The organism is Streptomyces violaceorubidus, from assembly GCF_000717995.1.
GTDB lineage: Bacteria > Actinomycetota > Actinomycetes > Streptomycetales > Streptomycetaceae > Streptomyces > Streptomyces violaceorubidus.
Genome location: NZ_JODM01000021.1, coordinates 57,672 through 109,881 on the forward strand (window position 1 = coordinate 57,672; position 52,210 = coordinate 109,881).

Consider the following 52,210-nt stretch of genomic DNA (forward strand, 5'->3'; position numbering starts at 1 on the left):
GATGCCGGACAGCTGGGCGAGGCTCAGCAGGTGGTTGCGGGCGGCCCGGCCGCCGTGCACCGCCTTGGCGTCGAGCAGGGCTCCGACCTGGCGCGCGGCGTTCGGCAGCCTGCGATACGGGTGACCGCCGATCGTCACGTGCCCCGAGGTGGGGTTGTCCAGGCCGAGGATCATGCGCATCGTCGTCGACTTGCCGGAGCCGTTGGGCCCGAGGAAGCCGGTGACGGCGCCGGGCCGCACCTGGAAGGAGAGGTTGTACACGGCGGTCTTGTCACCGTATCGCTTGGTCAGGCCGACAGCCTCGATCATGCTCCGCACCCATCGGAAGGTTCAGGGACAGCAGGGCACACGCCCCCGTAAGGGTTAGGAGGATATCCAGGCGCTGACGGTTCCGTTCAAGCGCGGGCAAAATCCGACGCCGTACGAAGGCCCGGCGCAGGGGGTCAGGCGTCCCGCCGCTTCAGCACCGCGTACCCGCCCACGAGCGCCGCGATCACCCACAGGGCCATGATCCCGAGGCCGCCCCACGGCCCGTACGGCACGTCGTCGTCGATCGGCGTGACCACCTGCATGATCTTGCTGCCGGCCTGGTCGGGCAGGAACCGGCCGACCTTCTCCGTCGCCGGGACGTTGCCCAGGATGTTGGAGATCAGGAAGAAGAACGGCATCAGGATGCCCAGCGACAGCATCGGTGAGCGCAGCATCGCGGCGACACCCATCGAGAACATCGCGATGAGGGTCATGTAGAGGCCGCCGCCGAACACCGCGCGGAGCACGCCCGGGTCGCCGATCGACGCCTTGAGGTCGCCGAGCATCGCCTGGCCCAGGAAGAACGTGGCGAAACTGGTGACCATGGCCACGACCAGCGCGAGGCCGGTGGCCACCGCGATCTTGCTGAACAGGAAGGTGCCGCGCCTGGGCACGGCGGCCAGCGAGGTGCGGATCATCCCGGAGCTGTACTCGTTGCCCACGACCAGGACCCCGAACACGATCATCGCCAGCTGGCCGAGGCTGGTGCCGGCGAAACTGATGAAGGTCGGGTCGAAGGAGAGCTGGTCGCGCCGGCTCAGGTCGCCGAACTCGTTCTTCGACAGGGCCGAGATCAGCATGCCGAGGGCGATGGTGACGACCACGGCGAGGCCCAGCGTCCACACCGTGGACGCGACCGACCGGATCTTGGTCCACTCGGACCGGACCACCTGTGTCGCCGCCATGCTCAACCCCTCTTCCAGTCGCTGCCCCACGGCTGCTGCGGAGGCTGCCCCGGTGGCTGTTGCTGCTGCGGCACCGCGCCGGGCGGCTGCCCGTCGTGCGCGTGGTACTCGACCGACTCCGCGGTCAGCTGCATGAACGCCTCCTCCAGCGAGGCGCGCTGCGGGCTCAGCTCGTGCAGCACGATCTGGTGCCGCGCCGCCAGCTCGCCGACGGCCTCCGACTTGTCGCCGTCCACCTCCAGGACCCCGGCGCCCGACTCGACGACCGAGACCCCGGCGCCGTGCAGCGCGTCGAGCAGCTGCTCGCGCTGCGGGGTGCGGATCCGGACGTAGCTGCGCGAGTTTGCCGCGATGAACTCGGCCATCGAGGTGTCCGCGAGCAGCCTGCCCTGGCCGATGACCACCAGGTGGTCGGCGGTCAGCGCCATCTCGCTCATCAGGTGGGAGGAGACGAAGACCGTACGCCCCTGGGCGGCCAGGGACTTCATCAGGTTGCGGATCCAGTGGATGCCCTCGGGGTCCAGCCCGTTGACCGGCTCGTCGAACATCAGGATCCGCGGGTCGCCGAGCAGCGCGCCCGCGATGCCGAGCCGCTGCCCCATACCGAGGGAGAAGCCCTTGGTCTTCTTCCGGGCGACCGCCGTCAGCCCGACCGTGTCCAGGACCTCGCGCACCCGGCTCGCCGGGATCCCGTTGCTCTGCGCGAGACACAGCAGGTGGTTGTAGGCGCTGCGCCCGCCGTGCCAGGCCTTCGCCTCCAGGAGCGCGCCGATGTACGTCAGCGGGTCCTCGAGCTGCTCGTAGTGCTTGCCGTCGATCCGTACGTCCCCGGCGGTCGGCCGGTCCAGACCCAGCACCATCCGCATCGTGGTCGACTTGCCCGCGCCGTTGGGGCCGAGGAAGCCCGTGATGATGCCGGGTCGGACGGTGAAGGAGAGATGGTTGACCGCCACCTTCCCGCCGTACCGCTTGGTCAGCCCCTCGAGCTCGATCATGGCGACCACGCTAGAACGGGACGAGGCCCGCTGCCACCCCAGTGACAGAAGGCCTCGACCTTGTTCGCACGTATTCAGCAGGCGTATCCACCCGTGTGGACCGGGCCGCCTCAGCGGGACTGCTGGGCCGGCACCCCGCGGGAGACCGAGTCGTCCTCGACCGAGGGAGCGGCGGCCACCGCGGCACCCGTGAGGGACGCCAGCATCTCGCGCACGTTGGTCAGCTGCGCGTTGATGGAGTCGCGGCGGTTGGTGAGGGCGGCCAGCTCGCGCTCCGACTCCGAACGGATCCGGTCGGCCTTGGCGTTGGCGTCGGCCACGATGTCCTCGGACTGGCGCTGCGCCGTCTCCACGGTCTGGCGGGCCCGGCGCTCGGCGTCCGTGCGCAGCTTCTCCGCCTCCAGGCGCAGCTGCTCCGCGCGGTGCTCGATCTCCGCGAGCCGCTTCTCGGCCTTGGCCTGACGGGAGGCCAGGTCCCGCTCGGACTGCTCGCGGCGCTTGGCGAGGTTCGTCTCGAAGTCGGCGGCGGCCTGCGCGGCCTTCGCACGGGTCTCCTCGAAGAGCGCGTCCGCCTCGTCGCGCTTGGACTGCGCGTCCTTCTGCGCCTCGGAACGCAGCTGGGAGGCGTCGCTCTTGGCCTTCTCGACGATCCGGACGCCCTCGTCCTCGGCCTTGGCCTTGCGCTCCGCGGCGTACGACTCCGCGTCGTTGCGCACCTGCTGGGCGGCCGACTCGGCCAGCTCGCGGTGCTGCTCGGCCGCGCGCCGGGCCTCCTCGCGCAGGTCCTTCGCCTCTTCCTCGGCGAGCCGCAGGATCTTCTCGACCCGGGCACCGAGACCGGCGTACGACGGCTCGGCGTCGTTGACCTGGGCCTGGGCGTTCTGGGTTTCGAGGTGGAGCTCCTCGATGCGCTTTTCCAGAGCGGTGATGCGGGTGAGAGCGCTGTCACGGTCGGAGACGAGCTTGGAGATACGTTCGTCCACCTGAGCGCGGTCGTACCCACGCCGCACAAGCTCGAAGCCGTAGGGGGAAGTGTCGCTCATGGGGTTCCTGTCGAAAGAGACCGGGTGAGGTGATAGAGGGAATCCTAGGCGCCAATGCGGTGTGTCATCGAGCGGATGCACGTTTGATACGGAGAATGACACCTCTTTTGAGTGGCTGACCCGTGGATGGCTTGCCAAAGTTCTGGTGAACGGTCCCGTCGGGACGCGGCCAAAGATCTCCAGCAGACACCGAATTCGCTCCGGATGCTAGCCGTCTGACGACTTGCCACCCGAACGTGGGGCGCCCACCGTCGCTCCGGCCTTCACCCCGTTGTCCTTCGCGCCCCCGGGCGCCTCGAACGACTCCAGTGCCTCCAGCACGTCCTGCACCCGGGAGATCTCCGCGTTGATGTCCTCGCGGCGCCGGACCAGCACCTCCAGCTCGCGCTTGCCCTCGTCGACCGTGCGCCGGGCCTCGCGAACCGCCTCGGCCTTCAGCTCCTCGGCCTCGCGGACCAGGGTGGCCTTCTTCTGCTCGGCCTCCTTGAGCAGCCCCTCCGCCTTCTTGACGGCGGCGATGCGCACCTTGCCGGCCTCGGAGTTGGCCTCCGACACCAGCTCCTTGGCCTTCGCCTCGGCCTTCGCGAGCTGCTCCTCGGCGGCCTTGATGAGCGCGTCACAGCGGTCGCCGGCCGACTTCATCGTCTCGGCGGCCTCGCGGCGGGCCCGCTCGTGCAGCTCCTCGATCTCGGAGGTGAGGCGCTCGCGCAGCTCCTCCGCGCGCTCCCTTATGGCGGTCGCGTCCCGGCGGGCGCCGACCAGCAGCTCGTCCGCGTCCGTACGGGCCTTCTCCACCCGGGTGTTGCCCTCGACCGTCGCCTCCGAGACGATCCGGTCGGCCTCCGCGCGGGCCGCGCCTACCATCGTGTCGGCCTGCGACTCGGCGTCCGCGGTGGTCTTCTGCGCCTGCTGCTGCGCCTCGGTGAGCAGCTTGTCGGCCTCCGCGGTGGTCTCCGTGATGAGCGTGTCGACCTGCTCGGCGGCCTCCGAACGCCGCTTGTTGGCGTCCTTGCGGGCCTCGTCGAGGGTGCGCTCGGCCTCCTCGCGGGCCGCCGTGGTGACCCGCTCGGCCTCCGCCGCGGCGGCGGCCTTGACCCGCTCCGCCTCGGTGCGGATCCGCTCCGCGTGCTGCTGGGCGGAGCCGACCGTGTCGGCGGCCTCGGCCCGCAGCCGCTCCGCCTCCCCGGTGGCGTCCGAGACCAGCTGCTCGGCCCGGGCGGTCGCCTCGGTCCGCACCCGCTCGGCCTCGCTCGCCGCCTCGGCGGTGACGCGCTCCGCCTCCGCGAGCGTCTGGGTCCGGATCCGGTCGGTCTCGGCCGCCGTCCGTGTGGTGAGCAGCTCCGCCTCGGAACGCGCCTCGGTGATCAGCGTGTCCGCCTGCGTCGCCGCGTCGGACCGGATGCGGTTGGCGTCCTCGCGGGCGTCCGCCCGGGTGCGGGACGCCGACTGCTCGGCCTCGGCGATGGCGTCGGAGGCCTCCGTGCGCACCCGCTGGGCGTGCTCGGAGACGTCCGCGCGGATCCGGTCGGCCTCCGTGATGGCCTCGGACACGGTCCGCTCGGCCAGCGTCTTGGCGGCCTCGGTCTCCTCCTGCGCCTCCCGCCGCAGCCGGGCGGCGTCCTCGCCGGCCCGCTCGCGCTCCGCGTAGGCGTCGGCGCGGACCCGGTCCGCCTCCTGCTCGGCCTCGTGCCGGGTGCGCTCGGCCGCGTGCTCGGCGGCGCTGCGCAGTCCGGTGATCTCCTCCTGCGCCTGCTCGTGCAGCCCGGCGACCGACTCCCGTACCTGCGCCGCGTGCTGCTCGGCGGCCGTCACCATCTCGGTGGCGCGCCGGTCGGCCTCCTCGACCAGCCGCACCGCCTCGGCCTGCGCCTCCTCCACCCGGTTGCGGGCCGAGGCCAGCAGCTCCTCGCTCTGCTCCCGGGCCCGCTCGCGCTCCTGGTCGGCCTCCTGCCGGGCCGAGCCGAGCAGCTCCTCCGCCTCGCGGCGGCGCCGGGCGGCCTCCTCCTGGGCGGCGGACAGCGCCTCCGACGCCTCGGCCGCGATGCGCTCGGCGGCGGCCTGCGCCTCCGCCCGCACCCGGTCGGCGCTCTCCTGCGCCTCCGACTTCAGCCGCTCCGCCTCGCTCGCGGCCTCGGTGCGCAGCCGTACGGCGACGGCCTCGCCCTCCGCGCGGAAGGCGGAGGCGTCCGCGGCGGCCTCGGTGCGCAGCCGCTCGGCCTCCGTCTCGGCCTGCTGCTGGAGCGTACGGATCCGCTCCGCAGCCTCGGTGCGCAGCCGCTCGCTCTCCTCGGCGGCCTCGCGGCGGATCCGCTCGCCCTCCTCGCGGGCCTCGCTCAGCGCCTCCTCGGCGGCGGTGCGGCGCTCCTCTGCCTCGGTGTGCAGCCGCGTCAGCTCCTCGGCCGCCTCCGCCTGCCGGGCCTCGACCGCGCGCTCGGTCTCCTCGCGCAGCTCGCGGGCGGCCCGCTCGGCCTCCGCCTGGAGCTCCTCCACCCGCTCGGCGGCCTCCGCGCGGTGCCGCTCGGCCTCCGCGCGGGTGCGCTCCAGGGTCTCCTCGGCCTGCCGGCGCAGGGTCGTCGCCCGCTCGATGGCCTCGGTGCGGACCTTCTCGCTGTCCGCCGTCGCGCTCTGCCGCAGCTCGTCCGCGTCCGCCTTGGCCTTGGCGAGCAGCTCCTCGGCGGTCTTCGCCGCCTCCTCGATCTGCGCCACGGCCTCCTTGCGGGCCTCGGCGCGGATCTTCTCGCCCTCGGCGACCGCGTCCGCCCGCAGCTGCTCGGCCTCGCCGCGCAGCCGGCGCGCCTCCTCCTGGAGCTCGACCGTCTTGGCGCGGTACTCCTTGGTGTCGTCCTTCGCCGCGCCCTTGAGCTGCTCGGCGATGTCGTGCGCCTCGGCGCGCAGCCGGTCCGCCTCGGCCTCGGCCTCGGTGCGGATCCGCTCGGCCTCCTCGGTGGCGGCCTTCGTGGTGCGCTTGGCGTCCTCCGACGCCTTGTTCAGCACGTCCTCGGCGGTCTTGGCCGCCTTGGACAACTGGGTGGCCGACTCCTCGGCGGTGATCGTGCGGGCCTTCTCGGCGGCCTCGGCGACGATCCGCTCCGCCTCGGCACGGGCGTCCGCGACCACCTGCTCGGCCTCGGACCTGGTGTTCTCCGCGTCCTTGGTGGCCTCGCCGACCAGCCGGGCGACCTGCTCCTTGGCGGTACGGGTGCGCTGCTCGTTGGTGGCCTCGGCGCTCGACAGCGCCTTGGCGGCGGCCTCCTCGGCCTCGGCGACCACCTTCTCCGCCTCGGCCTGCGCCTTGCGCAGCGCCTCCTCGGCCTCCGACATGCGCTGCTCGGCGGCCCGGCTCAGCTCCTGGACCTCGCGGCGGGTGGACTCCGACTCGCTGGCGGTGGAACTGCGCAGCCGCTCGGCGTGGTCGGTGGCCTCCTGCGCCTGCGTGGAGGCGGCGTTGAGCAGCCGCTCGGCGTCGGTACGGGCCCGGCGCAGGATCTGCTCGGCCTCGGCACGCGCGCTCTCCGCGTCGCTCCGCAGCCGCTGGCGGGCCTCGGAGGTCAGCCGCTCCGCCTCCGCGCGGGCCGCGGCCATCGCCTGCTCGGCCTCGGCACGGGACTCGTCGAGCAGGCGCCGGGCCTGCTGCTCGGTGCGGGCGCGCAGCTGCTCGGCCCAGGCCACGTTCTCGTTGACGTGCGACTCGACGGTCTGGCGGCGCTCGGCCAGCTCCTGGTCGAGCTGCTGGCGGCGCGTCACCGCCTCCTGGTGCAGCTCCGCCTGGAGCCGGGCGGCCTGCTCGGCGTGCTCCTGGAGGATCCGCTGGGTCTGCGCCCGCGCCTGGCTCAGCTCCCGCTCCGCGTCGGCGCGCAACTGGTCGGCCTGCGTCTGCGCGTTGCGCAGCAACTGCTCGGCCTGGTACCCGATGTCGCCGCCGTCGAAGGCGGGCCGGGACATGATGGTGCGCCGCGCCTCGTGCAGCTTGGCGCGCAGCACCTCGACCTGGTAGCCGAGGTCCTCGGCGTGCTGGATCGCCTTTTCCCGCTCGGTCTTCAGCCGCTTCATCTCGGCCTCGAACCGAGAGAGGTGGTCGACGTCAGCCGCCGGCTCTCGCTCCTGGCTCTCGTAGCCCCGCACTGCGCGGTCCCATCCGTCCCCTGGTCGCAAATCTTCACGAACGGGCTCCGTCCGTCCGCCGAACGGGGCCCCCGGGGAATGGTGTCAGATCAACGGCGGAGCATGTGCTGCTGCCCCGTCGCCGACCCCCCGAAACACGACCCCGGCGGTCCCGTCGTCGCACGATGACAGGACCGGGTCACCCTGGATCGAGCGGCGACCGCACCCAACCCTACCGGCCCCTATGTACGAAGGTCAGTGCTCAGGTGACTCAACGGCCGCCGATGTGACCAGTTCTGTCAGTACGCCGTGGCAGTCCTTGGGGTGCAGGAAGGTGATCCGCGACCCCATGGAACCGCGCCGGGGCTCGTCGTACAGCACGCGCACGCCCTTGCCCCGGATGTCCGCGGCGTCCGCGTCCACGTCCGCCGTGCCGAACGCGATGTGGTGGACGCCCTCGCCGTTCTTCGCGAGCCACTTGCCGACCGCGGAGTCCTCGCGGGTGGGCTCCAGGAGCTGGAGGTACGAGGCGCCGCCGTCCGACGTATCGTTGATCTTGAGCATGGCCTCGCGGACCCCCTGCTCTTCGTTGACCTCGGTGTGGAACACCTCGAAGCCGTAGGTGGCACGGTAGAAGTCGACGGTCGCGTCGAGGTCGTGGCAGGCGATTCCGATGTGGTCGATTCGCGTCAGCATGGTTTCAGTGCAGCGCTCCGGAGGTGGTTACGCAACGTGCGCGCGATCACACCGACAGCCCGGTGACGGGCGGGATACCGCTCAGTACATTCGAGTAAACCCTCGTTCACTCCTCGGCCTGTGCGGGCCGGAAAAGGGGATCGCAGCCCATGTCTTCTGCATCGAACGGCACGACTTCCGTCATCGTCGCGGGTGCCCGCACCCCGATGGGGCGGCTGCTCGGCTCCCTGAAGTCCTTCTCCGGGGCCGACCTCGGCGGATTCGCGATCAAGGCCGCGCTCGACCGCGCCGGGATCGGCGGCGACCAGGTCCAGTACGTGATCATGGGGCAGGTGCTCCAGGCCGGCGCCGGGCAGATCCCCGCCCGCCAGGCCGCCGTCAAGGCGGGCATCCCCATGAGCGTCCCGGCGCTCACCATCAACAAGGTCTGCCTCTCCGGCCTCGACGCCGTCGCACTCGCCGACCAGCTCATTCGCGCGGGTGAATTCGACGTGATCGTCGCGGGCGGCCAGGAGTCCATGACCAACGCCCCGCACCTGCTCCCCAAGTCCCGCGAGGGCTACAAGTACGGCGCGGTCCAGATGATCGACGCCATGGCGTACGACGGCCTGACCGACTCCTTCGAGAACATCGCCATGGGCGAGTCCACGGAGAAGCACAACACCCGCCTCGGCATCGAGCGCGCCGCCCAGGACGAGATCGCCGCCCTGTCCCACCAGCGCGCCGCCGCCGCCCAGAAGAACGGTGTCTTCGACGCCGAGATCACCCCGGTCGAGATCCCGCAGCGCAAGGGCGACCCGGTGCTGTTCGCCAAGGACGAGGGCATCCGCGGCGACACCACCGCCGAGTCGCTCGGCAAGCTCCGCCCGGCCTTCGCCAAGGACGGCACCATCACCGCCGGTTCCTCCTCGCAGATCTCCGACGGCGCGGCGGCCCTGGTGGTCATGAGCCGGGCCAAGGCCGAGGAGCTGGGCCTGGAGTGGATCGCGGAGATCGGCGCCCACGGCAATGTCGCGGGCCCGGACAACTCTTTGCAGTCGCAGCCGTCGAACGCCATCCGGCACGCCCTGAAGAAGGAGGGCCTGGAGGTCGGCGACCTGGACCTGATCGAGATCAACGAGGCCTTCGCGGCCGTCGCCGTCCAGTCAATGAAGGACCTCGGCGTTTCCACCGAAGAGGTGAACGTCAACGGTGGTGCCATCGCCCTGGGCCACCCGATCGGCATGTCCGGCGCCCGACTGGTGCTGCACCTGGCCCTGGAACTGAAGCGGCGCGGCGGCGGCGTCGGCGCGGCGGCGCTGTGCGGCGGCGGCGGTCAGGGCGACGCGCTGATCGTGCGGGTGCCCGGGGCCTGACCCCACAGACACGAGGTCTCGCCACAGGTACGAGACCTCACCGAACGGAGCTGAACGGAGCTGTGATGCAGGACGTCTCCTCACTGGTGGCCCAGGCCCGGGAAGGCCGGCCGCGGGCCGTGGCCCGGCTGATCTCCCTGGTGGAGGGGGCGTCCCCGCAGCTCAGGGAGGTCATGGAGGCGCTCGCGCCGCTCACCGGCAACGCGTACGTGGTCGGCCTGACCGGCTCCCCGGGCGTCGGCAAGTCGACGTCCACCTCGGCGCTGGTGACGGCGTACCGCAAGCAGGGCAGGCGGGTCGGCGTGCTCGCCGTCGACCCGTCCTCCCCCTTCTCCGGCGGCGCCCTGCTCGGAGACCGGGTGCGGATGTCGGAGCACGCCTCCGACCCGGGCGTCTACATCCGCTCGATGGCGACCCGCGGCCACCTCGGCGGCCTCGCCTGGGCCGCGCCGCAGGCGATCCGCGTACTGGACGCGGCCGGCTGCGACGTGATCCTGGTCGAGACGGTGGGCGTCGGCCAGTCGGAGGTGGAGATCGCCTCCCAGGCCGACACCTCCGTGGTCCTGCTCGCCCCCGGGATGGGCGACGGCATCCAGGCGGCCAAGGCCGGGATCCTGGAGATCGGCGACGTCTACGTCGTCAACAAGGCCGACCGCGACGGCGCCGACGCGACCGCCCGCGAGCTCAACCACATGCTGGGCCTCGGCGAGGCCCGCGCCGCCGGCGACTGGCGCCCGCCCATCGTCAAGACGGTCGCCGCGCGCGGCGAGGGCGTCGACGAGGTCGTCGAGGCGCTGGAGAAGCACCGCGCGTGGATGGAGGAGCGGGCCGTCCTCGGCGAACGCCGCCGGGCCCGGGCCTCCCGCGAGGTCGAGACGATCGCCGTCACCACCCTGCGCGAACGCATCGGGGACCTGCACGGCGACCGGCGGCTCGGGGCGCTGGCGGAGCGCATCGTCGCGGGGGAGCTGGATCCCTACCGCGCGGCGGACGAACTGGTGGCGGGGCTGACGCAGGGCTGAGCCCCCCAGCCCCTTCCTTCGGCCTCGACGGCCTCGTCCTCACCCGCCGGACGGGCTAGAGTGCGCTGCGTGTTCCTCCTCTTGGCATAGGGCCCGCCCCGCACGCGACCGCCGCTTCCGGCCGTCGCGCGCACAGGCGTCCCCCGCTGCCCTCCTGCTGAGGAACCCTTCGCGTGTCCACGTCTCTTCCGCGGCCCTCGTACGCCGCCGTACTCCGCGTCCCCCATGCCCGCCGCACCTTCGCGGCCGCCCTCGTCGGGCGGCTGTCGTACGGCACGGTCTCCCTGTCCCTGATGCTCTCCCTGACCCGTTCCACCGGGTCGTACGCCGCCGCCGGGCTGGTCATGGCGCTCTTCGGCGCCACGAGCGTCTTCCTGTCCCCCTACCGCGCCCTGCTCGTCGACCGGCACGGCCCGCGCCGGGCCCTGCTGCCCATGGCCCTGCTCTACGCCGTCCTGCTCTGCGTGCTGGCGGCGGCCTGTTGGCGTCCGGGCACGCCCCCGGCCGTCCTCGCGGCGACCGCCGCGTCCGCGGGCGCCTGCACGCCTCCGCTCGGCCCCGTGATGCGCGCGGTGTGGACCGAACTGCTCCCGGACCGGCGGCTGCTGCAGCGGGCCTACAGCCTGGACGGCGTCGCCGAGGAACTGCTCTTCGTCTCCGGCCCGCTCCTGGTCGGCGGCATCGTCACCGTCGCCCCGCCGGTGGCCGGCGTCGTACTCAGCGCGGTGCTGGTGGCGGTCGGCACCCTTGCCTTCGTCGCCTCACCGGCGACCGCGGCGCCGCGTCCGGCGGCGGGGGAGAAGAGCGGCGATCCCGCACCCGGGGACGGCGCCACCGGACAGGTCCGGGCCCTGTTGCAGCCCGTCCTCGTCGCGGCGGCCGTCGGCGTCTCGGTGAGCGCCGTCGACCTCCTCGTCGTGGCCTTCGCGGGGGAGCACGGCCTCGGGGACGGCGCGGTCGCCTGGGTGCTCGCGGCGCTGTCGGTGGGCAGCGCGGTCGGCGGTCTCGTCAACGGCGCCGTCACCTGGAGCCGGCCCACCCGGGCGCGGCTCCCGTTCTTCGCGGCCGGTGTCGGCCTCTGCCTCGCCGCGGCGGGCCTCGCGCCCGGACTCGGCACGCTGGTCCTGGCCGTCATGTTCGCCGGCCAGTTCGTGGCCCCGGCGCTGACCACGGCGTACCTGATCGCGGACGAGAGCGCGGCGCCCGGCTTCCGGGTCCGGGCGGGCGCCTGGTGCAACACGGCCGTGAACGCCGGGATGTCGGCCGGTGCCGCCGCGGTGGGCCTGCTGGTGGAACGCCTGCCCCTGCCGGTGTGCTTCGCCCTGTCCGGCGCGGTCGCCGCGGCGGCGGCGCTGGTGCCGGGGCACGGCCGCGGCGGTGCTGACCGGCGGGCGGGACTGATCAGTCGTCGTCGGAGTCGTGCGCGTCGTCCGAGTCGTGTGAGCGGTCGGCCGTGACCTTGCCGGTCTTCGGGTCGACCCGCCAGTCCTGCTCGCCCTTGCCGGAGCCGTGCGTCTCGACCTCCCAGGCGGGCTTGCCGTCGCCGTGCTCGCCGTCCTCGTCCAGTTCGACGGAGGTGACGGTGCCGTGTCCCGCCGCCGCCTTCGCGGCCTCGGCCGCGTCGACGGAGGCACCCTTGAGGGCCGTGCGCGCCTCGGCGGTGTCGTCCTCGTCGTCCTCCCGCTCCGAGCCCAGCACCTTGCCGGTGACCGGGTCGACCCGGACGCTGTGCCAGGTGCCGTCGCCGGAGAGGACGTCGACCTCCCAGGCCGCGCGCTCCCGGCGGTCGTCGCCGTCGCCGTCGCCCGAGTCGTCTCCGTCGTCGTCCTCGTCGTCCAGTTCGGCGGAGACGGCGGTGCCCGGGGTGTCGGCCAGCGCGGAGGCGACTGCTTCGGCGGCCGTCACCTTCGCGGAGGCGGCACCGGCGTCGTCGCGCCGGTTGTCGTCACGGTCCTCGGTCTCGTCCCGAACGCCGCCGTCGTCGTCGTCCGACACGCTCACGTCCGCGCGGGGCGCCGTGCCCCGGTCGTCGTCCCCCGTCGTCGCCAGCGCCGTCGCCGTACCGCCTCCGATCAGTGCGGCGGCGGTGACGGCGGCGATCACGATGTTGCGCTTCATGAGGTCTTCCTCCGAGTCGTCCAGAGTCCGGCATTTTCCGGTGACTTCACTGTCGCGGACCGACGCTGAGGCCAGGCTGAAGCCGCCTGAAGGGATCTTCAGCTCGGCTTTGCCACTCTTTACCCATGCGCCCACCCGTCGCCCACCACCACCCTGCCCGAGGCGCTTCGCGCCGCCCCTCTCGATTCTTGATCGTGGAGGACGAGAAGCGCCTCGCCGTGTCGCTCGCCAAGGGCCTCACCGCGGAGGGATACGCCGTGGACGTCGTCCACGACGGCCTGGAGGGACTGCACAGGGCGGGCGAGGGCGTGTACGACCTCGTCATCCTCGACATCATGCTGCCCGGCCTCAACGGCTACCGGGTCTGCGCGGCCCTGCGCGCCGCCGGGCACGACGTGCCGATCCTGATGCTCACCGCCAAGGACGGCGAGTACGACGAGGCCGAGGGCCTGGACACCGGCGCGGACGACTACCTCACCAAGCCCTTCTCGTACGTGGTCCTCGTAGCCCGCGTGAAGGCCCTGCTGCGGCGGCGGGGACAGGGCGCCGGTGCCTCTCCCGTGCACGTCCACGGCGACCTCAGGGTCGACACCGGCGCCCGCCGGGTGTTCCTCGGCCAGGACGAGGTCACCCTCACCGCCAAGGAGTTCGCCGTCCTGGAGCAGCTCGTGGTGAGGGCCGGACAGGTGGTGTCCAAGGCGGAGATCCTGGAGCACGTCTGGGACTTCGCCTACGACGGCGACCCCAACATCGTCGAGGTGTACGTCAGCGCGCTCCGGCGCAAGCTGCGCGCCGGACTCATCGGGACCGTGCGCGGCGCCGGCTACCGGCTGGAGACCGGGCGGTGAGCCGCCTGTTCGGTTCGGTGCGGGCCCGCGCCACGCTCGCCGCCACCCTCGTGGTCGCCGTCGCCCTCGTCGCGGCCGGTACCGCCGTCCTGCTGTCCCTGCGCTCCAACCTGCTCGGCGAGGCGGGCACCCAGGCGGAGCGCTCGGCGCGGCAGGTGGCGACGGAGCTGGCGGTCGGGACGGCGTACGCGGACCTCTCGCTGGACGTGGACGACCGGCCGGTGCAGGTCGTCGACGAGGACGGCGTGCTGGTCGCCGCGAGCGAGGACCTGGAACGGATCAGCGGGACCGGAGTCGGCGCGGTGAAGCCGCAGCCGTCCGCCTCGCCGAGCGCGGCGGACGGCGCCGACGAGGATGCCGACGACGAGGAGGACGAGGCCCGCGAGTCCCTCGACCCCGGCGAGGTCGGCGGACGGATCACCGTCAGCGACGGCTCGGCGACCATCGACGGGGACACGGAGGACTACCGCTTCGCCGCCGTCCCGGTGAAGACCGACGACCGGGGCACGCTCACCGTCTACGCCGGCGCCCCGCTCTCCGCCGAACACGGCGCCGTGAACACCGCGCTGACCGTCATGCTGATCGGCTTCCCGCTGCTGCTCGCGGTCGTGGCGTGGGTGACCTGGCTGGTCACCCGGCGCGCGCTGCGCCCGGTGGAGGGCATCCGGCGGGAGATGGCCGCGATCACCGCCAGCGAGGACCTGGCCCGCCGCGTCCCGGTGCCGGGGACCCACGACGAGGTGGCCAGGCTCGCCACGACCACCAACGAGACGCTGGCCGCGCTGGAGGCCTCGGTGGAGCGGCAGCGCGGCTTCGTCGCGGACGCCTCGCACGAGCTGCGCAGCCCGATCGCGTCGCTGCGCACCCAGCTGGAGGTGGCCGCCGCCCATCCGGAACTGCTGGACCTGGAGGGCGCCGTGGCGGACACCGTGCGGCTCCAGCGGCTCGCCGCCGACCTGCTGCTGCTGGCCAGGCTGGACGCGGGGGAGCGGCCCGCCGACGCCCGGATCGACCTCGCGGCGCTCGCGCGGGAGGCGGCCGAGGGCCGGGCAGGGGTGAGCGTGCGGGGCGAGGACGCGGTGCGGGTGGCCGGATCGCGGGGGCAGCTGGGGCGGGTACTGGCCAATCTGCTCGACAACGCCCAGCGGCACGCCCGTTCGGCGGTCCGGGTGTCCGTGCGGCGGGACGGGGACACGGCGGTGGTCGCCGTGGCCGACGACGGCGAGGGCGTGCCGGCGGCCGACCGGGAGCGGATCTTCGAGCGCTTCGTACGGCTCGACGCGGCCCGCAGCCGTGACGACGGCGGCGCCGGGCTCGGGCTGGCCATCGCCCGCGACGTCGCCGTGCGGCACGGCGGGACGCTCACCGTGCACGACGCACCGGCAGGCGGCGCCCTGTTCGAGCTCCGCCTGCCGGGTGCCCGGGCCCGCACGGCCCGGGACGGATGATCAGGGACTCAGGGTCGTCCCCGCTGCCCGCGCAGGTGTTCCGCGATGGGCTTGAGCGCCTTGTCCAGCTCCGTCAGGTCCTCCGGGGCCAGCAGGTCGATGAAGTGCCTGCGGACGGAGGACACGTGGTGCGGCGCGACCTTCCGCATCGTCTCCCTGCCGTGCTCGGTGAGGACGGCGAAGAGCCCGCGCCGGTCGGACTCGCAGTTCTCCCGACGGACCAGGTCCGCGTTCTCCATGCGGGTGATCTGGTGGGACAGGCGGCTCTTGGACTGCATCGTGGCGGCCGCCAGATCACTCATCCGCATTCTGTCGCCCTCCGACTCGGAGAGGTTCACCAGGATCTCGTAGTCGTTCATTGTCAGGCCGAACGGCTGCAGGTCCTTCTCGAGCTGGTGCGTCAACAGCCTGTTGACCTCCAGGTGGGTGCGCCAAGCACACTGCTCCGTATCGGTCAGCCATCGAGTGGCCGTCTCGGTCTCCATGAATGAAGTCTACCTAAAAGGTTGAAAGGCGAACTAGTGAGGGGTTTTCCGTGACGGTGACGGTGCGCACGCGTTCGATGTCACACTCCGCAGATTACCGCTCACAGCCCGAAGCGGCGCTGGAGGTCCCCCAGCTGTCCGGGAAGCCCCGGTACCCCCGAGCGGCCGCCGGGCGCCCCGGAAGCACCGCCTCCGGGCACTCCGGCCTGCTGCGGCGGAGCCCCCGCGGCCTGCTCCGCCATCAGGGCCTCGCTCGACTGGAGCAGGACCGTGCCGGCTCCCACGAACTCGAACTGGTGCTCCTCCCCGGAGGCCCCGCCGAGCCCCGTCATCGCACGTAGACCGCCCAGGAGGCCGGTCATGTACCCGTGGTCGTAGTGGTGGCACGGGGACGGGCAGTCCGCCCAGCCGACCAGGGCCTGCGGGTCGACCCGGATCGGGGGTTCCACGAACACCACCGGACCGTTGGACGCGGCCACGAACTTTCCGGTTCCGATCAGCGTCAGGAAGCCCGGCACGATCGACTGCTTGAGCGCGAGGCTTGGCTGAAAAGCGAGCAGGTTGCCCGAGCGAATGGTCAGGTTGCCGTCCTCCAGGTCGTACGAATTCACGTCGAAGGCCCGGTCGGCGAGGAGCATCTTGCCCGAACCCTCCGCCACGACCCAGTCGCTCGCGTGCAGAGGCGAATGGAAGGAGGTGCGCATCAGACGGTCCAGCCGGCCGTGCCCGACGCCGTTGAAATCGATCGTCCCGTAGTAGGCGATCATCTTCCCCTTCTGCAGGAACCACTGGCTCCCCTTGAGCTCCACGCAGAAGGTGTACGCGTTGACGTTGTCGTCGGCCGGCAGTGTCGCCGGGTCGTGGTGGACCGTGCTCACAGCTTCTCCTCCGACGCCTGGACGAACACCGTGCCGCTGCCGCTCAGCTCCAGCTGGAACGCCTCGCCGGAGCCGCGTCCCACCATGTCCCGCCAGCCCAGGGCCGTGGAGAGCCTGTTGCGCACCTCGCCGTGGTGGGCGACGTAGGCCTGCGGGTCGACGCGCACCGGGCGCTGCGGGGTGATGGGCACCTCGAAGACGCCGCCGTGGGCCATCACCGCCACCGAGCCGTGGCCCTTGAGGGACGTGGTGAACAGCCCCTGCCCGCTCACCTGGCCCCGCACCATGCCCATGACGCCGCCCTGCGAGCCGAGGAACACCGTGCTCTGCTCCAGGGTGCCCTCGAAGGCGAGGAGGCGGTCCGCCTCGACGTACAGGGTGTCGCCCGACAGGTTGATCACCTGGACGTGGTGGCCGCCGTGCCCGAAGAACACGGTGCCGCTGCCCTCGACGGTCATCAGCGGCGTGTCCTCGTTCGCCACCCGGCGGCCGATCATCGACATGACCCCGCCCTGGCCGCCGCGCAGGTTCGGGGTGAAGGACACCTCGCCGCGGTAGGCGAGCATGGCACCGCGCTGACTGAACAGCCGCTGCCCGGGTACGACGGTCGCCTGGACCATCTTCGAGTTGATCTCCTGGAAGGCCACCTCAGACATCCCCCGCGATCGTGTTCCGCTCGCTCGGCTGCACGTACACCAGTCCGTCGCCCTCGAAGCGGATCTGGAAGGCCTCGCCGCCGCCCTCCCCGAACAGCGTGCGGAACGTCACGCCGGACTGGAAGGACTGCCGCAGGTTCCCCTGGTGCGCGACGTACGCCCCCGGGTCGACGGTCAGCGGGTACCGCGCGCTGACCCGCAGCACCACCGCGGGACCGTCGGACATGATCGCCGCCTGCCCGTGCCCCTCGATCGTCGTGGTGAACAGCCCGTTGCCCTGGGAGGCGCCGCGCGTGCCCGTGAAGCTGGTGCCGGTGCGCAGTCCGGCGTCGGCCGCCAGGAAGTTGCTCGACTCGACGTACAGCTTGTCGCCCCGGAGCCCCACCAGGGTGATCTCCGAGGCCCGGTCCGCGAACCAGCAGGTCCCCTGCCCTCTCACCTCCATCACCGTCATCTGCTCGCCGGTGATGCGCCGGGTCACCATGCCCCGGATGCCCTCACCACCGCCGCTCAGCTTCTTGAAGGTCATCTCCCCGTCGTACGCGACCATCGAGCCGTTCTTCGCCTTCACGGCGTCTTGGGTCATGTCGACGGCGAGGACCTTGCTGCCCTGAAGTCGGAACATCGCCACGCTGCGAAAGTAGCCCCGCCACGGGGGGACAGAACAGGGCCCACGGGTGGAGACCGACCCTGAGTCCCTTCCTTGGGGCATTGTTTGCCACAATGGGCGAACGATTGTGCTTCCGTTCACAAGGCGGAGCGCACACCGCCCGCGCCGTCGGCGCCTCCCTCCCTCCCGAAGGTGACCCGTGGACCTCAAGACCGCCACAGCCCTCCGCCGCCTCCGCCTGGTCTCGGGCCCCGAGGCGATCTCGTTCCTCCTGCTGCTCGTCTGCTCCGTCCTGAAGCGGACCACCGACTTCAACGCGGTGCCGGTGATGGGCGCGGTCCACGGCTTCCTCTTCGTCCTCTACCTGCTCTTCTGGGCGGACGCCTGGAACCGCGCCAAGTGGCCGCTGAAGACGGCCGCCCTCTACTTCGTCCTCTCGGTCCTGCCGACCGGCGGCTTCTTCGCCGACCGCAGGCTCAAGCGCGAGGCCGAGAGCGCGGTCATCGCCTCCCGCGCCCGCCAGGAAGGGATCGTCAACGCATGATCGTCGCCTTCTCCGTCACGCCGCTCGGCGTCGGCGAGGACGTGGGGGAGTACGTCGCCGACGCCGTCCGGGTGGTCCGCGAGTCCGGGCTGCCGAACCGCACCGACGCGATGTTCACGTCGGTCGAGGGCGAGTGGGACGAGGTCATGGACGTCGTCCGGCGGGCCGTGGCTGCCGTCGAGGCGCGGGCACCGCGGGTCTCCCTGGTCCTCAAGGCGGACATCCGGCCCGGTGTGACGGACGGCCTCACGTCGAAGGTCGAGACGGTCGAGCGCCACCTCGCCGGATGAGCGCCGGATGAGCGCCGGACGAGCGCCGGATGAGCGCGGGACGAGCGCCGGGCGAGCGCCCGGTGAGCGGCGCCGCGCGGGCGTAGGTATCGAAGGGCGAGACGGGGCTGACCGGCATATGACCGGCCGGTAAGGTCTCTTGCCGTGCCGAAGCCCCTCAGTCTCTCCTTCGATCCCATCGCCCGAGCCGACGAACTCTGGGCACAGCGCTGGGGCGGTGTGCCCTCCATGGCCGCGATCACCTCGATCATGCGGGCCCAGCAGATCCTGCTGGGCGAGGTCGACGCCGTGGTCAAGCCGTACGGGCTGACGTTCGCGCGGTACGAGGCGCTGGTGCTGCTCACCTTCTCCAAGTCGGGCGAGCTGCCGATGTCCAAGATCGGCGAGCGCCTGATGGTGCACCCCACCTCCGTGACCAACACCGTGGACCGGCTGGTGCGCTCCGGCCTGGTGGCCAAGCGCCCCAACCCCAACGACGGCCGAGGCACGCTGGCCACCATCACCGACAGGGGCCGCGAGGTCGTCGAGGCGGCCACCCGCGACCTGATGGCGATGGACTTCGGCCTGGGCGCCTACGACGCCGAGGAGTGCGGGGAGATCTTCGCGATGCTCCGCCCGCTGCGGGTCGCCGCGGGGGACTTCGAGGAGGGCTGAGCGGGGGACCTTGCCGGCCGGGCGGGCCCGGCGAGTCGCCCGACCCGGTCGAAGATCGCGCGAAACGGGCGGTTACGCTCGGAGCCATGAAAAAGAGCGTGCTGACCCGCTACCGGGTCATGGCGTACGTCACCGGAGTGCTGCTGATCGCGCTGTGCCTCGGCATGATCGCGAAGTACGTCCTGGATCTGGGCGGCGCCGCGGACTTCACCCAGGTCGTCAGCATCGCCCACGGCTGGCTGTACGTGATCTACCTGGTCTTCGCCTTCGATCTGGGGTCCAAGGCGAAGTGGCCGGTGAAGAAGCAGCTGTGGGTGCTGCTCGCCGGGACCGTTCCGACGGCCGCCTTCTTCGTGGAGCGGCGCATCAGCCGGGAGCTGGACGCCAAGGTCGCCGCCACCGAGGCGCCCGAGCCGGTCAAGGCGTAACCGGCCCTCACCGGCCGTCCCACCGCCGTGCGGACACCCGTACGGCGGTAGCCCATCGACATTTACTTGGACGTCCTAGTAAATTTGGGGGTATGGACGCTCACGCCATAGAAGAGGGCCGCCTCCGCTGGCAGGCCCGGTACGACGCGGCGCGCAAGCGCGACGCGGACTTCACCACGCTCTCCGGCGATCCCGTGGAGCCGGTGTACGGGCCCCGGCCGGGGGACGAGTACGAGGGGTTCGAGCGGATCGGCTGGCCGGGCGAGTACCCCTTCACCCGCGGTCTGTACCCGACCGGGTACCGGGGGCGTACGTGGACCATCCGGCAGTTCGCCGGGTTCGGCAACGCCGAGCAGACCAACGAGCGCTACAAGATGATCCTCCGCAACGGCGGCGGCGGGCTCTCGGTCGCCTTCGACATGCCGACCCTGATGGGCCGCGACTCCGACGACCCGCGCTCGCTCGGCGAGGTCGGGCACTGCGGCGTGGCCATCGACTCGGCCGCCGACATGGAGGTCCTCTTCAAGGACATCCCGCTCGGCGACGTGACGACCTCCATGACGATCAGCGGGCCCGCCGTGCCCGTGTTCTGCATGTACCTGGTCGCCGCCGAACGCCAGGGCGTCGACGCGTCCGTGCTCAACGGCACGCTCCAGACCGACATCTTCAAGGAGTACATCGCCCAGAAGGAGTGGCTCTTCCAGCCCGAGCCGCACCTGCGCCTGATCGGCGACCTGATGGAGTACTGCGCGGCCGGCATCCCCGCCTACAAGCCGCTCTCCGTCTCCGGCTACCACATCCGCGAGGCGGGTGCGACGGCCGCGCAGGAGCTGGCGTACACGCTGGCGGACGGCTTCGGGTACGTGGAGCTGGGGCTCAGCCGCGGTCTGGACGTGGACGTCTTCGCGCCCGGTCTCTCCTTCTTCTTCGACGCGCACGTCGACTTCTTCGAGGAGATCGCCAAGTTCCGCGCGGCGCGCCGGATCTGGGCGCGGTGGATGCGCGACGTGTACGGGGCGCAGACCGACAAGGCCCAGTGGCTGCGCTTCCACACCCAGACCGCCGGTGTCTCGCTGACCGCGCAGCAGCCGTACAACAACGTGGTCCGTACGGCGGTGGAGGCGCTCGCTGCGGTGCTCGGCGGCACCAACTCCCTGCACACCAACGCCCTCGACGAGACCCTCGCGCTGCCCAGTGAGCAGGCCGCGGAGATCGCCCTGCGCACCCAGCAGGTGCTGATGGAGGAGACCGGCGTCGCCAACGTCGCCGATCCGCTGGGCGGTTCCTGGTTCGTCGAGCAGCTGACCGACCGCATCGAGGCCGACGCGGAGAAGATCTTCGAGCAGATCAAGGAGCGCGGGCTGCGGGCCCACCCCGACGGGCAGCACCCCGTCGGCCCGATCACCTCCGGCCTGCTGCGCGGCATCGAGGACGGCTGGTTCACCGGTGAGATCGCCGAGTCGGCCTTCCGCTACCAGCAGTCCTTGGAGAAGGACGACAAGAAGGTGGTCGGCGTCAACGTCCACACCGGCTCCGTCACCGGCGACCTGGAGATACTTCGGGTCAGCCACGAGGTCGAGCGCGAGCAGGTGCGGGTGCTGGGCGAGCGCAAGGCCGCCCGCGACGACGCGGCGGTGAGGGGCGCCCTGGACGCGATGCTGGCGGCGGCCCGCTCTGGGAGCAACATGATCGAGCCGATGCTGGACGCGGTGCGGGCGGAGGCGACGCTCGGGGAGATCTGCGGGGTGCTGCGGGACGAGTGGGGGGTGTACACGGAGCCTGCGGGGTTCTGAGCCCGGTGCCGCGGGGGGATCACCAGGGGGCTGCGCCCCCTGGCCCCCGGGCTACGCCCACCCACCCCCCGACTCGGTCGGCCTGGAGGCGAGCCCCCACAGCAGTACCTGGGTGAAGCTGCGCACCCACTCCTCGGTCGCGGCCTGAGCGCTGACCAGCGTGCGGTGCACCACCGCTCCCGCGACCATGTCGAAGATCAGGTCCGCGGTGCGGGCGGCCTCCGCGGCGTCCGGCTCCGGCGGCAGCTCGCCCCGGGCCTGGGCCCGCTCCCTGCCCTCCAGCACCAGGCGCTTCTGCCGCTCCACGATCGAGGCGCGGATGCGCTCGCGCAGCGCGTCGTCCCGCGTGGACTCCGCGACCACCGCCATCAGGCCGCTGCGCGCCTCCGGCCGGGCCAGGATCGCCGCGAACTGGAGCACCACGCCCTCGATGTCGGCGGGGAGGGAGCCGCGGTCGGGCAGTTCGAGCTCGTCGAAGAGCTCCGCCACCGCGTCCACGACCAGCTCGTTCTTGCCCGCCCAGCGGCGGTAGAGCGTCGTCTTGGCAACCCCGGCCCGCGTGGCGACGTCCCCCAGGGTGAGCTTCGACCAGCCGAGGTCGACCAGGGCGGCCCGCGTCGCGGCCAGGATCGCGGTGTCCGCCGCGGCACTGCGCGGGCGCCCGGCACGGCCGGCGGGGGTGCTGCTCTGCATCCCCCGACCTTAACCGGCGGGTAACACGCGGGCCGCCGTGAGACAGATCACCGGGGCGGGGTGTTGCGAGGGGCCCTCCCGGTATTACGCTACGACTCGTAGCGAAAGCGTGGGTCCGCCCGCGCCGCAGCGACGACCACGGGCGTGGGGTGGGGACCCGGCGCCGGCAGGACGCACACCGAACAGCACACATCCGGGCGGGCTTTCGACCCGGTTTTCACACGCGCGCGCCGTACGGGGGAGGATAGACCCATGCAGCCACGGAACATGTCCATGAGCGGGGTCGTCGACCTCGCCGCGGTGAAGCAGGCCCAGGAGGCCAAGGCGAAGGCGGAGCAGGCGCGCGCCCAGGCCGCCCGTCAGGGCGGCGGCACGGGAGCCGTCTCCCCGGCCGACCTCGTCATCGACGTCGACGAGGCCGGTTTCGAGAGCGAGGTCCTGCAACGGTCCACCGAGGTCCCGGTCGTCATCGACTTCTGGGCCGAGTGGTGCGAGCCCTGCAAGCAGTTGAGCCCGGTCCTGGAGCGGCTCGCCGTCGAGTACAACGGGCGTTTCCTCCTCGCCAAGATCGACGTCGACGCCAACCAGATGCTGATGCAGCAGTTCGGCGTCCAGGGCATCCCCGCCGTGTTCGCGGTCGTCGCCGGACAGGCGCTGCCGCTCTTCCAGGGGGCCGCGGGCGAGGCGCAGATCCGCCAGACCCTGGACCAGCTGGTGCAGGTCGGCGAGGAGCGTTTCGGTCTGACCGGTCTCGTCGTCGACCCGGAGGCGGAGCCGGGCGCCGCGCAGTCCGTCGCCCCCGAGCGTCCGGCCGGGCCGCACGACGCGGCCCTCGATGCCGCCGTGCAGGCGATGGACGCGGGCGACCTGGGCGGTGCGGTGCGGGCGTACAAGAACGTGCTGGCCGAGGAGCCGGGCAACACCGAGGCCAAACTGGGCCTGGCGCAGGCCGAGCTGCTCCAGCGGGTGCAGAACGCCGACCCGCAGAAGGTCCGTCAGGAGGCTGCCGACAAGCCGCGCGACGCCCAGGCGCAGATCGCCGCCGCCGACCTGGATCTGGTGGGCGGTCACGTGGAGGACGCCTTCGGGCGCCTCATCGACACGGTGCGCGTCACGGCGGGCGACGACCGGGACGCCGTACGGCTGCGGCTGCTGGAGCTGTTCGAGGTGGTCGGCGCCGACGATCCGCGGGTGACCGCGGCGCGCCGGGCGCTCGCCCGCGCCCTCTTCTAGTCGACCCCCTTCCGGCCGACCTCGTGGTCGGCGCCGTCGGCGGCGTTTCAAACGCCGTCGACGTGTTGCACGTGTGAAGGAGCTGTCGAAGAGGCGTCACTGCGGCCGCGCTTTACCAAAACTTGGTAATCGCGGCCGCTGTTACTTGCAGTAAGTCGGCGGCGTCGATCTGTCGGACTCTGTCCGTCGATCAATGGTTTTGTTCCGCCCTCAGGGCACACCCAGCGTCGCCGTTCGGGCCCGGTGCGTCGTCCCGCGGACACGCGGCCGCTACTAGCCAGTAACGAACCCCCTTGTGTCGACGGCGAGAATGCACCACGATCGGCGACGCTCGGTCCATTCCCGTACCCCGACAGCCGGTCGGGTGGCGGGGGTTCCTGGGTCCCCACCGAGCAGGGTCGGCGGCAGTGATGCCGGCCCTTGGACAGGGGGGTCTTCGCTCATCCGGCGAAGCCTGTCCAGCAGGGTTGTGCGTGATGCGTGTCAGGCGCGACCAGTGGTTGTCGCTCGGGGGTGATCGCCGGTTATTCGGGCGCGTTGTACGTGCCGCCGAGTGCGGGCGCTCTCCTTCCCGAGGACGTAGCACTTCTCCCATCCCTGCCGGGCCGAGTCGCCGACTGGCGACGGGGCCGAGGTCAGGAGATGTACGTCCGAGAAGGAGGAAATATGGAGTCCCAGGTGCGTGGCGGGACCAGATGGAAGCGGTTCGCTGTGGTGATGGTGCCCAGCGTCGCCGCGACGGCTGCGATAGGCGTCGCGCTCGCGCAGGGCGCTCTCGCCGCCTCGTTCAGCGTGTCGGGCCAGTCGTTCAAGGTGACGGCCAAGGAGCTCGTGGGTACGGGCTTCTCGCAGTACGGGGCCTACGACAAGGGCGTGGACGGCAACCATGCCGTGGCGGTCTCGGCGTTCGACAAGGCCACCATCACCAAGATGTGCCAGTCGGTCGTCACCCCGAACATCCCGCTGATCGGCACCGTCACGCTGAGGCTGGAGGCGGGCGACAGCAACAAGGATTCGGGCAAGGTCCACGCCAAGCAGCTCTACATCGATGTTCAGGACCTGGAGGCGGACGCCACCTTCACGAACATCGACATCGGCGTGGCTGCCGGGGCCATCAACAAGGGCCCGAGGCAGAAGCAGGGTGAGGTCGAGGGCAAGCAGACCAGCCCGGGCGGCTTCGCGCAGCAGGCGGACCAGGCCGTGCTGAAGGACGTGAAGCAGACGGCGTGGGCGACCACCGCCGGTACCTTCCAGCTCAGCGGTCTGCGCATGTCGCTGAAGAAGGGCTCCGGCGAAGGCGTCGAGTGCTACTGAGCCCTCGCTGACGGGTGGGGGCCGGTTGCGCCCCCGCCCGTCGGTCCTTCGGCCGCCTCGCGACGTGGCGGCCCAGATCACCACCACAGCAACGCTGTACCAGGGAGCTGTTTTCCATGAGCGCCGAGACTCCTGCCGCCGTCGGCCAGTTCACCCGCCGCAGGCTGCAGTTCCGAGGCTGGCGGGGCGCCAGGCCCTTCTGGGCCGGTCTGCTCGTCCTGCTCGGTGGCTTCCCGATCATGTACTTCCCGTACGCGCACCTGCAGTTCGGAAACCTGACGGTGGCGATGGCCACCACGGCCGGCGCCGGTTCTCTGATTATCGGCGTGCTCCTGGTCGTACTCGGCGTCAGCCTCTGGTTCCAGAAGCACGTACGGGTCTTCGCGGGAATCGCGGCGATTCTGCTCGCGCTGGTGTCCATTCCCGTCGCCAACTTCGGTGGCTTCGTCATCGGCTTCATGCTTTCGCTCGTCGGCGGTGCCCTGGCCGTGGCGTGGGCGCCGGGGGAGCCGGTCGAGCCGGGGTCGGCCAAGGGCGGCAAGGGCGAGGGCGGCGCCGTCGAGGGCTCGGGGAGCGACTTGGCTTCCGCCCCGTCCCTGAGCGCACCCGGGGGCGACGATCGGTCAGGAACGAGCCCGGCCAACGGGGCGAACGGGAGGCACAGTGCCGGCTGACGAGGTGAAGCACGGGATGGACGAGGAGACGTCCCGTGCGAGAACGGGGCCACGTCACGCGGCGCCCAGGAAGCCACTGTTCACCAGATTCCATGTGCCCACCGGCAAGGCGATAGCCCTGGCGGCGATGCCCACGGCGGTCCTCATGGGGCTGGGGTTCACACCGACCCTCGCCCTCGCGGACGGGAACGACCAGGGCGCGCCGTCGTCCAACAGTCTGACGGCGGACGAGTACAAGGCCTGTGTCGAGGCCATGGCGGACGCCGAGAAGGACGCGTCCGAGTCGCCCGCACCTTCGCCTTCCGCGACTGACGACGGCAAGCAGGACGGGACGGAGCCCAGTGCCTCGCCGTCGGCCGGGGACACGGGCAAGAAGCCGGGCAGGGACAAGGACGCGTCCTCTTCGTCGGATTCAGGTTCCGACGACAAGGACGACACGGCCGCCGGTGACAAGGCCGCCGACGGCGACAAGTCCGAGCCCGCTCCGAGCCCCTCCGCGTCCGAGGGCAAGGAATCGGTCGGCGCGAGCGCCGCCGAGCCTTCCCCCTCCGAATCGGAGAAGGGCGGCCTGCTGGAGGGCATCGGCGACGCCATAGAGGGCATCTTCACCGGTGGCGAGAAGGCCGAGGAGACCGCGAGCCCGACGCCGACCCCCTCGGCGTCCCAGAGCGCCGGCGACGACGCGTCCGACGTCGTGAAGGAGACCACCGACAAGGTCACCGGCACGGTGAAGGACACCGTGGACGGCGCGACCGACGCGGCGTCGAAGGCGGCCGAGGACACCAAGGACACGGTGGACAAGGCCGCGGAGGACGCCGAGAAGGCCGCGCAGGAGGCGAAGGACGAGGTCACCGCCTCGCCCAGCGCCGAGCCGTCCGAGAGCGCCGCGGTGGACCCGGAGGACTGCCCGGCCGCCACCGAAGAGGAGGGCGGTGTCGACAACACGCTGCCCGTGCCGGAGGACCCCTGGTACCTGGAGGCCAGCTCACTCACCCTGAAGGGAGCCTCCTACAAGGGCATCGTCGAGGTGAAGACGGCCAGTGGGGCGACGAAGAAGGTCCTGAAGTACGTCATCTCCAAAGGCACCGACATCGGCGACCTGCACCAGATCGTCAAGGACGACACGACCGGCAAGACTTACCACGTCCAAGCGGCCAAGGGCTCCACGTCCACGATCCGCGACGGCGACACGGTCATGTACACCGAGAGCATCTCGGGCAACCTGCTCGGGCTGATCCCGATCACCTTCGACCCGGAGAATCCGCCGCCGTTGGACATCCCGTTGATCTACTTCACGAACGTGAAGGTGGTGCAGGCCGGCCAGTTCGGCGGCACCCTGCACGTTCCCGGGCTGCACCAGTACATCACCGGCTGAGACCGCGGCCGCGGGCCACACCACCGAGGGCGCCCCCTGCGACAGGGGGCGCCCTCGGCGCGTACGACGGGAGAGGAGGAGCGGTCAGCCGCGCCGCGTCTCGCCCAGGTGGAGGACCCGCACCATGTTGGTGGTGCCGGGCACGCCGGGGGGCGAACCGGCGGTGATCACGACGATGTCGCCGTCGCTGAACCGGCCGAGGCGGGCCGTCTCCTGGTCCACCAGGTCGACCATCTCGTCCGTGCTGTTCACGAACGGCACCACGTGCGGCTCCACGCCCCAGCTGAGCGCCAGCTGGTTGCGGGTGGACTCGTCGGTGGTGAAGGCGAGGATCGGCTGGCAGGCGCGGTAGCGCGAGAGCCGGCGGGCGGTGTCGCCGGACTGGGTGAAGGCCACCAGGCCCTTGCCGCCCAGGAAGTCGGCGATCTCGGCGGCGGCGCGGGCCACCGAACCGCCCTGCGTGCGCGGCTTCTTGCCCGGCACCAGCGGCTGGAGGCCCTTGGAGAGCAGCTCCTGCTCGGCGGCGGTGACGATCTTCGACATCGTCTTGACGGTCTCGATCGGGTACGCGCCCACGCTGGACTCGGCGGACAGCATGACCGCGTCCGCGCCGTCCAGGATCGCGTTGGCCACGTCGGAGGCCTCGGCGCGGGTCGGACGGGAGTTGGTGATCATCGACTCCATCATCTGGGTCGCCACGATCACCGGCTTGGCGTTGCGCCGGCACAGCTCGATCAGGCGCTTCTGCACCATGGGGACCTTCTCGAGCGGGTACTCGACGGCCAGGTCGCCGCGGGCGACCATCACGCCGTCGAACGCCATCACGACGTCCTCCATGTTGTCGACCGCCTGGGGCTTCTCCACCTTGGCGATCACCGGGACGCGACGGCCCTCCTCGTCCATGACGCGGTGCACGTCGGCGACGTCCTTGGCGTCCCGGACGAAGGAGAGGGCGACCAGGTCGCAGCCCATGCGCAGCGCGAAACGGAGGTCCTCGACGTCCTTCTCGCTCAGCGCGGGGACGTTGACCGCCGTGCCGGGCAGGTTGATGCCCTTGTGGTCGGAGATGACGCCGCCCTCGATGACGATCGTCTTCACCCGGGAGCCCTCGACCTCGGTGACCTTCAGCTCGACGTTGCCGTCGTTGATGAGCACCTGGTCGCCCTTGGCGACGTCGCCGGGCAGGCCCTTGTACGTCGTGCCGCAGATCGTCCTGTCACCCGGGACGTCCTCGGTGGTGATGGTGAACTCGTCACCGCGCACCAGCTCGACGGGGCCCTCCGCGAAGGTCTCCAGGCGGATCTTCGGGCCCTGGAGGTCGGCGAGCACACCGATGGCACTGCCGGTCTTCTTGGCGGCGGCCCGGACCCGGTCGTAACGCCCCTGGTGCTCGGCGTGGGTGCCGTGGCTGAAGTTGAAGCGGGCCACGTTCATGCCGGCTTCGATCAGCGTGACGAGCTGCTCGTGGGAGTCGACCGCGGGGCCGAGAGTACAGACGATTTTCGAACGGCGCATGGGGGCCATCCTATCGGTTTGTTTCGGCGCGGAATATTCCGTCTGGCGGAATATACAAAAGGGCGGGATGCCGCTCAGGTGAGATTCGGATTCCCCGATTCATTTACCAGCGCGTAGGTCTGTGTCGCGATCTCCATTTCCTCGTCCGTCGGCACCACCGCCACCGCCACCCGCGCCCGCTCGGGCGAGATCAGCCGGGCCTCGTCGCCGCGTACGGCGTTCAGCTCGCCGTCGACCGCCAGCCCGAGCCCCTCCAGGCCCGCCACGGCCGCCTCCCGCACCGGCGCCGAGTTCTCCCCGACCCCGGCCGTGAACGCCACGGCGTCCACGCGTCCGAGAACGGCGTAATAGGCGCCGATGTACTTCTTGAGCCGGTGAATGTAGATGTCGAAGGCCAGCCGCGCCCGCTCGTCGCCGGCGTCGACACGGCGGCGGATCTCCCGCATGTCGTTGTCGCCGCACAGCCCGATCAGGCCGCTCCTCTTGTTGAGGAGAGTGTCGATCTCGTCGGCGGACATTCCCCCAACGCGCATCAAATGGAAGATGACGGCCGGGTCCATGTCTCCCGAGCGCGTACCCATCACGAGCCCCTCCAAAGGCGTCAGCCCCATGGAGGTGTCCACGCACCGCCCGCCGCGCACGGCCGAGGCGGACGCCCCGTTGCCCAGGTGCAGCACGATGACGTTCACGTCCTCGGGCGCCCTGCCCAGCAGCCGCGCGGTCTCGCGGGAGACGTACGCGTGCGAGGTGCCGTGGAAGCCGTAGCGCCGTACCCGGTGCGCGTCGGCGGTTGCGACGTCGATCGCGTAGCGGGCCGCGGACTCCGGCATCGTCGTGTGGAAGGCCGTGTCGAAGACGGCGACCTGCGGCAGGTCGGGGCGCAGCGCCTGCGCGGTGCGGATGCCGGTGAGGTTCGCCGGGTTGTGCAGCGGGGCGACCGGGACGAGCCGCTCGATCTCGGCGAGCACGGCCTCGTCGATCACCGTCGGTTCGGTGAAGCGCAGACCGCCGTGGACCACCCGGTGCCCGATCGCCGCCAGCTCGGGGGAGTCGAGGCCCAGGCCGTCCTTGGCCAGCTCGGCCGCCACCGCCTTCAGCGCCGCCTCGTGGTCCGGGACCGCCCCGCTCCACTCACGGCTGTCGCCCCCGGCCGGGGTGTGCTTCAGCCGCGAGGTCTCCTCGCCGATCCGCTCGACGAGGCCCACGGCGAGGCGCTCGCCGCCGCGCATGTCGATCAGCTGGTACTTCACCGACGAGGAGCCGGAGTTGAGCACGAGGACACGGGAGCCGGTCACAGGTCGGACGCCTTCTCACTGGGGGACTGCTGGGCCTGGATCGCCGTGATGGCGACGGTGTTGACGATGTCCTGCACGAGCGCGCCCCGGGACAGGTCGTTGACCGGCTTGCGCAGGCCCTGGAGCACCGGGCCGACCGCGATGGCGCCGGCCGAGCGCTGGACCGCCTTGTAGGTGTTGTTGCCGGTGTTCAGGTCGGGGAAGATCAGCACGCTGGCCTGCCCGGCGACCGCCGAACCCGGCAGCTTGGTCGCGGCGACCGACGGTTCGACCGCGGCGTCGTACTGGATCGGCCCCTCGACGCTGAGGTCCGGGCGGCGCGAGCGGACCAGCTCGGTGGCCTCGCGCACCTTGTCCACGTCCGCGCCGGAACCGGAGGTGCCCGTCGAGTACGACAGCATCGCGATCCGCGGCTCCACCCCGAACTGCGAGGCGGTCGAGGCGGACTGCGTCGCGATGTCGGCGAGCTGCTCCGCGTCCGGGTCCGGATTGACCGCGCAGTCGCCGTACACCAGCACCTTGTCGGCCAGGCACATGAAGAAGACCGAGGAGACGATGGCGGCGTCCGGCTTGGTCTTGATGATCTCGAAGGCCGGGCGGATGGTCGCCGCCGTCGAGTGCACGGACCCCGACACCATGCCGTCGGCGAAGCCCTCCTGCACCATCAGCGTGCCGAAGTAGTTCACGTCGGAGACCACGTCGTACGCCAGCTCCGCGGTCACGCCCTTGTGGGCGCGCAGGGCCGCGTACTTCTCGGCGAAGGAGTCGCGCAGCTCGCTGGCGGCCGGGTCGATCAGCTCGGCGCCGCCGAGGTCGATGCCGAGGTCGGCGGCCTTCTTGCGGATCTGCTCGACCGGACCGAGCAGCGTCAGCTCGCACACGCCCCGGCGCAGCAGCACCTCCGCCGCGTGCAGCACCCGCTCCTCGGTGCCCTCGGGCAGCACGACCCGGCGCAGGTCGGAGCGGGCCTGTTCGAGCAGCTTGTGCTCGAACATCATCGGCGTGACCCGGTCGCTGCTGGGGGCGGAGACCCGCTTGTTCAGCTCCGCGGTGTCGACGTACCGCTCGAAGAGGCCGAGGGCGGTCTCCGCCTTGCGCGGGGTGGCCGCGCCCAGCTTGCCCTCCAGGGAGAACAGCCGCTCGGCGGTGGGGAAGCTGTTGCCGGTCACCGAGAGCACCGGCGTGCCGGGGGCCAGCCGGGCGGCGAGGGTGAGGATGCCCTCGCCCGGCACCTCGTTCAGGGTCAGCAGGAGGCCGGCTATCGGCGGGGTGCCGGCGCTGTGCGCGGCCAGCGTGCCGATCACCAGGTCGGCGCGGTCGCCGGGCGTGATCACCAGGCAGCCCGGGGTCAGCGCGGCCAGCAGGTTGGGCAGCATGGCCCCGCCGAAGACGAAGTCCAGCGCGTCGCGGGCGAGCCCCGAGTCGTCGCCGAGGACGATCTCGGCGCCCAGGGCGTGCGCGATCTGGGAGACCGTCGGCGCGGACAGGGCGGGCTCGTCCGGCACCACCCAGCACGGCACCGGCAGCCGGTGCGCGAGCCGCCCGGCGATCTCGTCCCGGTCCTCGCGGGCGACCCGGTTGGTCACCATGGCCAGCACGTCGCAGCCCAGCCCGTCGTAGGCGCGGAAGGCGTTGTGGGTCTCCGCGAGCACGGACTCGGCGCTCTGCCGGCGGCCGCCGACGACGGGGAGGACGGAGGCGCCGAACTCGTTGGCGAGCCGTGCGTTCAGCGACAGTTCGTCCGGGAACTGCGTGTCCGCGTAGTCCGTGCCGAGGACGAGGACGACGTCGTAGTCCCGCGCGACCAGGTGGAAGCGGTCGACCAGCGCGGACACCAGCTCGTCCACGCCCTGCTCGGCCTGGAGGAGGGAGGCCGCCTGGTAGTCCATGCCGTAGACGGTGGCCGGGTCCTGCGAGAGCCGGTAGCGGGCGCGCAGCAGCTCGAAGAGCCGGTCGGGCCCGTCGTGCACCAGGGGCCGGAAGACGCCGACCCGGTCGACCTGCCGGGTCAGGAGCTCCATGACCCCCAGCTCGACGACCTGGCGGCCGTCGCCGCGGTCGATGCCGGTCACGTACACGCTGCGCGTCACGCGTGCTCTCCGTTTCGTCGGGGTGAGCGTTTCGTAGGGGTGCGGAACCCTCTTGACAGTACCTCTGGCGGCGGTTAAGGCGCCCGTCAGCCTCCGCCACCGTCCCGCCCTCCGTCCCACCCCTCGCCGCGCCGTCCGTCGCGCTGTGGGTCCGCCGTCGTCCACCGGCGCCCGGGCCGTGGAACAATTGGAGCGGCTCACCGGTGTCAACAGCGAGCAGGAGACACAGCACGATGCGTATCGGAGTTCTCACCGCAGGCGGCGACTGCCCCGGCCTGAACGCAGTGATCCGGTCGGTCGTGCACCGAGCGGTCGACAACTACGGCGACGAGGTCATCGGCTTCGAGGACGGCTACGCCGGGCTGCTGGACGGCCGGTACCGCACCCTCGACCTCAACGCGGTCAGCGGCATCCTCGCCCGCGGCGGCACCATCCTCGGCTCCTCCCGCCTGGAGCGCGACCGGCTCCGCGAGGCCTGCGAGAACGCCGGCGACATGATCCAGAACTTCGGCATCGACGCCCTGATCCCGATCGGCGGCGAGGGCACCCTCACCGCCGCCCGCATGCTGTCCGACGCGGGTCTGCCGGTGGTCGGCGTGCCGAAGACCATCGACAACGACATCTCCTCCACCGACCGCACCTTCGGCTTCGACACCGCCGTGGGCGTCGCGACCGAGGCGATGGACCGCCTCAAGACCACCGCCGAGTCCCACCAGCGCGTGATGGTCGTCGAGGTCATGGGCCGGCACGCCGGCTGGATCGCCCTGGAGTCCGGCATGGCGGCCGGCGCCCACGGCATCTGCCTGCCCGAGCGCCCCTTCGACCCCGCCGACCTGGTCAAGATGGTCGAGGAGCGCTTCGCCCGCGGCAAGAAGTTCGCCGTCGTCTGCGTCGCCGAGGGCGCCCACCCCGCCGAGGGCTCCATGGACTACGGCAAGGGCGCCATCGACAAGTTCGGCCACGAGCGCTTCCAGGGCATCGGCACCGCGCTCGCCTTCGAGCTGGAGCGCCGGCTCGGCAAGGAGGCCAAGCCGGTCATCCTCGGCCACGTCCAGCGCGGCGGCGTCCCGACCGCGTACGACCGCGTCCTCGCCACCCGCTTCGGCTGGCACGCGGTGGAGGCCGCGCACCGCGGCGACTTCGGCCGGATGACGGCGCTGCGCGGCACGGACGTCGTGATGGTGCCGCTGGCGGAGGCGGTCACCGAGCTGAAGACGGTGCCGAAGGACCGGATGGACGAGGCCGAGTCGGTCTTCTAGCCCGCGGGCCCGCTCCTCACGGGTGCTTCTCGACCGCCGACCAGAAGTGGTCCACGATGCGGTCGAGGAAGTCCCGGCCCCCGGCGCCGGAGTCGGGGGCGCCCCCGCCCCAGCCGAGGGTGGCGGCCATCCGCCCCTGGTAGTCCTGGTGCAGCACCTGGAGGACGTTCTCCAGCACCCGCCGGTCCAGCGGCGCCAGCTTGGCGATCGGGCGGACACAGCCCTGCCAGCGGGTGGTCACCGCGCTCGTCAGCAGGCCGGCCAGCTTCTCCTCGCGCCCGGTGACGGTCACGAAGTCGGGCAGCGAGAGGCCGAGCACGTCGGCGAGCCGGGCGGACTGCCGGTCGGTGCCGCGCCAGTCGTCCGCCTCCTCCATCCGCTGGTACGCCGAGAGCCCGAGCCCGACCGCACGCGCCACGTCCTCCGGTGCCAGACCGCGGGCGACGCGGTGCTCGCGGAGGGACTGCGGCCGGCCGATCAGCTCACCGGGCGAGCACCACAGCACCCCGGCGAGCGCGGTCAGTTCCGGGCCCTCGGGGGCGGCAGCCCCCCGCTCCCAGGCGACGACGAGGTCGGGCCCGACGTACGGCAGCCCGTACGAGGTCCGTATGCCGTGGGCGACGTGCTCGGGCCCCATGTTGAGGGCGGCACGCAGCCGGCGGGCGGCGAGGGCGTTGAACGGGGGACCCGACTGGCTCGGGCCGGGTGAGGGTCGGCGCACGCGCCACACCGTAGGGGTCCGGGGCGGCGCTGACTACGGGCTGTTCGGCCAGCGATACGGATTGTAGGAACGTACGGATCGGTGGGCGCTCACCCCTTGACCGCCCCGCCCAGCGCGAACCCTCCGCCCAGCCGCCGGGAGATCAGCACGTACAGCAACACGACCGGCGTCGAGTAGACGATCGAGAAGGCCGCCAGCTGTCCGTAGGCCACCATGCCCCGGTTGCCGAAGAAGTCGTTGATGCTGACCGAGGCGGGCATCTGGTCCGGGGAGAGCAGCAGCATGAAGGGGACGAAGAAGTTCCCCCACATCATCACGAACGAGAACACCGTCACCACCGCCACCCCGGGCCCCATCAGCGGCAGCACGATCCGCAGCAGCGACTGGAACGACGACGCCCCGTCCGTCCACGCCGCCTCCTCCAGCTCCTTCGGCACGCCGTCCATGAAGTTCTTCATCAGCCAGATGGCGAAGGGCAGTTGTGAGGCGGCGAAGAAGAAGATGGTCCCCTGCATGGTGTCGATCATGTTCACCCGGACGAACAGGGCGTAGACGGGCACCATGATCGCCGTGATGGGCAGGCTGGTGGCGAACAGGACGGTGAGCAGGAACGGCCGGTTCAGCCGGGACCGGAAACGGGAGAGCGGATACGCGGCGAGCGCCGCGCACACCACCGTCAACAGGGTCGCCCCGCCGCACAGGATCAGGCTGTTGAGCAGCGGGGTGAAGGTGATCTCCGGGGTGAGGATCGCGTCGAAGTTGTCCAGCGTGACCCCGTCGGGGACCTTGACCCTCAGACTGGCGTGCGGGTCCAGGGCCGACAGCGCCACCCAGGCCAGCGGCAGCACGAAGGCCGCGGCCGCCACCAGCAGCCCGGCGTCGGCGGCGGTGCGGCGCCGGGTGCGGCGCGAGGCGGGGGTGGTACGGCGGGCCGTCCGCGATGGCGGGCGGGGCGCGAGCGTGTCCGTCATCTCAGACCTCCGTGCGCAGCAGACGCAGGTACACGACCGAGAACAGCGAACCGATCAGCAACAGCAGCAGCGCCACCGCCGTGCCGTACCCGATCAGGCTGTTCTGGAAGGCCTGCTCGTACATGAACAGCGGCAGCGTCTGGCTCTTGCCGCTCGGCCCGCCCCGCGTCATCACCCAGATCAGCCCGAAGACCGACAGGGTCTGGAGGGTGTTGAGCATCAGGTTGGTGCCGATGGAGCGCCGGATCATCGGCAGCGTGATGTGCCACATCCGGCGCCAGCCGCTCGCGCCGTCGACCTCGGCGGCCTCGGTGACCTCCTGGGGGATCTCGTTCAGCGCGGCCGAGTACACCAGCATCGAGAACGCCGTGCCCCGCCACACGTTGGCGAAGGACACCGCCAGGATCGGCAGGGTGAACAGCCAGTTCTGGGAGGGCAGGTGCAGCCAGTCCAGGATGGCGTTGAGGGTGCCCTCGCGCCGGAAGAAGGCGTAGAGCAGGAAGCCCGCGACCACCTCCGGCAGCACCCAGGCCGTGACAACGATGCCACCGGTGAGCGTGCGGACCGGCTTCGACGCCCGCCGCATCAGCGAGGCCAGTGCCAGCCCCAGCGTGTTCTGCCCGATCAGCGAGGACAGCACGGTGAACACCAGGGTCAGCCATACGGCGTTGAGGAACGCCTCGTCCTTGAAGGCGCGGGTGAAGTTGTCGAAGCCGACGAAGGACTCCCGGGCCTGCCCGGTGAGCTGGAGGTCGGTGAAGGCGATGACCACGCAGTAGACGATCGGGCCGGCGAGGAAGAGCAGCAGCAGGACGAGGGCGGGGGAGACGGGCAGGGCGCGGACCAGGGACCGGCGGACGGCGCAGGACCGGCCGCCGGAGGCGGCCGGGGGCACCGGGGTCTTGCGGACCCCGCGCTCCGCCTGCTCCGGCGCGGCCGCCGTCACTTGCTCACCACCTGGTTGTCGGTGGCCTCCTTGAGCGCCTCGTCGTAGCCGCGCGCCGCCTCCTCGACCGACTGGTCGCCGGTCGTCACGCCCTCCATCGCCTCCTGGATGGCGACGGACACCTTCGGATACGCGGGGTAGGCGGGCCGGTAGTGGGTGTCGGCGACGAGGTCGGTGAAGAACTCGATGCCGGGCTGGGCGTCGACGTACGCGGGGTCGTTCGCGACGTCCTCGCGGACCGAGATGCCGGAGTTGGCGATGTACCACTTCTGGGCGTTGGCCTTGGTCTGCATCGTCTTGATGAACTCGAAGGCCAGGTCGGGGTTGCCGGCCTTGGCCGGGACGGCCCAGGTCCATCCGCCGGACATGCTCACCCTGCCGGGAGCCTGCCCGTGCTGCGTCGGCATGGCGGCGAGGCCGAGCTCCTTCGACCACTCGGGCCACTCGTGCCCGCTGCCCTCCAGCCAGTCCTGCGGCAGCCAGGAGCCGTCGAGCGCGATCCCGAGCCTGCCCTGCGGCAGCAGCTCACCGCGCACCTTGGTGCCGAAGTTGGGGTCGAGTGCGTCGGAGACCTCGGGGCCGAGCTTCTCCTTGTACACGGTCTCGACGAAGGAGAGGGAGTCCTCGAACCCCTGCCCCGCCGTGATCCACTTCTTGCTGCCCTTGTCGTACAGCGGGTCGGAGCCGCCGTCCCCCGTGCCCGTGCCGTACAGCAGCATCTCGAAGCCCTGCATGGTGGCCGCCTCGCCGGCGGGCTTGCCGGTGTAGACGTTGAGCGGAGTGACGCCGGGGACCTTCTCCTTGATGGCGCGGGCGGCGTCCAGCACCTCGTCCCAGGTCTTCGGCTGCCAGTCGGCGGGCAGCCCCGCCTTGGCGAACACGTCCTTGCTGAACCACAGTCCCCGGGTGTCGGTGCCGTCCGGCACGCCGTACGTCTTGCCGTCCTCGCCCTTGGCCGCCGCCTTCGCCGTGTCGATGAACTGGTCCCAGTCCTTCCAGTCGGCCAGGTAGTCGTCGAGCGGCTTCAGGTACCCGCTGGTGATGTCGGAGTTGATGAGGAAGGTGTCCTCGTAGACCAGGTCCGGGGCGGTCTTGGGGGAGCGGAGCATCTGCTGGAGCTTGGTGTAGTACTCCGAGTCGGGTGCCTTGATCGGCACCAGCTCGACCTTCTTCCCCGGGTTGGCCTTCTCGAACTGCTTCTTGATGTCGCCGAGATAGGTGTCCATCACCTTGATGGAGTTGTCCGTCGACTGCTTGAAGGAGACCTTCACCGTGTCCGGATCACTGCCGGAACCGCTCCCGCAGGCGGCGAGCGAGGCGGAGGCGAGCGCGGTGAGGGTGAACAGGGCGGTGAACCGGACGGTGGGACGCACGGGCATGACCTCCTACGGGCACACGACGCTGTGGCCTGGACGGCTGCGTGGCGAACGTAAGAGGAGTGGTCTAGTCAGGTCAATGCGTGTGCGCGGGATTAGCCCTAGAGGAGGTGATCCGCCTTGCCGGACTTGATGTCGCGGATGAGGGTACGGAGCGCTTCGCGGCTGTCGGTGAGGTAGCGGTCCTCCTGCCCGGCGACGGCGATGTAGGCGTTGCCGTGGGGGTCGGTGCCTATGCGGAAGCAGTTGGCTCCTTCTCCGCAGAACGGGTCTTCCCAGGTGATGTCGTTCATTGCTGCTCTCCTAGAAGTCGTGGGCCAGGGCATGGACGAGGTCGCGCGAGGCGGGCGGGGAGAGTGCGAGAGCCTGAGCGGCGTCAAGCTGGGCGCGGTACTTGGCAAGCTGGCCCTCGTCGTCGATGAACTCCGGGCCGTGGGTGCTGTCGAGCTCGACGGTGTCGAGACGGGAGACAGCCGCCTCGGCGTAGACGACGGACTGCCCGGCCCCGGGGAAGCCGCCCGCATGGAACGGGATGACTCGCAGGGTCACGTTCCCGCGCTCGGACATGCGCAGCAGATGCTCCAACTGGCGCCGCGCGACCGTGGGGCCGCCGAACTCCATGCGCAGAGCGGCCTCGTGGAGGATCACGTCGAGCGCCGGCGGACTCGGACGGTCCAACACCTTCTGACGTTCGACCCGATGGGCGACGCGGACGCTGATGTCGTCCGAGGGCAGCCGGGGGATCACGGCGTCGAACACGGCGCGGGCGTGGTCCTCGGTCTGGAGCAGCCCCGGCAGGTGCACAGTGACGGCGATGCGTAGGCGGGCGGCGTGCCACTCCATCTCGGCGATGTCCAGGAAACCGTCCCGGAGCCGCCCCTTGTACGCCTCCCACCAGCCCTTCTCGCGCCCGGCGGCCATGGCGGCGAGCGCCTCGACGAGCGCTTGGTCGGTACAGCCGTAGTTTCGCGCGAGGGTGCGCACGCGTTCCGCGCTGATGCCGGAGCGCCCGGATTCCATGTTGGGCACATTGGTGCGCGGGACGTCCAGCAGTGCGGCGGCGCGCTCCGTGGTCATCCCGGCCGCGACGCGCAACTTGCGCAACTCGGCCCCGAGTCGACGCTGACGCTCCGTCGGAGCGCTCCTCGGCGGCATTGGTCCTCCCGTTCTGCGGTGTGCTGGGACAGTCTGCCGCTGGTGTGAATGGACGGTCCACCGAGGACTTCGAGGAGAGTAGTACACGTACTCCACTCGTGCGCTACAGTCGGTGATGAGTCGCTTACGTTCAGGTGTCGCCATCAAGGGAGTTGCCCATGTCCGCGTCCGTAGCCTGTCCTGTCTTCGCCGAGGTGTCGGACCTCGCGCCGCCCACGCCCGAGACGCTCACCTGCAGCTTCACCCTGCCCCCCGGCCCGGCCAGCCCGCGGATCGCCCGGGTCACGGCGCGGGCGGTGCTCCACGGGCACGGGCTGGACGACATGGCGGACGCGGTGGTCCAGGTGGTGGGGGAACTCGCCGCCTGCGCCTGCCGATTCACGCCGAGGGACGAGGTGTACGTCTCGCTGCGCTACCGGGAGGGCACCCTGCGGGTGGTGTTCTACGACGGGCACCGGCGGCACGAGCACCCCCGGCTGATCGCGGCCTGCGACGCGCGCAGGCGGTCGGCGCTGCGGGTGCTGGGCTGCGTGGTGCGGGCCTGCGAGGGGGAGTGGGGAATCGGGGAGGCGCGGGAGCCCGGGGGCGGGACGCGGATGTGGGCGGTGGTGCCTCGGCGTGGGGCTCGGGTGTATGCGGGGTCGGGTGCGGACAGGCGGCCGGGGCCGGATCGGGAAACGCTCGCCGTGTCATGACGTGCCGTCACCGGCCGGGCGAACGGCGCCTGGTCTACTCGTCGTCGCGGCACAGACAGAAAGGGTGGCCGGCCGGGTCGAAGAGCACCCGGACGTTCTCCCGTGGCTGGAACTCCGCGAGCGTGGCGCCCAGGGTCATTGCCTCGGTGACGGCCGAGTCCAGGTCACCGACCTGGAAGTCGAGGTGCATCATCGGGCGCTGGTCGCCGTCGGCCGGTGGCCACACCGGAGGCCGATAGCCCTCCGCCTGCTGGAACACGAGGAACGGTCCCTGCGGTGAGGCGGACACGATGGCCGTCCCCGGCTCTTCGTGCCCGAGGTGCCAGTCGAGGAGTTCGGCGTAGAACCTCGCCAGACCGCTCGGGTCCGCCGCTTCGATCGTGGTGCCCCACCACATGCCGCCTGTTCGAGATCGCATGCTCGAGCCTATCCGAGAGCCCCGCGCACGCCGCTACCACCGGAGCGGTGGCCTCGACGTCCGGCATAGTCGTAAGTTACCGCCGGGAGAAGGGGGCCGCGTGCCTGAACAGGACGTCACCGTCGGGCAGTTGCTGCTCGCCGAGTACGAGAGCGTGAAGAGCGAGCAGCGGGCGAGGATCGGCTTCCGGGACAACCTCCTCTACGTGACGCTCGCCGTCGTGGCCGGTGTCATCGCCGCCACGGCCCAGGCCAAGCAGCCCTCGATGCTCCTCGCGCTGCCGCCGGTGTGTCTCGTCCTCGGGTGGACCTACCTCGTCAACGACGAGAAGATCTCGGCGATCGGGCTCTACGTCCGGGACGATCTGGGGCCCAGGCTGGCCGGACTCGCCGCCCACGGCAGTGGATTCACGACCTTCGGGTGGGAGGCGTACCACCGCACCGATACCCGGCGCCGGTCCCGCAAGGCGATCCAGACCGTGATCGACCTGACGGCCTTCTGCGCGGTACCCCTGGCGGCGCTGGTCGTCTTCTGGGCGGACGGCGGCTCCGGTGGACTGCTCGTCGCCCTCTCGGTGCTGGAGGCGCTCGCCGTGGCGGGGCTCGCGGCGCAGGTCGTGCGGTACGCGAAGGCGGCGGCGCCCCGCTGCCGGGTCAGGGAACGTCGCGCGGGGGAACGGCACTGCTGACCACCCTGGCCGAGGCCGAGGCCGAGGCCGAGGGCGGGACGGGGGGCGGTGGACGCGAAGGGGCGACGACGCCGAGCGGGCCCGCGCGTGCTTGACCCGGCTCGCGGGTGCCTGCGACGGGGCGTGCTCGCCCGAGGAGGCCGAGTCGGCCCGCAGGGCGGCACCCGCGCAGGACGCGGGCCGCGGACGCCTACGAACGGGTCGGCTCGCCCGGCGAGGCCGAGCAGGCACGCAGGGCCGCGCGGCTCACCGGCCCCGCACCCACCGGTAGACCAGCTCCGGCCGCCCCACCTGCCCGTACTGCGGGCTCCGGCCCGCCCGGCCCGCGTCCACCAGGTGCTCCAGGTAACGCCGGGCCGTGATGCGGGAGATGCCCACCGCCTCGGCGACCCCGGCCGCGGTGAGGCCCTCGGCCGAGCCGCGCAGGGCGCCCGTCACCCGCTCCAGCGTCGGACCGCTCAGGCCCTTGGGCAGGGCCGCCGGGCCGGGGGCGCGCAGGGTGGCCAGCGCCCGGTCCACCTCGTCCTGGCCGCTCGCCTCCCCGGCGGTGCCCCGGAACTCCGCGTACCGCACCAGCCGGTCGCGCAGGGTGGCGAAGGTGAAGGGCTTCAGCACGTACTGCACGACGCCCAGCGAGACCCCCTCGCGCACCATCGTCAGGTCCCGCGCCGACGTCACCGCTATCACGTCGGTCTGATGCCCCGCCGCCCGCAGCGAACGGGCCAGCTGGAGTCCGTGCACGTCCGGCAGGTGCAGGTCGAGCAGGAGCAGGTCCACCGGGGTGCGGTCCAGTACGCGGCGGGCCTCCGCACCCGTGTGCGCCTTGCCGACCGCGACGAACCCGGGCACCCGGCCGACGTACATCACGTGCGCGTCGGCGGCGACCGGGTCGTCCTCGACGACCAGGACCCGGATGGGCTGCGAGTCCGCGCCGCTCACACCGCACCCCCGGAGCCCGGTCTGCTGCCCGTCACCGCCGCCGGTGCCGCCCCGCCGCCCCCGGCGTCGCCCAGCGGCAGCCGGGCCTCGAAGCGGGCGCCGCCGCCCTCCGCCTCCGCCACGGTCAGGGAGCCGCCGTGCCGCCGTACCGCCTGCCGGACCAGGGCGAGGCCGAGGCCCCGTCCGCCCTCGTCGGCCGGCTTGGTCGAGTAGCCCCGCTGGAAGACCAGGTCGGCATGGGCGGGATCGACCCCGGCGCCGGTGTCGGACACCCGCAGCACCAGCTCGGAGCCGTCGGTCCCGGTGCCTTCCGTGTACGCCGCCACGGTCACCCGCGAGGGCACCGCGCCCTGTGCCGCGTCCACCGCGTTGTCCACCAGGTTGCCCAGGATCGTCACCAGGTCCCGGGCGGGCAGCGACGGCGGCAGCAGTCCGTCGTCCAGTCGGCCGTCCTGCGACACCACCAGCTCCACTCCCCGCTCGTTGGCCTGCGCCGTCTTGCCCAGCAGCAGTGCCGCGAGCACCGGCTCGCCCACCGCCGCCACTACCTGGTCGGTGAGGGCCTGCGCCAGCTCCAGCTCCGCCGTGGCGAACTCCACGGCCTCCTCGGCCCGCCCCAGCTCGATCAGCGAGACGACCGTGTGCAGCCGGTTCGCCGCCTCGTGCGCCTGGGACCGCAGGGCCTGCGTGAAACCGCGCTCCGAGTTCAGCTCGCCCGTCAGCGACTGCAGCTCGGTCACGTCCCGCAGCGTCACCACCGTGCCCCGGCGCTCACCGCCGGAGACCGGCGAGGTGTTCACCACCAGCACCCGCTCCGCCGCCAGGTGCACCTCGTCCACCCGCGGCTCCGACGCGAGCAGCGCCCCCGTCAGCCGCGCGGGCAGCCCCAGGTCCACGACCGAGGTGCCGACCACGTCACCGCGCACGCCGAGCAGCTCCCGCCCGCCGTCGTTGATCAGCGCGACGCGGTAGTGCCCGTCCAGCATCAGCAGCCCCTCCCGCACCGCGTGCAGCGCCGCCTGATGGTAGTCGTGCATCCGGCTCAGCTCGTCCGCGTTCATCCCGTGCGTGTGCCGGCGCAGCCGCGCGTTGATCACGTACGTGCCGACCGCGCCGAGCAGCAGCGCCCCGGCCGCCACCCCGGTCAGGGCCGTGAGCTGCTCCTGCGCCCGCTTGCTGATCTCCTCGACCTTGATGCCGGCGGAGATCAGGCCGACGATCCGACCGCCGTCCACGATGGGCGTGACCGCCCGTACCGAGGGGCCGAGCGTGCCCGTGTACGTCTCCGTGAAGGTCTCGCCCCGCTGAGCGCGCTCGATGTGGCCCTGGAAGGGGTGGCCGATTTGCTTCGGTTCGGGGTGGGTCCAGCGGATCCCCGACGGATCCATGATCGTCACGAAGTCCACGTCGGTGTCCTGCATGACCCGCACCGCGTACGGCTGGAGGCGCGCCGTCGGGTCCGGGGTGCGGATCGCCTGTGCCACGGACGGCGAGTCGGCGATCGCCAGCGACACCGCACGGGCCTGGCGCCCGGCCGCCTCCTCCGCCTGCCCCCGGTCGCTGAGGTAGGTGAACAGCGCGTACCCGACCACGACGACCGCTATCAGGACGGCCTGCATGGCGAAGAGCTGCCCCGCGAGGCTGCGGGGTCTGGGGACGCGGAGGTGCATGCCGACAGTCTCCACCTTGGCTGGATTGTGAACTAAATGAACGCAAGGGTGACCGCGCTCACACGCCGGGAGATAGTCACCCCGTCCCCGATACACACCCCCGGACGTGAGCCGCACGCCGGTGATGCCGACGACGTCGTCAAGGAGGGCCGCCGTGACCAGCAAAGCCGCTACGGCACCTGCCGCACCCAAAGCCAAGCGCGACCGCACGCACTATCTGTACATCGCCGTGATCATCGCGGTCGCCCTCGGTATCGCCGTCGGTCTGATCGCCCCGGACTTCGCCACCGAGCTGAAGCCGCTCGGCACCGGCTTCGTGAACCTGATCAAGATGATGATCTCCCCGATCATCTTCTGCACGATCGTGCTGGGCATCGGTTCGGTCCGCAAGGCCGCCAAGGTCGGCGCGGTCGGCGGCATCGCCCTGGTCTACTTCCTGGTGATGTCGCTGGTGGCGCTCGCCATCGGCCTGATCGTCGGCAACATCCTGGACCCGGGCACGGGTCTCGCGGTGACCGACGCCGTCAAGGAGACCGGGCAGGCGCAGGTCGACGCGGAGGCCAAGGGCACCGTCGACTTCCTGATCGGGATCATCCCGACGACGATCGTCTCGGCGTTCACCGCGGGCGAGGTCCTGCAGACCCTGCTGGTCGCCCTGCTCTGCGGCTTCGCCCTGCAGGCCATGGGCAACGCCGGCCAGCCCGTCCTGCGCGGCATCGAGCACATCCAGCGGCTGGTCTTCCGGGTCCTGGCGATGATCATGTGGGCGGCCCCGGTCGGCGCGTTCGGCGCCATCGCCGCCGTCACCGGCTCGGCGGGCGTCGACGCCCTCAAGAGCCTGGCCGTGCTGATGCTGGGCTTCTACGTGACCTGCTTCCTCTTCCTCTTCCTGGTGCTCGGCACGGTGCTGCGCCTGGTCGCCGGGATCAACGTCTTCTCGCTCTTCAAGTACCTGGGCCGCGAGTTCCTGCTGATCCTGTCCACGTCCTCGTCGGAGTCGGCGCTGCCGCGCCTGATCGCGAAGATGGAGCACCTGGGCGTCAGCAAGCCGGTGGTCGGCATCACCGTCCCGACCGGCTACTCGTTCAACCTCGACGGCACCATGATCTACATGACCATGGCCTCGCTGTTCATCTCGGACGCCATGGGTACGCCGATGTCGATCGGTGAGCAGATCCCGCTGCTGCTCTTCCTGCTGGTGGCCTCCAAGGGCGCCGCCGGTGTCTCCGGCGCCGGTCTCGCCACGCTGGCCGGCGGCCTGCAGTCGCACAAGCCCGCCCTGGTGGACGGCATCGGTCTGATCGTCGGCATCGACCGCTTCATGAGCGAGGCCCGCGCGCTGACCAACTTCGGCGGCAACGCCGTCGCCACCGTCCTCATCGGCACCTGGACCAAGGAGATCGACAAGGACCGGGTGAACGAGGTGCTGGCCGGCCGGGTCCCGTTCGACGAGAAGACGCTCCTGGACGACGGCCACGGCACCGCCGAAACGGACGGCGGCGACACCCCGGACCTGCCCGAACAGGGCGGCGAGAAGGAGCTGGCGCGGGCCTGACACCCGTACGGCGCCCCTGCCCGCCGGGGCCGCTCCCGCACACGCCGGGCGGCTGAGGTTCTCCCCCCGTCGCTCAACCGCCCGGTCCCCCGAAGAAGCCCCGCGCCCTCCCCCCGGCGCGGGGTTTCTTGCCTTGACGTCCGCGTCAAGGCTTACGTTCGTCGGCATGCGAATCGGCGAGCTGGCCGCACGGGCCGGGACCACCACGCGGACGCTGCGGTACTACGAGTCGCGGGGTCTGCTGCCCGCACGGCGGGGCGGCAACGGCTACCGCACCTACGACGAGGACGACCTGAAGCTGCTGCGGCAGATCAGGACCCTCCAGGACTTCGGGTTCGACCTGGAGGAGACCCGCCCCTTCGTGGAGTGCCTGCGCGCCGGGCACCCCGAGGGCGACTCCTGCCCGGCGTCCCTGGTGGTCTACCGGCGCAAGCTGGCCGAGCTGGACACGCTGATCGAGCAGCTCACGTCGGTGCGCGCGCAGGTCGCCGCGCAGCTGACGCGGGCCGAGGCGGCGGCTCCGGGGGGTCCGGAGCCCAAGTGCGAACTGGGAGGACACGGATGAGGACCAGCGGTGTGCCCGAGGTGACGGACGCGGAGTTCGCGGCGGAGGTGATCGGGTCGGACCTGCCCGTGCTGGTGGAGTTCACCGCCGACTGGTGTCCGCCGTGCCGGCAGATGGCGCCGGTGCTCGCAGCCCTGGCGCAGGAGGAGGGCGACCGGCTGAGGGTGGTGCAGCTGAACGTCGACCAGAACCCGGCGACGACGAACGCGTACAAGGTGCTGTCGATGCCGACCTTCATGGTGTTCCGCGGGGGTGAGCCGGTGAAGTCGATGGTCGGCTCCCGGCCCAAGCGGCGGCTCCTGGAGGAACTGGCCGACGTGCTCTGACCGGCCCGGCAGACCGGCCCGGCAGACCGGTCGGCACACGAAGAAATCCCCCGAGCAATTGCGCTCGGGGGATTTCTCTGCGTATATTCGTTGATTCGTGACTTCAGAAAAACGAGGTCGCGAAGAAGTTCAGTAGGCACAGTATATGCGGCCGGGAGTGGAATTGTCAAACACCGAATTTCCGGACAATGAATTGCTGCACGAGCAGGAATTCATCGACGGACTGTACGCGCGCGTGGACGCGCTGCGCGGCGACGCCGAGGAGTCCGTCACCGATGCCCTCGCACAGGGCAACACCCCCCAGCAGGCCCGCCTGGAGCGGGACATCCTGGTCGCCGAGCGCTCCGGGCTGCTCGCCGCGCTCAACGCGGTGGACGGCTCCCTCTGCTTCGGCCGGATCGACCTCACCTCCGGGCAGGGCCACCGCATCGGCCGCATCGGGCTGCGCGCCGACGACGCCGAACGCACCCCCGTCCTCATCGACTGGCGGGCCGGTGTCGCCCGCCCCTTCTACCTGGCCACCGGCCACACCCCGATGGGGCTGCGCCGCCGCCGGCACATCACCAGCGAGGGCCGCACGGTCACCGCGCTGCACGACGAGATCCTCGACCTCGGCGACGAACGGCGCACCGGCCACGAGGACCCCTCCGGCGACGCCGTGCTGCTCGCCGCGCTGAACTCGGCGCGCACCGGCCGCATGGGCGACATCGTGCAGACCATCCAGGCCGACCAGGACCGCATCATCCGCGCCCCGCACCGCGGCGTCCTGGTCGTCGAGGGCGGCCCCGGCACCGGCAAGACCGCCGTCGCCCTGCACCGCGCCGCCTACCTCCTCTACGAGCACCGCGAACTGCTCGCCAAGCGCGCCGTCCTCATCGTCGGCCCCAACCCGGCCTTCCTCGGCTACATCGGCGAGGTGCTGCCCTCGCTCGGCGAGACCGGCGTGCTCCTCGCCACCGTCGGCGAGCTGTTCCCCGGCGTGAAGGCCACCGCGACGGACACCCCCGGGGCGGCGGCCGTGAAGGGCCGGGCCGGCATGGCCGACGTGCTCGCCGAGGCGGTCCGCGACCGGCAGGCGCTGCCCGACCCGGTGATCGCGATCGAGCACGACCGCGAGGTCCTCCTGCTCGACGACGACCTGGTCAACGTCGCCCGCGAGCGCACCCGCGCCGCCAAGCTGCCGCACAACGCGGCCCGCGAGCACTTCGAGGGCCACATCCTCAACACCCTGACCGACATGGTCGCCGAGCGCATCGGCACCGACCCCTACGACGGCACCAACCTCCTCGATCCCAGCGACATCACCCAGATCCGCGACGAACTCGCCGAGAACCCCGAGGTCTGGTCCGCCATCGACCAGCTGTGGCCCCGGCTCACCCCGCAGCGCCTGGTCGCCGACCTCCTCGCCGCCCCCGAGGACTTCCTGGACGCCGAGGACGCCGCCGCCGTGCGCCGCCCGGTCACCCGGCACTGGACCGTCGCCGACGTCCCCCTGCTCGACGAGGCGGCCGAACTGCTCGGCGTCGACGACCGCGTCGCCCGCTCCCGCGCCGAACGCGAGCGCGAGGAGCAGATCGCCTACGCGCAGGGCGTGCTCGACGTGTCCTACGCGTCCCGCACCTACGAGTTCGAGGACAAGGACGAGGAGGACGCCGAGGTCCTGTCCGCGCACGACATCATCGACGCCGAGCGGTTCGCCGAACGCCAGGAGGAGGACGACCACCGCAGCGCCGCCGAGCGCGCGGCGGCCGACCGTACCTGGGCCTTCGGGCACATCATCGTGGACGAGGCGCAGGAGCTGTCCCCGATGGCCTGGCGGCTGCTGATGCGCCGCTGCCCGACCCGCTCGATGACCCTGGTCGGCGACCCGGCCCAGACCGCGGAGGCGGCCGGCGTCGGCTCCTGGTCGAAGATCCTCGCCCCCTACGTCGAGGACCGCTGGGACCACACCCGCCTGGGCGTCAACTACCGCACCCCGGCCGAAATCATGGACCTGGCGGCGGCCGTGGTCCGCGCCGAGGACCCCTCCTTCACACCCCCCAGCTCGGTGCGCTCCACCGGCGTACGCCCCTGGGTCCGCGCCACCGACGACCTCCCGGCCGCCGTCGCCGGGGCCGCCCGGGAGCTGACCCCCGAGGAGGGCCGCCTCGCCGTCATCGCCCCGCGCGAGCTGCACCGGGCCCTCGCGGCCCGGCTCGACGGCGTGACGGCGGGCGCCGAACCCGACCTGACGCACAGGACGGTCCTGTTGGACCCGCGCCAGTCCAAGGGCCTGGAGTTCGACTCCGTCCTGGTCGTCGAGCCCGCCCGCTACGGCACCAGCGACCTCTACGTCGCCCTCACCCGCGCCACCCAGCGCCTCGGCGTCCTGCACTGCGAGCCGCTGCCGAAGGGACTGGCCGACGCCGGGTGATGACGGTCAGGCCGGACGCAGCCACACCGTCGCCAGGGGTGGCAGGGTCAGCCGGATGCTCGCCGGGTGGCCGTGCCACCCCTGGGCCTCCGGTTTGACCGGGTCCGGGGTGACCACGTCGCCGCCGCCGTAGCGGGCTGCGTCGGTGTTGAGCACCTCGTGCCAGGCCGGGACGTCCTCGGGAACGCCGAGGCGGTAGCCGGGGCGGACCACCGGGGCGAAGTGGGACACCGCGAGCAGCGGGGTGCCGTCGGCGTCCAGGCGCAGGAACGCGAGGACGTTGTCCTCGGCCGCGTCGCCGACCACCCAGGCGAAGCCGGAGGGGTGGGTGTCGCGCCGCCACAGCGCGGGTGTGGCCCGGTAGTGGGTGTTCAGGTCCCGCACCAGGTCGCGCACGCCCCGGTGGTCCGCCGCCGCCCCGTACTCCGGGTCCAGCAGCCACCAGTCGGGGCCGTGCGCCTCGGACCACTCCGCGCCCTGCGCGAACTCCTGGCCCATGAACAACAGTTGCTTGCCGGGGTGGGCCCACATGTAGGCCAGGTACGCCCGTTCGTTCGCCCGCTGCTGCCACCAGTCGCCGGGCATCTTGGACACCAGCGACTTCTTGCCGTGCACCACCTCGTCGTGGGATATCGGCAGCACGTAGTTCTCGCTGTAGGCGTACACCATGGAGAAGGTCAGCTCGCCGTGGTGGTACTTGCGGTGCACCGGCTCGCGGCTCATGTACCCGAGCGAGTCGTGCATCCACCCCATGTTCCACTTCAGCCCGAATCCCAGGCCGCCGAAGCCGCTCGGACCCTGGTGGTGCGTGGCCCGCGTGACCCCGTCCCAGGCCGTCGACTCCTCCGCCACCGTCACCACGCCGGGCACCCGCCGGTACAGCGTGGCGTTCATCTCCTGGAGGAAGGCCACCGCGTCCAGGTTCTCCCGGCCGCCGTGCTCGTTGGGCGTCCACCGGCCCGGCTCGCGCGAGTAGTCCAGGTACAGCATCGAGGCGACCGCGTCCACGCGCAGCCCGTCGATGTGGAACTCCTCGCACCAGTACACGGCGTTGGCCACCAGGAAGTTGCGCACCTCCCGGCGCCCGAAGTCGAACTCCAGCGTCCCCCAGTCCGGATGCGCCGCCCGCAGCGGATCGGAGTGCTCGTACAGCGGGCGCCCGTCGAACTCGGCCAGCGCCCAGTCGTCGCGCGGGAAGTGCGCCGGCACCCAGTCCATCAGCACGCCGATCCCGGCCCGGTGCAGCCGGTCGACCAGGTACTTGAAGTCGTCGGGGTCGCCGAGCCGGGCCGTGGGCGCGTAGAAGCCGGTGACCTGGTAGCCCCAGGAGCCGCCGAAGGGGTGCTCGGCGACCGGCATCAGCTCGACGTGGGTGAAGCCCAGGTCGGCGACGTAGGCGGGGAGCTGTTCGGCCAGTTGCCGGTAGGTCAGGCCGGGGCGCCAGGAGGGCAGGTGGACCTCGTACACCGACATCGGCGCCTCGTGCGCGGGCACGTCCGCGCGGTGGGCCAGCCAATCCTCGTCGCCCCACGTGTAGTGCGACGCGTGCACGACGGAGGAGGTCGCCGGAGGCACCTCGGTACGGCGGGCCAGCGGGTCGGCGCGGAAGGTGCGCGAGCCGTCAGGCCGGGTGATCTCGAACTTGTACAGCTCGCCCGCGCCGACACCGGGCAGGAACAGCTCCCACACCCCGGTCGAGCCGAGGGAGCGCATCGGGTGGCCGGTGCCGTCCCAGAAGTTGAAGCCGCCGGCCACCCGGACCCCGCGCGCGTTCGGCGCCCACACCGCGAACCGGGTGCCCGCCACCCCGTCGTGCGTCGTCGGATGAGCGCCGAGCGCCCGCCACAGCTGCTCGTGCCGCCCCTCGCCGATCAGGTGCAGGTCCAGTTCGCCCAGGGCGGGCAGGAAGCGGTACGGGTCCTCGACCTCCTGGACCGTCCCCTCGTACGTCACCAGGAGCCGGTGGACGGGGACCTCCTCCAGCGGCGCCAGACCGGAGAAGAACCCGTCCCCGTCGTCGTGCAGCGCGAGCCGCAGTTCCCCGGAGAGCACGGTCACGGCCAGCGCGTACGGCCGGAACGCCCGGAACGCGACCCCGCCGGGCACCCGGTGGGCACCGAGCACCGCGTGCGGATCGTGGTGCGTGCCGGTGAGCAGCCGCTCCCGGTCGCCGGCGTCCAGCGCGGGGGAGACGGCGACCTCGGCCCCGGGGGCGGCGGCGCGGGTCTCCTCGCGGGGCGCGGCCTTCTTCGCGGCGGTCTTCGTGCCGACCGTCTTCCTGGCGACGGCCTGCTTGGCGACCGTCTTCTTGGCGACCGTTTTTTTGGCGACCGCCTTCTTCGTGACGGCCTTCTTGGCGACGGCCTGCTTCGAAGCCTTGGCCGTCTTCTTCCCGGTCGTCTTCTTCGGGTCGGAGCCGCTGGACGAGGGGCGGGGGGTCACGGGCGGGGCCTCCTGGGCGAAGGGGGAGCGGGCGGGGGTGTCATGCCGGCTCGGGCACGGACAGGCGGCGCACCGCCGCCAGGGGCACCGGAAGCCAGTCGGGACGGTGCCGGGCCTCGTACAGGACCTCGTAGACCGCCTTGTCCGTCTCGTAGGCGCGCAGCAGCACCGGGTCGGTGCGCGGGTCCCGGCCGCCGGCCTCCGCGTACCCGGTGCAGTACGAGGCCCGGCAGGTCTCGGCCCAGCCCGGCACGCGGACCTCGGCCGAGTGTGCGGCGTAGTCGAAGGAGCGCAGCATCCCGGCGACGTCCCGCACCGCCGGCTGCGGAAGCCGGCGCTCGGCCAGGGGCTTCGCCGGCTCGCCCTCGAAGTCGATCAGCGACCACTCCCCGTCGGGGGAGCGCAGGCACTGGCCGAGGTGCAGGTCGCCGTGGACGCGCTGCGCGGTCCAGGTACCGCCCTCGGCGGCCAGGTCCGCCAGCGCCGTGAACGCCGTCCGCAGCGCGGGTGCGTAGGACCGGAGCAGGGGCACGGCCCGCGCGGCCTCCGCCAGCCGCTCGATCATGCCGTCGGCGAGCTGCCGGGCCTGCGCGTGCCCGAGGGTGACGGTCGGCAGCGCGCGGGCCAGCGCGGTGTGCACCTCGGCGGTGGCCCGCCCGAGCGCACGGGCCTCGGCGGCGAAGTCCTCGCCCTTGGCCAGCTCGCGCAGCGCCAGCTCCCAGCCGTCGGTCGCGCCCTGCAGATAGGGCTGGAGCACACCCAGCACCCACGACCGGCCGGCCAGGTCGGCCACCATCCATCCCGCCGGTGCCGGCACCCGGGGGCAGCCCTCACGGGCCAGGGCCAGCGGCAGCTCCAGGTCGGGATTGACACCGGGCACGATCCGCCGCAGCACCTTGAGGATGAACGTATCTCCGTACACGACCGATGAGTTCGACTGCTCGGCGGTCATCAGCCGGGGCACCAGCCCCGTGCGGATGTCGTCGCCCGGAGCCCGCTCGAAGCGGAGCCCTCCGATCCGGGCCCGCGTGCGCAGCGCCTCCAGCAGGACCTCGGCGGGGCGGGTGTCGTACAGGGCGTCGTAGGCGGTGAGTCCGGCCGCCGGGCCCTCGCTCACGTGTCCGATCAGCGCGGGCGCGAGCCGGGGCGGCAGCGCCTCGCGCGTGCCTATCAGGAGCTGGTAGCAGTCCCCGGGCTCCTCGGCCGAGCCGCCGGCCGGCGTGTGCCGCTGATGGGCGCGGACCAGGACGTGGTGGAGGCCGAGGCGGGAGTCGGCCGGGAGCAGTTCGGTGGCCGCGACCAGGGAGAAGCCGGTGACCGGGCGCCCCTTGCCGGCGAACCAGCGCTGCCGCGGCAGCCAGTCCCGCAGCAGTGGATCGAGTGACGCTAGGAGGCCCGGAGGGCTCGTATCGGTGCGTATGACGGCTTCCGACATGACGTCGCGTCCTTTCCCCGGATCGTCGGGGTGGTTACTGATGCGTGCCCCGGGCGGAGCGGGGGAAACCGGCCCGCCCGGGGGTGGGGGCCGCACGGGCCCGGGCTAGGCGGCGTCCTTGCGCAGCCGGAACCAGTAGAAGCCGTGACCGCCCAGGGTCAGCAGGTACGGCAGGTCGCCGACCGCCGGGAAGCGCACCCCGCCGAACAGCTCGACCGGGTGGCGTCCGCCGAAGGCGCTGAGGTCCAGCTCCGTGGGCTGCGCGAACCGGGAGAAGTTGTGGACGCACAGCACCAGGTCGTCCCCGTACTCCCGCAGGAAGGCGAGGACCGCCGGGTTCGACGACGGCAGCTCGGTGTAGGTGCCCAGGCCGAAGGCCACGTTCTGCTTGCGGATCTCGATCATGCGGCGGGTCCAGTGCAGCAGCGAGGACGGCGAGGCCATGGACGCCTCGACGTTCGTCACCTGGAAGCCGTAGACCGGGTCCATGATCGTGGGCAGGAACAGGCGCCCCGGGTCGGACGAGGAGAATCCCGCGTTGCGGTCCGGGGTCCACTGCATGGGGGTGCGGACGGCATCGCGGTCGCCGAGCCAGATGTTGTCGCCCATGCCGATCTCGTCGCCGTAGTAGAGGATCGGCGAACCGGGCAGGGACAGCAGCAGGGCGGTGAACAGCTCGATCTGGTTGCGGTCGTTGTCCAGGAGCGGGGCCAGCCGCCGCCGGATGCCGATGTTGGCCCGCATGCGCGGATCCTTGGCGTACTCCGCGTACATGTAGTCGCGTTCCTCGTCGGTGACCATCTCCAGGGTCAGCTCGTCGTGGTTGCGCAGGAAGATGTGCGCACCCGCTTCAGGAAGGCGTGCGTGGCCGGGAGGTTCTCGCAGTTGGTGCCCTCCTCCTGGTAGAGGTACGGCACCGCGTCCAGGCGGAACCCGTCGATGCCGAGGTCCAGCCAGAACTTCAGCGCGGAGATCATCTCCTCCTGGACGGCCGGGTTCTCGTAGTTGAGGTCCGGCTGGTGGGAGAAGAAGCGGTGCCAGTAGTACTGCTTGCGCACCGGGTCGTAGGTCCAGTTGGACGCCTCGGTGTCGACGAAGATGATCCGCGCGTCCTGGAACTGCTTGTCGTCGTCGGCCCAGACGTAGTAGTCGCCGTAGGGGCCGTCGGGGTTCTTGCGGGACTCCTGGAACCACGGGTGCTGGTCGCTGGTGTGGTTCATGACGAAGTCGATGATCACGCGCATGCCGCGCTGGTGGGCGGCGTCCACG

At 71.6% G+C, this 52,210-nt stretch carries 47 protein-coding genes and 1 pseudogene (1 of these 48 running past the window's edge); 21 read left to right on the forward strand and 27 right to left on the reverse strand.

From position 1 onward, the window contains the following. The 6 genes from IE94_RS0122805 to mce all read right to left on the reverse strand — a co-directional run. Positions 1-309, reverse strand: the start of a protein-coding gene (locus IE94_RS0122805) for an ABC transporter ATP-binding protein (RefSeq protein ID WP_030187328.1). Its footprint begins 981 nt before the window's first position; only the first 309 of its 1,290 coding nucleotides appear in the window; the start codon lies at positions 307-309; its stop codon lies beyond the left edge, outside the window. A 134-nt stretch (positions 310-443) separates the two neighbouring features. Further along, positions 444-1,214, reverse strand: coding sequence for an ABC transporter permease (locus IE94_RS0122810; RefSeq protein ID WP_030187331.1), 771 nt, complete (start codon positions 1,212-1,214; stop codon positions 444-446). Positions 1,215-1,216: 2 nt separating this feature from the next. Continuing rightward, positions 1,217-2,209, reverse strand: a complete 993-nt coding sequence (locus IE94_RS0122815) for an ABC transporter ATP-binding protein (protein WP_030187334.1) — start codon at positions 2,207-2,209, stop codon at positions 1,217-1,219. A 110-nt stretch (positions 2,210-2,319) separates the two neighbouring features. Then, complete coding sequence (locus IE94_RS0122820) at positions 2,320-3,252, reverse strand: coiled-coil domain-containing protein (protein WP_030187337.1); 933 nt, start codon at positions 3,250-3,252, stop codon at positions 2,320-2,322. A 207-nt stretch (positions 3,253-3,459) separates the two neighbouring features. Then, entirely contained in the window at positions 3,460-7,374 is a 3,915-nt protein-coding gene (gene scy / locus IE94_RS0122825) for a polarized growth protein Scy (protein WP_030187340.1), read from the reverse strand. 234 nt (positions 7,375-7,608) lie between these two features. Beyond that, entirely contained in the window at positions 7,609-8,049 is a 441-nt protein-coding gene (gene mce, locus IE94_RS0122830; protein WP_030187341.1) for a methylmalonyl-CoA epimerase, read from the reverse strand. Between the two features lie 149 nt (positions 8,050-8,198). On the opposite strand from mce, the gene IE94_RS0122835 reads away from it, so the two are divergent. From IE94_RS0122835 to IE94_RS0122845, 3 genes are all read left to right on the forward strand, one after another. Continuing rightward, positions 8,199-9,404, forward strand: a complete 1,206-nt coding sequence (locus IE94_RS0122835) for an acetyl-CoA C-acetyltransferase (protein ID WP_030187342.1) — start codon at positions 8,199-8,201, stop codon at positions 9,402-9,404. 65 nt (positions 9,405-9,469) lie between these two features. Continuing rightward, positions 9,470-10,426: a methylmalonyl Co-A mutase-associated GTPase MeaB gene (meaB, locus tag IE94_RS0122840; protein WP_030187347.1), complete on the forward strand. Its 957-nt coding sequence runs from the start codon at positions 9,470-9,472 to the stop codon at positions 10,424-10,426. Positions 10,427-10,599: 173 nt separating this feature from the next. Beyond that, positions 10,600-11,883: an MFS transporter gene (locus IE94_RS0122845; RefSeq protein ID WP_106977967.1), complete on the forward strand. Its 1,284-nt coding sequence runs from the start codon at positions 10,600-10,602 to the stop codon at positions 11,881-11,883. On the opposite strand, the gene IE94_RS0122850 is transcribed toward IE94_RS0122845, so the two are convergent. Continuing rightward, positions 11,828-12,544, reverse strand: a complete 717-nt coding sequence (locus IE94_RS0122850; RefSeq protein ID WP_030187351.1) for a PepSY domain-containing protein — start codon at positions 12,542-12,544, stop codon at positions 11,828-11,830. The two genes, IE94_RS0122845 and IE94_RS0122850, sit on opposite strands and share 56 nt — an antisense overlap. Before the next feature lie 125 nt (positions 12,545-12,669). Here IE94_RS0122850 and IE94_RS0122855 point away from each other — a divergent pair, with 125 nt between their 5' ends. Together IE94_RS0122855 and IE94_RS0122860 are read left to right on the forward strand one after the other, a co-directional pair. After that, entirely contained in the window at positions 12,670-13,392 is a 723-nt protein-coding gene (locus tag IE94_RS0122855) for a response regulator transcription factor (RefSeq protein WP_051777611.1), read from the forward strand. Further along, entirely contained in the window at positions 13,389-14,840 is a 1,452-nt protein-coding gene (locus IE94_RS0122860) for a sensor histidine kinase (RefSeq protein ID WP_030187356.1), read from the forward strand. The genes IE94_RS0122855 and IE94_RS0122860 overlap by 4 nt, the downstream gene beginning before the upstream one ends. Positions 14,841-14,848: 8 nt before the next feature. Here IE94_RS0122860 and IE94_RS0122865 read toward each other — a convergent pair whose 3' ends face one another. The 4 genes from IE94_RS0122865 to IE94_RS0122880 all read right to left on the reverse strand — a co-directional run bounded on the left by IE94_RS0122865 (position 14,849) and on the right by IE94_RS0122880 (position 17,484). Continuing rightward, entirely contained in the window at positions 14,849-15,325 is a 477-nt protein-coding gene (locus IE94_RS0122865) for a MarR family winged helix-turn-helix transcriptional regulator (protein ID WP_030187358.1), read from the reverse strand. A 101-nt stretch (positions 15,326-15,426) separates the two neighbouring features. Beyond that, entirely contained in the window at positions 15,427-16,203 is a 777-nt protein-coding gene (locus IE94_RS0122870; RefSeq protein WP_030187360.1) for an AIM24 family protein, read from the reverse strand. Then, positions 16,200-16,850: an AIM24 family protein gene (locus IE94_RS0122875; RefSeq protein WP_030187362.1), complete on the reverse strand. Its 651-nt coding sequence runs from the start codon at positions 16,848-16,850 to the stop codon at positions 16,200-16,202. The genes IE94_RS0122870 and IE94_RS0122875 overlap by 4 nt, the downstream gene beginning before the upstream one ends. A 1-nt stretch (position 16,851) precedes the next feature. After that, complete coding sequence (locus IE94_RS0122880; protein WP_030187364.1) at positions 16,852-17,484, reverse strand: AIM24 family protein; 633 nt, start codon at positions 17,482-17,484, stop codon at positions 16,852-16,854. Positions 17,485-17,668: 184 nt separating this feature from the next. Between IE94_RS0122880 and IE94_RS0122885 the strand changes: the two genes are divergently transcribed. The 5 genes from IE94_RS0122885 to icmA all read left to right on the forward strand — a co-directional run bounded on the left by IE94_RS0122885 (position 17,669) and on the right by icmA (position 21,178). Further along, complete coding sequence (locus IE94_RS0122885) at positions 17,669-18,013, forward strand: DUF3817 domain-containing protein (protein ID WP_030187366.1); 345 nt, start codon at positions 17,669-17,671, stop codon at positions 18,011-18,013. Next, on the forward strand, positions 18,010-18,303 hold the full coding sequence (locus IE94_RS0122890) for an MTH1187 family thiamine-binding protein (RefSeq protein WP_030187368.1): 294 nt from the start codon (positions 18,010-18,012) through the stop codon (positions 18,301-18,303). Before IE94_RS0122885 ends, IE94_RS0122890 begins: the two co-directional genes overlap by 4 nt. A gap of 144 nt (positions 18,304-18,447) precedes the next feature. Next, a complete protein-coding gene (locus IE94_RS0122895; RefSeq protein WP_030187370.1) occupies positions 18,448-18,957 on the forward strand; it encodes a MarR family winged helix-turn-helix transcriptional regulator in 510 nt (169 codons plus the stop codon). Between the two features lie 86 nt (positions 18,958-19,043). Next, on the forward strand, positions 19,044-19,385 hold the full coding sequence (locus tag IE94_RS0122900) for a DUF3817 domain-containing protein (protein ID WP_030187377.1): 342 nt from the start codon (positions 19,044-19,046) through the stop codon (positions 19,383-19,385). A 92-nt stretch (positions 19,386-19,477) separates the two neighbouring features. Continuing rightward, on the forward strand, positions 19,478-21,178 hold the full coding sequence (gene icmA / locus IE94_RS0122905; protein WP_030187379.1) for a coenzyme B12-dependent isobutyryl-CoA mutase large subunit: 1,701 nt from the start codon (positions 19,478-19,480) through the stop codon (positions 21,176-21,178). Positions 21,179-21,229: 51 nt separating this feature from the next. Here icmA and IE94_RS0122910 read toward each other — a convergent pair whose 3' ends face one another. Then, positions 21,230-21,871 carry a TetR/AcrR family transcriptional regulator gene (locus IE94_RS0122910; protein WP_030187383.1) on the reverse strand — a complete coding sequence of 214 codons (642 nt, stop codon included), beginning with the start codon at positions 21,869-21,871 and terminating at the stop codon, positions 21,230-21,232. A 252-nt stretch (positions 21,872-22,123) separates the two neighbouring features. Here IE94_RS0122910 and IE94_RS0122915 point away from each other — a divergent pair, with 252 nt between their 5' ends. The 4 genes from IE94_RS0122915 (at position 22,124) to IE94_RS0122930 (ending at position 26,467) form a co-directional block, all read left to right on the forward strand. Continuing rightward, entirely contained in the window at positions 22,124-23,104 is a 981-nt protein-coding gene (locus IE94_RS0122915) for a tetratricopeptide repeat protein (protein ID WP_030187387.1), read from the forward strand. Between the two features lie 666 nt (positions 23,105-23,770). Beyond that, positions 23,771-24,418: a DUF6230 family protein gene (locus IE94_RS0122920; protein ID WP_030187388.1), complete on the forward strand. Its 648-nt coding sequence runs from the start codon at positions 23,771-23,773 to the stop codon at positions 24,416-24,418. Between the two features lie 116 nt (positions 24,419-24,534). Continuing rightward, positions 24,535-25,092, forward strand: coding sequence for a DUF6114 domain-containing protein (locus IE94_RS0122925; RefSeq protein WP_030187390.1), 558 nt, complete (start codon positions 24,535-24,537; stop codon positions 25,090-25,092). Next, entirely contained in the window at positions 25,082-26,467 is a 1,386-nt protein-coding gene (locus IE94_RS0122930; RefSeq protein WP_030187392.1) for a hypothetical protein, read from the forward strand. The genes IE94_RS0122925 and IE94_RS0122930 overlap by 11 nt, the downstream gene beginning before the upstream one ends. 84 nt (positions 26,468-26,551) lie before the next feature. On the opposite strand, the gene pyk is transcribed toward IE94_RS0122930, so the two are convergent. From pyk to pta, 3 genes are all read right to left on the reverse strand, one after another. Further along, positions 26,552-27,982 carry a pyruvate kinase gene (pyk, locus tag IE94_RS0122935; protein ID WP_030187393.1) on the reverse strand — a complete coding sequence of 477 codons (1,431 nt, stop codon included), beginning with the start codon at positions 27,980-27,982 and terminating at the stop codon, positions 26,552-26,554. 74 nt (positions 27,983-28,056) lie between these two features. After that, on the reverse strand, positions 28,057-29,277 hold the full coding sequence (locus IE94_RS0122940) for an acetate kinase (protein WP_030187394.1): 1,221 nt from the start codon (positions 29,275-29,277) through the stop codon (positions 28,057-28,059). Continuing rightward, positions 29,274-31,367 (reverse strand): phosphate acetyltransferase, encoded by a 2,094-nt coding sequence (gene pta, locus IE94_RS0122945; RefSeq protein WP_030187396.1) that lies wholly within the window; start codon positions 31,365-31,367, stop codon positions 29,274-29,276. The genes IE94_RS0122940 and pta overlap by 4 nt, the downstream gene beginning before the upstream one ends. 233 nt (positions 31,368-31,600) lie before the next feature. Here pta and IE94_RS0122950 point away from each other — a divergent pair, with 233 nt between their 5' ends. After that, positions 31,601-32,626 carry an ATP-dependent 6-phosphofructokinase gene (locus IE94_RS0122950; RefSeq protein WP_030187401.1) on the forward strand — a complete coding sequence of 342 codons (1,026 nt, stop codon included), beginning with the start codon at positions 31,601-31,603 and terminating at the stop codon, positions 32,624-32,626. Between the two features lie 16 nt (positions 32,627-32,642). On the opposite strand, the gene IE94_RS0122955 is transcribed toward IE94_RS0122950, so the two are convergent. The 6 genes from IE94_RS0122955 to IE94_RS0122980 form a co-directional block, all read right to left on the reverse strand. Next, complete coding sequence (locus IE94_RS0122955; protein ID WP_030187405.1) at positions 32,643-33,356, reverse strand: helix-turn-helix domain-containing protein; 714 nt, start codon at positions 33,354-33,356, stop codon at positions 32,643-32,645. A gap of 80 nt (positions 33,357-33,436) precedes the next feature. Beyond that, positions 33,437-34,318, reverse strand: coding sequence for a carbohydrate ABC transporter permease (locus tag IE94_RS0122960; RefSeq protein WP_030187408.1), 882 nt, complete (start codon positions 34,316-34,318; stop codon positions 33,437-33,439). A 1-nt stretch (position 34,319) separates the two neighbouring features. After that, on the reverse strand, positions 34,320-35,264 hold the full coding sequence (locus tag IE94_RS0122965; protein ID WP_030187411.1) for a carbohydrate ABC transporter permease: 945 nt from the start codon (positions 35,262-35,264) through the stop codon (positions 34,320-34,322). After that, on the reverse strand, positions 35,261-36,643 hold the full coding sequence (locus IE94_RS0122970; protein WP_030187414.1) for an extracellular solute-binding protein: 1,383 nt from the start codon (positions 36,641-36,643) through the stop codon (positions 35,261-35,263). Before IE94_RS0122970 ends, IE94_RS0122965 begins: the two co-directional genes overlap by 4 nt. Before the next feature lie 98 nt (positions 36,644-36,741). Then, positions 36,742-36,933 (reverse strand): hypothetical protein, encoded by a 192-nt coding sequence (locus tag IE94_RS0122975; protein ID WP_030187416.1) that lies wholly within the window; start codon positions 36,931-36,933, stop codon positions 36,742-36,744. Between the two features lie 10 nt (positions 36,934-36,943). Continuing rightward, positions 36,944-37,795, reverse strand: a complete 852-nt coding sequence (locus IE94_RS0122980; protein ID WP_030187419.1) for a helix-turn-helix domain-containing protein — start codon at positions 37,793-37,795, stop codon at positions 36,944-36,946. Positions 37,796-37,953: 158 nt separating this feature from the next. On the opposite strand from IE94_RS0122980, the gene IE94_RS0122985 reads away from it, so the two are divergent. Next, positions 37,954-38,490: a sensor histidine kinase gene (locus IE94_RS0122985; RefSeq protein ID WP_063829731.1), complete on the forward strand. Its 537-nt coding sequence runs from the start codon at positions 37,954-37,956 to the stop codon at positions 38,488-38,490. Positions 38,491-38,524: 34 nt separating this feature from the next. Here IE94_RS0122985 and IE94_RS0122990 read toward each other — a convergent pair whose 3' ends face one another. Then, positions 38,525-38,908, reverse strand: coding sequence for a VOC family protein (locus tag IE94_RS0122990; protein WP_030187424.1), 384 nt, complete (start codon positions 38,906-38,908; stop codon positions 38,525-38,527). Positions 38,909-39,008: 100 nt separating this feature from the next. Between IE94_RS0122990 and IE94_RS0122995 the strand changes: the two genes are divergently transcribed. Continuing rightward, the gene (locus IE94_RS0122995; protein ID WP_051777617.1) at positions 39,009-39,596 is read left to right on the forward strand and encodes a hypothetical protein; all 588 of its coding nucleotides are present in this window, start codon (positions 39,009-39,011) and stop codon (positions 39,594-39,596) included. Between the two features lie 246 nt (positions 39,597-39,842). Here the strand turns inward: IE94_RS0122995 and IE94_RS0123000 are convergent, their stop codons facing one another. Both IE94_RS0123000 and IE94_RS0123005 read right to left on the reverse strand, forming a co-directional pair. Continuing rightward, entirely contained in the window at positions 39,843-40,535 is a 693-nt protein-coding gene (locus tag IE94_RS0123000; protein WP_030187429.1) for a response regulator, read from the reverse strand. Beyond that, a complete protein-coding gene (locus IE94_RS0123005; RefSeq protein WP_030187432.1) occupies positions 40,532-42,205 on the reverse strand; it encodes a sensor histidine kinase in 1,674 nt (557 codons plus the stop codon). Before IE94_RS0123005 ends, IE94_RS0123000 begins: the two co-directional genes overlap by 4 nt. Positions 42,206-42,359: 154 nt before the next feature. On the opposite strand from IE94_RS0123005, the gene IE94_RS0123010 reads away from it, so the two are divergent. The 4 genes from IE94_RS0123010 to IE94_RS0123025 all read left to right on the forward strand — a co-directional run bounded on the left by IE94_RS0123010 (position 42,360) and on the right by IE94_RS0123025 (position 47,064). Continuing rightward, the gene (locus tag IE94_RS0123010) at positions 42,360-43,760 is read left to right on the forward strand and encodes a cation:dicarboxylate symporter family transporter (protein WP_030187434.1); all 1,401 of its coding nucleotides are present in this window, start codon (positions 42,360-42,362) and stop codon (positions 43,758-43,760) included. Between the two features lie 166 nt (positions 43,761-43,926). After that, complete coding sequence (locus tag IE94_RS0123015; RefSeq protein WP_003973561.1) at positions 43,927-44,325, forward strand: MerR family transcriptional regulator; 399 nt, start codon at positions 43,927-43,929, stop codon at positions 44,323-44,325. 11 nt (positions 44,326-44,336) lie between these two features. Further along, complete coding sequence (locus IE94_RS0123020; protein ID WP_037923299.1) at positions 44,337-44,651, forward strand: thioredoxin; 315 nt, start codon at positions 44,337-44,339, stop codon at positions 44,649-44,651. A 145-nt stretch (positions 44,652-44,796) separates the two neighbouring features. Next, a complete protein-coding gene (locus IE94_RS0123025) occupies positions 44,797-47,064 on the forward strand; it encodes a HelD family protein (protein WP_030187439.1) in 2,268 nt (755 codons plus the stop codon). Between the two features lie 6 nt (positions 47,065-47,070). On the opposite strand, the gene glgB is transcribed toward IE94_RS0123025, so the two are convergent. From glgB to IE94_RS35940, 3 genes and pseudogenes are all read right to left on the reverse strand, one after another. Next, positions 47,071-49,506 carry a 1,4-alpha-glucan branching enzyme gene (gene glgB / locus IE94_RS0123030; protein WP_078606565.1) on the reverse strand — a complete coding sequence of 812 codons (2,436 nt, stop codon included), beginning with the start codon at positions 49,504-49,506 and terminating at the stop codon, positions 47,071-47,073. A 40-nt stretch (positions 49,507-49,546) separates the two neighbouring features. Next, entirely contained in the window at positions 49,547-50,941 is a 1,395-nt protein-coding gene (locus tag IE94_RS0123035; protein WP_030187441.1) for a maltokinase N-terminal cap-like domain-containing protein, read from the reverse strand. Positions 50,942-51,046: 105 nt separating this feature from the next. Continuing rightward, positions 51,047-52,210 (reverse strand): annotated as a pseudogene (locus IE94_RS35940) (alpha-amylase family glycosyl hydrolase); the annotation flags it as partial.

Excerpts from the sequence above, each read along its gene's own strand:
- IE94_RS0122810 (WP_030187331.1), bottom strand. The coding sequence starts at position 1,214 with ATGGCGGCGACACAGGTGGTCCGGTCCGAGTGGACCAAGATCCGGTCG.
- IE94_RS0122815 (WP_030187334.1), bottom strand. The coding sequence starts at position 2,209 with ATGATCGAGCTCGAGGGGCTGACCAAGCGGTACGGCGGGAAGGTGGCG.
- IE94_RS0122820 (WP_030187337.1), bottom strand. The coding sequence starts at position 3,252 with ATGAGCGACACTTCCCCCTACGGCTTCGAGCTTGTGCGGCGTGGGTAC.
- mce (WP_030187341.1), bottom strand. The coding sequence starts at position 8,049 with ATGCTGACGCGAATCGACCACATCGGAATCGCCTGCCACGACCTCGAC.
- IE94_RS0122835 (WP_030187342.1), top strand. The coding sequence starts at position 8,199 with ATGTCTTCTGCATCGAACGGCACGACTTCCGTCATCGTCGCGGGTGCC.
- meaB (WP_030187347.1), top strand. The coding sequence starts at position 9,470 with ATGCAGGACGTCTCCTCACTGGTGGCCCAGGCCCGGGAAGGCCGGCCG.
- IE94_RS0122850 (WP_030187351.1), bottom strand. The coding sequence starts at position 12,544 with ATGAAGCGCAACATCGTGATCGCCGCCGTCACCGCCGCCGCACTGATC.
- IE94_RS0122855 (WP_051777611.1), top strand. The coding sequence starts at position 12,670 with ATGCGCCCACCCGTCGCCCACCACCACCCTGCCCGAGGCGCTTCGCGC.
- IE94_RS0122865 (WP_030187358.1), bottom strand. The coding sequence starts at position 15,325 with ATGGAGACCGAGACGGCCACTCGATGGCTGACCGATACGGAGCAGTGT.
- IE94_RS0122880 (WP_030187364.1), bottom strand. The coding sequence starts at position 17,484 with ATGTTCCGACTTCAGGGCAGCAAGGTCCTCGCCGTCGACATGACCCAA.
- IE94_RS0122890 (WP_030187368.1), top strand. The coding sequence starts at position 18,010 with ATGATCGTCGCCTTCTCCGTCACGCCGCTCGGCGTCGGCGAGGACGTG.
- IE94_RS0122900 (WP_030187377.1), top strand. The coding sequence starts at position 19,044 with ATGAAAAAGAGCGTGCTGACCCGCTACCGGGTCATGGCGTACGTCACC.
- icmA (WP_030187379.1), top strand. The coding sequence starts at position 19,478 with ATGGACGCTCACGCCATAGAAGAGGGCCGCCTCCGCTGGCAGGCCCGG.
- IE94_RS0122910 (WP_030187383.1), bottom strand. The coding sequence starts at position 21,871 with ATGCAGAGCAGCACCCCCGCCGGCCGTGCCGGGCGCCCGCGCAGTGCC.
- IE94_RS0122915 (WP_030187387.1), top strand. The coding sequence starts at position 22,124 with ATGCAGCCACGGAACATGTCCATGAGCGGGGTCGTCGACCTCGCCGCG.
- IE94_RS0122920 (WP_030187388.1), top strand. The coding sequence starts at position 23,771 with ATGGAGTCCCAGGTGCGTGGCGGGACCAGATGGAAGCGGTTCGCTGTG.
- IE94_RS0122925 (WP_030187390.1), top strand. The coding sequence starts at position 24,535 with ATGAGCGCCGAGACTCCTGCCGCCGTCGGCCAGTTCACCCGCCGCAGG.
- pyk (WP_030187393.1), bottom strand. The coding sequence starts at position 27,982 with ATGCGCCGTTCGAAAATCGTCTGTACTCTCGGCCCCGCGGTCGACTCC.
- IE94_RS0122950 (WP_030187401.1), top strand. The coding sequence starts at position 31,601 with ATGCGTATCGGAGTTCTCACCGCAGGCGGCGACTGCCCCGGCCTGAAC.
- IE94_RS0122960 (WP_030187408.1), bottom strand. The coding sequence starts at position 34,318 with ATGACGGACACGCTCGCGCCCCGCCCGCCATCGCGGACGGCCCGCCGT.
- IE94_RS0122970 (WP_030187414.1), bottom strand. The coding sequence starts at position 36,643 with ATGCCCGTGCGTCCCACCGTCCGGTTCACCGCCCTGTTCACCCTCACC.
- IE94_RS0122975 (WP_030187416.1), bottom strand. The coding sequence starts at position 36,933 with ATGAACGACATCACCTGGGAAGACCCGTTCTGCGGAGAAGGAGCCAAC.
- IE94_RS0122980 (WP_030187419.1), bottom strand. The coding sequence starts at position 37,795 with ATGCCGCCGAGGAGCGCTCCGACGGAGCGTCAGCGTCGACTCGGGGCC.
- IE94_RS0122985 (WP_063829731.1), top strand. The coding sequence starts at position 37,954 with ATGTCCGCGTCCGTAGCCTGTCCTGTCTTCGCCGAGGTGTCGGACCTC.
- IE94_RS0122990 (WP_030187424.1), bottom strand. The coding sequence starts at position 38,908 with ATGCGATCTCGAACAGGCGGCATGTGGTGGGGCACCACGATCGAAGCG.
- IE94_RS0123005 (WP_030187432.1), bottom strand. The coding sequence starts at position 42,205 with ATGCACCTCCGCGTCCCCAGACCCCGCAGCCTCGCGGGGCAGCTCTTC.
- IE94_RS0123015 (WP_003973561.1), top strand. The coding sequence starts at position 43,927 with ATGCGAATCGGCGAGCTGGCCGCACGGGCCGGGACCACCACGCGGACG.
- IE94_RS0123025 (WP_030187439.1), top strand. The coding sequence starts at position 44,797 with ATGCGGCCGGGAGTGGAATTGTCAAACACCGAATTTCCGGACAATGAA.
- IE94_RS0123035 (WP_030187441.1), bottom strand. The coding sequence starts at position 50,941 with ATGTCGGAAGCCGTCATACGCACCGATACGAGCCCTCCGGGCCTCCTA.